A 54,169-nucleotide genomic window follows, 5' to 3' on the forward strand; every position below is an offset into this window, starting at 1 on the left:
GCCACCTAACAACTCAATAAACTCGCTCACTTCGTTCGCTGGGACGCATACACGCGGGGCGGCTGCGCCATTATGCCCCACAAGTCTGCGCCCGTTATTGGAAAGTTATACGCTGATGGAATTTGCATCGTGAGTTTTAATAAAGATTTAAAATCCAAGCCTAAGAAAAATCGTTTTTTCCCTTTACGATTTGGTGATGCTGTTCGAGCAGTGAAAGACCTTAATTTGAAGCAGTATGATGATAGCCGTCTAGCGGTTAGGATGGAGAATATTGAAGGCGAATTTAAGAACGGATTTCCATTATTTGACTTGGTTCCAGAAGAGGAACTAGCGATATTTTCCCTCAGTGAAAATTTATCAACTAAGCCCATACATAAAGCCATCATGCTTGCTCTGTCAAAAGCCAGTAAATTAAAAGTTAAGCCTAAAGACCACATTCACAACTCTTACTTTAGTGCTTATTTCAACTCAGATAATCAGGTGGTAATTGTCCGTGTAGATCGAACCTGCAAATTAAAAAGGTATAGGGCTGATGACAAGCTTAAAAACGCTAGGTATGTTGGTAGCTCTTGTAAAGAGGTTGTATTAGAGTCATTTTGCGTATAACAAACCGCTGTAGCTGGTCGCAAGCTCCCTGGGACAATAACACGTGGGCTCAGTCGCTTCGCTCCAAATTTTAGCCCACGTGTTATTGCCCCTAAGCGGGGCGTTAGCACTATTGTCAAATCTAGCCATTTGTGCGACATTAAAACTCTTGACATTCAGCCATGCTTTGGCGCAAATAATTAAATTAATATTTCAAACCTGACGTCGCCTCCAGAGTTTGGGTATTACACTTAGGCAGCATATGCTGTATTGAGTTCGTAATGTCCAAAAAACATCAAGTTCCAGTAAAGCCTCATACGATTGATTTTTTATCAATTTTGCTAATATCAGCACTTATTCTATTTGCTGTTTTGTTTCTAATCCTGTCAGAAAATCAATCCGATGCGATAGACGACATTTGGTCGCATTTTAAAAATATTTCGCTTATTGTTGTTGGCTATGTATTTGGTAGTAGCAAAAAATAGTGCTAACAAACACATTAAGTCGCTTCGCTGGGACAGTAACACGTGGCCTCTGTCGCTTCGCTCCTATTTTAGCCCACGTATTACTGCCCCTTATGTGGGGGTTATGCGCCAAAGCGTACAGGATTTACATCCATACTTTTATGAAGGATTCTTATGATCAGAATTTCCTGACTGCCCGTTTGTTTGTAGAAAATCACATGGCTACCTTGAGGAGATTTTCTGTATCCATCTCTTATTTCGTCGCAGCTTTTACCAATATCAGGGTTTTCAGACAACATCCAAAATGAATCGTCGAATTGTTTAAGATATACATTACGCTGTTCTCGGCCCCATTTCCGTTGCGTAAACAATGCGATATCTTTTAAATCTGATTTTGCTAGTACGGTTAATTTAAACGGTTTCACTCTTTTAATTCACCGTCTAGTTCTGATATCAGATGCTCAAGGTCGTATTCAGCTTCACCGCTTTCTTCACCTGCTACAAGTAATTGACGTAGAGTGTTTAATTTGGTTTCCTGTGTTTCTAGCAAGCGAAGAGCTGAACGAATCACCTCACTTGCTGAACCATACCGACCAGTTTGAATTTGACTAGCAATAAAGCCATCAAAATGGTCTCCAAGGGTAATGCTGGTGTTTTTAGCCATCTGATTTCTCCAAGTACCAATATATACCTAATTATGGTACTTACGCGTTGTAAGTCAATAGCGCATAACAATCACATTAAGCCGCTCGCAGGCTGGGTGTTGTGCTCTCGAATGGAAAAGGAAAATTGATATGGATGCAAATAATTCTAAAAGCTTCAAACTCGTAATATTTATTTTGTCGGTCCTACTTTCTGGTTTTGTTCTTAAGCTTGCAGGGTTAGACGCTTCGCAGGCCAATATCGTTAAGCTTTCCAACTTCTCTCTTCCAATTTTCATAGTCTTCGGCATTTGCGTTAGCTGGACTTACAACTCAATCCATTTTTTGACAGAGCGCTTTTATCAAAAACGAACATAACCACTCAAGGCGCTCGCGCTGCTCGTTGGGGCAAAAACACGTAGGCCCCTTCGCTTCGCTCAGTATTATAGCCCATTATGCGGGGCGTTATATGCTTTTCAGAAAGTTCATCAATAAGGAATGTTATGAATCTAAATGCAACATTTTGGGGGCAAGCACTCTTCATCCTCGCGTTAGTTGTAATTTTTTTTACCATCAAATTTGCTAAAGGAAAGGCTGACAATATCGGGTTGGTTGTCATTTACGCCGTCTTGCTCAACTTCTTGATTCCGCCTGTTGGGTGGTTTTATTGTTACCGATGGGCAAGTAAATAATTGCCTAGAACAAATATCATCCTCTTTGTAGCTAGTTTTTTTTTACTAAAGTGAGGTGTGAAAGGTTTTAATTTGTACACATATAACAAGCCAATGAGCACGTTCGCTGCGACGTTAGCTTTAGAACTTTGTAGATCAGTTAAGGTCGAAGTTTGAGACAGCAAAATACGTTAAAAGGAATTACCATGAACAAAAAAGCTTTTTTTATTGGCTTAGCCACTTTGCTATCTTCACTGTTAGCCTTTCAATCATTTAGTAACCCAGCTCCCTTAAATTCAGTCCAAAAATGCGCATCTCTACTCCCAAGCGGCTACAACTTTTCCATGACCATAAATGCTAAGATAGATACGACAACTGACAAACCAGTAGTGTCAGGCATTCTAGATTTAACAGACGGTACCGAAATACTCCCCCCAGAATTAAGTTCAAAAGTAGAGCCTTTCAAACAATGCGTAGTAAAGCTGATGAAATAGACAACATGGCTCTGGTAACCACAAGCTATGTGCTTTCAAAATAGATGTTGGCCTTACAAATCAGCCAAGTTCTTCTCTCGACTGTATCTTCCCTAGGGAAGGCACATTAATAAGTCGTTATTTACCTCTGGAAACTATCTAACGGGATATTTATGAAAAGCAAAGATGTAAAGGTAAAAGTCAGAATAGCCAAGTTATTGCTTTCATTTTGCTTTGTAGCCTGGGGAGTCACTTGGGTTTATGCATTTATTGCAGATGAATGGGGGTTAATCGCAGGATTTTTTAAAGGCTTAGTACTTGGTGGCTGTTTCGCTGTCATTCCTGCTGCATATGCGATTTATTCATTAACACAAACTAAGTTACCAACATTCAAAATAGTACTCTGTATATCACTAACTTGGTTGTTAATTGTATGCAGTTTATATTTGGTTTAACAGGCCGTAATCTACCAAGTTTCTTTCACAGGATTGTGAGTAGCCAAATCAATCTAAGAGGGATTTATGCAGACTGCGCTAATTATTGTAATTCCAGTAGTTGTTGTTTTGCTGATTATTGGAATTCTAAAGCTCAAACCGTTGTTCAGTTATATGGCAATTTTTGGCTTAGGAGTACTGTCTTCATTCGTAGTGGAGTTCTTTTTTTGCTCTAGCCTGCAAACACAGTGTGAAGCAGATGCGTTAAATATGGTGGGCTTTTTCTTCCATTCTTTTTATGTAATAGCAATTTGTTCAGTTTTTTACGCAATTATGCCTCACGCTTCAAAACAAAAATCGCAGTAAATTAAATGTCTTAACAAAAAGACGATTAAGACTGTAGTATGTAATTCAGAAAATTTGATTCTATAGGCTGTAGTTCAAGTAAATAAAAAATAATTCGTTGAAACCAATGGATATAGAAACGAGTAGAGGTTAGATGTCTACATTCGGTGAACTTGGTGCAGCCCTTGTAATTAAAAACCAAAAGATAAGGAGTTCTTTTAATATGAGTTTTTGGCAAATCATTATTTTTATCGCGCTTTTCAGCCTTACACTTCTACCAGCGTTAATTGCCTTAACATCCAAAAAAGCTAAAGGCATACACAAGTTAGCATGGGGGGCCATTTCCCTTTTCTTTTCGTGGTTGGGTTTTTTAATCTATTACTTCTTTGCAATTAGAGGTATGAGCAAGCAAAGTACATAACGATTCGTTGTTTCGCTCCACTTTAATATGCCCTTTATTAGACGTTATACGGTGATAGGAATTTAGATAACATGAAGATTAAATTGATAGTAACCTTGTCAATATGTGTAATCTCAACAGGGTGCGCTTCAACTTCTGATAGAGCTGCAAGAGACTTTCTTGATGGGGCTAGTGCCAGTGCTGAAAAAAGACAGCGAGAAGAATCTACTAACCGATACAGCAAAAAGCGTGACCATAAAAACGATGCTATAGAAGATACGGTGTCTGGAGCACTTACCGCGCTTTTTAGAAGTTTGTTTAGCTCTGAAAGCGACAATAACTAGTGAAAGATAGTTTCCTAGCATGGCGTGCGAGTAGCGCTTTAATGCCCTTTTCAAAAGGTATTATTTGCTTACCAGCAGTATTTCAAAAGAGGTCAGCCCGTTGGAATTAAAAACCATTGGTTTGTTTGTTATTACTGCACTTGCTGAAATCGTTGGATGCTATCTGCCCTATTTATGGTTGAAAGAAGATAAGTCCATATGGTTGTTAGTACCAGCGGCTATATCGCTCGCGCTTTTTGCTTGGCTGTTATCACTTCACCCAACCACTGCCGGGCGCGTATACGCCGCTTACGGTGGTGTTTATATTTTTATGGCTATTATGTGGCTTTGGCTTGTTGATGGAGTGAAGCCAACGTTATGGGACTTGGTGGGCACCTTTGTCGCTTTGATTGGTATGGCGATAATTATGTTCGCACCAAGAAGTCACGGATAAGAGTCTTGCTTGCAATAAATAACGAAGAAAACGCGATGAAGATTACCTTTATTCCAAGTACGAACCTACCAAGGGCTGCTGAGTTTACCTTTAATAACATGCGCGATTATTACGCTCAGTTTGCGCCTGATTGGGACGCCGAAAAAGTGCTTGGGGTTACCGCAGAGCTCATTAATTACGACATTCAAGTAGACAGCGAAACGGTGGGGGTTATGCGCCTTCAATACGACGGTAACACCTGTATATTGCGCGACCTTCAGGTCATACCCAGCGCACAGAACAAAGGCATAGGTAGTGCTGCCATTGAAGAAGCAGAAAGACTAGCCTTAGGGGCCAATACTAACTCGCTTGACTTACGAGTATTCAAAGTTAGCCCTGCAGTTTCGCTTTATAAAAAAGTGGGATTTGTCATAAAAAGTGAAGACGACCGCTTTTTTAACATGACTAAACCCTTAAGTACTTAACAAACAGGCTTGTACCGCCGTCTATTCAGAATATACCTAAAGGCCAAAGCACATGAAGATTATTATTGATGATCTCACCGGAGGAGAAGTGCTAGCGCTTTTAGAAGAGCATTTGTCTGATATGTATGCTACATCGCCACCTGAGAGCGTACATGCATTAGATGTTGAAGCACTAAAAGCTTCGAACATTACTTTTTTTAGTGGCTGGAAGCAGCAACAGCTTGCGGGCTGCGTCGCTATTAAAACCCTTGATACACATAGCGCCGAGCTAAAATCTATGCGCACCGCCAAACCGTTCAGAGGTTGCGGTGTAGCGTCTCAGTTATTACTTTTTGCCCTAGAACATGCGAAAATGAAGGGGTTTAGTTCGGTAAGTTTAGAAACGGGAACGCAAGACTACTTTTTAGCGGCCAGAACCTTATACAAAAAGTTTGGTTTTGTTGATTGCGGTCCATTTGGCAGTTACTCAATCGATCCCAACAGCCACTTTATGACCCGAGCGCTTTAATTTAGTATTTTAAGAGAATTCCACATGTCGTTACCTCCTTGCCCGCATTGCCAATCAGAATATGTATACGAAGATCAGCCTCTACTTATTTGCCCTGAATGTGGACACGAGTGGAACCCGAACGAGGTAGAAGAGGAAGTCTCAGCTAAAGACTTCAACGGTACACCATTAGTAGCCGGCGACAAAATTACGCTAGCAAAAGATTTGAAGGTAAAAGGCAGTTCGTTGGTACTTAAAATTGGCACCAAAGCCGTTATCCGACACGTGAAAGATGCCAAAGACCACCAGCTAGACTGTAAGGTAGATGGCGCGGGTGAAATGATGCTGACTGCGCAGTTTGTTAAAAAGGCATAGACGGCCTTTACTGAAAAGCTGTTACTCCTCTCGGCGCGCTTACTTTGTGTTGTTTAGCAGGCGCGCTAGCTATCCCCTGCTATTTCCTGTTAAAAATTTGCGACTTCGTTGGTAATGGTTTCAGTAAGCAAGCTAATCGCTTTTGATGACACTTTCTGAGGGTTAACCAAACAAACCCCCACATGCCCAAGCTCGGGTAAACTTTCTGAATTAGATAAAACGTGTAGCCCAGGCGGCACCGAACTTTTTGCAAGAACGGTTATACCCAGCCCTTCGTTAATGGCCGTTTGTATGCCGTTTAAGTCAGCAATGGTATACACCACCTGCCACGGTTTTTTGATGGCCGATAACAGATTGGTTGCTCGCTTGCGGTAAATACACGGCGACGGTGCAGCAATAATAGGCAGTTTAGCAGGCACACTGTTTACAAAGCGCTGACTCCCCACCCATACCAGTTGATCTGAAATGATGTAGCCGTCTTGCTGAGGATCAGGTGTTTCTTGTAGCGAAAGAATTAAATCGAACTGGCTTTTAAGCGGCTCACTAAGTAAGTCTTTACTTAGCGCACAATGCACCTCTAGCGATATTTCCGGATAGGTTTGCGTGAACCGTCGAATAATTTTAGGCATAAGCGTTGTACTAAATTCGCTGGGAATGCCTAACCGAATATTTCCCGTAACCTGCGGTTTGCCGAATTCGGCCATCGCCTGATCGTTCAGTGCCACTATCTTTTCACCATACGACAATAAGCGACTACCAGCGCCAGTTAGTGCCAAGCGATTTTTGTCGCGGGAAAATAGCTTTTCCCCAATCATTTCTTCTAGTTTTTTTATCTGTAAGCTAATGGCAGGCTGTGTGCGCTGAAGCTGCTCCGCACATTGAGTGTAGCTACCCGTCTGTGCAATAAGCACGAACGAACGCAGAAAATCTATCGATAAGTTTTTCATTACTTTGCTGTACACCTCTCTATTAGCTTTGCCTGCTGTTTTGCCTTACTGATGCCAAACTTGCTCACAAGACCATTTAATAAAGTTATAATGCCATATTTTTTATTAATTTTATTTATTCTTTTTACACTCCTAGTATCAGATACAAAATAATGACATTTAGGAGCCAGCATGAACCCACTTAACCAGCACCTTCACGAACAAGACCCAGATATCGCAGCATTTATTGCGCAAGAAAACGAACGCCAAGAACATCACATTGAACTGATTGCATCGGAGAACTACACCAGCAAAGCTGTTATGCAGGCGCAAGGCAGTCAGCTAACTAATAAGTATGCAGAAGGCTATCCGGGCAAGCGCTATTACGGTGGCTGCGAGGCGGTGGACAAAGTAGAACAGCTTGCTATCGACAGAGCTAAAGCATTGTTTGAAGCGGACTATGTGAATGTGCAGCCTCACTCTGGCTCTCAAGCGAATACTGCAGTTTATATGGCGCTATTAAACCCGGGCGATACCATTCTTGGGTTGAGCCTTGATCACGGTGGGCACCTCACACACGGTGCAAAGCCTAACTTCTCGGGAAAACTATACAACGCGATTCAGTATGGCTTGAACACAGAAACTGGTGAAATTGACTATGACCAAGTAGAAGACCTGGCTCAAGAGCACAAACCAAAAATGATTGTAGCGGGCTTTTCTGCTTACTCTCGCGTGGTCGACTGGCAGAAGTTTAGAGACATCGCTGATAGCGTAGGCGCGTATTTACTCGTAGATATGGCACATGTTGCAGGCCTTGTTGCGGCCGGTGTTTATCCCTCGCCAATTAACGCGGCTCACGTGGTTACTACGACTACCCATAAAACACTACGTGGTCCTCGTGGCGGGCTTATTATGTGTAAGTCAAACCCCGAGCTTGAAAAGAAATTCAATTCATTAATTTTCCCTGGCATTCAGGGTGGCCCACTTATGCACGTTATTGCCGCAAAAGCGGTAGCGCTTAAAGAAGCCATGACAGCAGAGTTCCGCGCTTATCAAAAGCAGGTAGTCATTAATGCACAAGCTATGGCTGATGTGTTTATGAAGCGTGGCTTTGACGTAGTTTCTAATGGAACCGACAACCACATGTTCCTGCTAAGTCTTGTAAGCAAAGGAATGACGGGGAAAGAAGCCGACGCGATATTAAATAGCGTGAATATAACGGTAAATAAGAACACAGTACCTAACGATCCGCAGTCGCCATTCGTTACAAGTGGTATTCGAATTGGCACACCTGCGGTCACTTCACGCAATTTTAGTGAAGAAGACTGTGCTCAATTAGCCCATTGGATTTGTGATGTGTTAACAGCGCCAGAAGACAATGCAGTAGTACAGCAAGTGATAGATAAAGTGGCAACGCTAACAGCGGCTCGCCCCGTTTATACTAAGTAAAACCTAGTACTATACCGAGCGAACTCGTGCGTTGCAGGTAGCCACCATTACCCGCCACACGAGTTTGGCTCGTTCATTAAACTGCACTATTCCCACTCCCCAAGCGTCTTCCATGGCGCCTTGCCACACGCTACACGTTTCAATGGTATCGCCGTACAAAGGGGCTAACGATAAGCTAATGCGTAGCGACTCCAACCATTCCCTAAATAACGGGTCCTGATTACCTGCTTCACGCATTTGAGAAAGCTGTAGCGAAGCTTGTTGCTTAATACCTTGAAGCCTTTTGTAGATTTCTCGAGGGTCTTCTTGCTGCCCCAAAAGATGAAGTTCGCGCTCAATATCGTAAGCATTGTGCCAGTGGATAGTTTGCTGCGGTTCTTTTGAACAGCCCCACATTGCCGCACTCATAAGCGAAAGCAGCATGATACGCTTACCCCATAATAAAAGGGTTGAAGGAAATAGTTTTTTGCCACGCACCAAACTGCGAACTCCTCAAACGATGTCATCTACAGTATAGATGAGTATTGCGCTAGGGCTCGCATAAGTGCGCGTAATTAAACTAATTTACTAAGGTGAAACTTGCGAAGCACCTAAAGTGCTTTGCGCTCTCGTTACGGTAGGAAGTGGCTAGCTAAACCACTTCCACCATATAAACACCATTAGAAACCCAAATAGATAGATTAGGCCTAAATAGCTAAGCAGCTTCACTACCACGTTTGGCGCCGCGTCTTGATGAAGCTTGGTTTGTGCCACAAGCTTATGGTTAAGCCAAGCAAACATTGGAGTAGTAACAAAGGCCAGCGTCATCGCAAAGCCTAACATTGCCAATAGCGCAGATTTAAAGAACAACACAATGATAAAACTCGCCACTGCCATGAACAGTAACACCGGCGTTACCAGCGTATTTCGTGCGTTTTTGTCTTTGTTAAAAAGAAGCGCTATTGCTTCAGCAACCACCCTCGCATAACCATCGTAAACGGTTAGCGCCGAACCAAATATGCACAAAAATGCAACCAGTGCGATAAGCCAATGCGCCCACTGTCCAATGGTTGATGAGTACATACTAATTAGCTGATGGGAAAAGCCGATACCGCTGGTACTTAGCTCTGTACCGCTGCCATACAAAATTAATGCACCTAAGCCCAAAAACAACAATGCGAGTAGCACCGTCACTGCATAACCTAAATTAAAATCGAAAAGGGCCGACTTTGGCGTTACGGCTTGCCCTTTGCACTGGCGCTTTAACCAAAGTGAAGTAATGGACGATATTTCAATAGGTGCGGGCATCCACCCCATTGTGACGACTAAAAAGCCTAATGTAGCGAGCGTCCAAGGCGAAGGCGGCGCCACGGCAGGTGCTGGTGAAGCAGAGTAATTGCTTAGTGCCACCACGAAAACGGCTACAGTCGCCACCACAAGCACGCCCATTATGCCTTTGGCGATATTGTCCAATCCTTCAAAATGGCCAGCGAGTAGAATGATTAAGATAAGTGCCAAAACCACTGAAGCTGACAACGTTATGGCGATATCGAAAGGAATAAAATACGACAATAAGCTTGCAGCAAACAACAACAGCGCTGCAGCATTGACCACCGACGCAATGGTATTCAAACCCAAGGCAATGGCCAAATATCGTCGTCCCATTCCCAAGTACCCTTGCTGAAGGGTTTGCTTTGTACTGATGGTGTAGCTAACACCTGCTCTAAAGAATGGGTATTTGAGTAAGTTAACTACCAATATAAGCAGCGCTAACTGCCAACCAAACTTCGCCCCCGCTTGAGTTGATGCTACTAAGTGACTACCGCCTACCGCCGCTGTTGCCATAAGCACACCCGGGCCGAGTAATTTTAATAGTGCAATACAACGGGCAAAAAACGATGTTTCAGCTGAATACGACAAGGCAACCTCTAAATGGGCATTTCAAAATAGCCGTTAACCATATCAGTAATATAATAAACAGAAAAGAGAGTACGCGCTCATCTGCAAGGCTTGTAGTGTAAGCAGCTGCACCCAGTTTACGCGGGCTATTTAGCCGGAGATTTTAAAAGGTATACAAAGCGCCAGTGAATAAAAAGGCGCTGTTGTCGCTGTAATCTCCACGCGCAAAACCCTCTCCTTTTTTGAGGTAGGCTCCACCTAGCACTAATCGCAATTCGGGTCGCACTTGATAACGCCAGCGAGCTTCCACTTGATGACCAATGAAACTGTCCACGTCTTGAGGTGCTTTTTGGTACCACATGGCTTTGTAACCAAGCATAATGTTGTGCGCTTTTGCTAGCTCAGACACGCTTCGAAGCCCCACTGCTTTTAGGTTTCTACGTGGCATAGCCTGATATACATCAGTAGGTCCGAAATCAAAACGTCGCACGCCGTATAAGGTATCAAAGTCAGAGATTGTGTCATCGCTTGTGTCGTTGTCGCCACTGATATAGTCAACTTCAGCTCTAAGAAAGGTGTTGTCTGTAATCTGTTTCCCGACATAACCAAACAGCATATATGCACGAACGTCTTTCTCGTCTGTATCGTTAGCAGATGCGGTTTGATAAGAAGTTCCCGTTTGCCCCACCACCTCTATATTTGTTATCAGGCCATTATTGAAAGGCTGGGTATAGTCCACACTCAATGTGTACAGATCACGGTTTTTGGTGGCAAGCACTTCACTATCGTCTTCTTTTAACCAGTAGCTTTGCAGCTTGACGTTGTTGTCTTTTGACGCAGCGTACACACCAAAGAATTTTCGTTCGCTAAAGCTTTTGTCGAACGCGCGTTCGTTCCCATCCAGACTTTCACTGTCAGTAGGAAAGCGAGATACCGGCAGCACGTACACCCCGTGTACTTGCCAATCTGCAACTCTTGCTTCCACCACAATTCCATCATAGCTATTGGTGGCATTACGATAGGCTGTTTTGGCCAATAGCCTGCGACTGCCGTAGTCGAGCTCCATACGCCCTACCTTTACCGCAGACACTTCGTATAAGCCAGATGCTCGTTCAGGTTTGTAGGTGATAAAAAACTGTGTAGGCTCCAGTGTATTAACCTGATTGGCCGTTAGCGTTGGATCATTTTCGTCAAGAAACACTCGCGAGTCACGTATTTCGATCGTTGCCGCGAGGTTTTGATAACTTACCGTAGAATTCACGATAAAGCGTGTTGAAAGACGCTGATTACTTTTTTCTCGTGCAGCTGATGATGTTGGAAATATAGGGTTATTCAACGACTCGTAGCGCACTCTAAACGAGCCAGAGACATCAAAGGCTATTTCATCACTCGACGCATTGGCTAACGGGCAAATAACAACGAGTATTAGCAGAAGGCATGTGCTCAACAGCGAGCGAAAACGACCACGCCCGTAAAGTCGCACAAATAAAGGGCTGCGCATTAGGAAATAACCATTACATCAGTATTATGTGCACTGAAGTATATAGATTATTTTTATTATCGCACTGCCCTTTTAGTTTAATTTATTATGCCTTTGGCGTTTAGCCAGCGGGGCTTTTATATAGCCCCTTAGGCCTGAAACGCCAGCTAGCGTCTGTCAAAATTCACTTTTTTCTGCGGATGCTGATAGTAGCCTTCTTTTAGAAGGCGTTTAAAGCGGGTCAGTTTTCCGTCCAGCGTTAACTCTTCTAACCCTTTATTAAATAGCGACAGAATAAGCTGACTGTCACTTTCGCCTTTAGGCACTAACAAATGCGTGGTTACAGTTGAGATAAACGGCTTAATGGGCATCACATCTCTGCGGTCGCCACTATCGAAATCACGCTGAAGCAAGTACCATCCGGTTAACTCATCAATGGGAAAAACGTCAATTTTACCGTCAATCAGCGCCTGTAAATTGTCTTTGTCTGTGGCACTTTCCACAACATTACTGCTGCTTTTAATGTAAGCGGCAAGTTCATCGTTGTATAAATACCCTTCTGTTACGCCCATCTTTAGGTCTTTTAAGTCGCTTAATTCAGCCCAAGTATCAGGGCCCTTTTCAGCATTAACATAAAACACCAAGCTTTCCGCACTAATAGGGTTACTGTGGAAAAACTCACTTTCCCGGGCGCGCACAAAATTGCCGTATGAGATGGCGTCGTATTCGCCTTTTAGCGTTGCTTCAAGCGCTTCTTCCCAGGGTAAAGATACAAACTCAACCACAACGCCCGTTTCTAAAAACGCATCAGCGATTATGTGATTGATATAACCGTCGTGCTGCATATCAGTTGACGTATAAGGGGCATACTCTGTGGTCGCTATTCGCAGTTTCATCCACGCATGGGCAAAACTTTGCATTGGAACTAGCGCTAGTATAAATGTCGCTATTAATAGTAATCGCATGTCAAAGTCCTGTTAGTGATTAGAAGTAAATACCAAGGTTTATGTTCAGGCGATGGGTAGTTTCTTGTCTACCACCTAAGTCGAGTCCCACGCCCGGACCGCCTGAGAACCACATGTTTTTGCCTTGGATACTATCTACATATACAAACAATTTATCCCAGCCAAAGCTACAGCCGTTTATCCACTGCGACGAGTTTTTCCCTTCACTTCCTTCACCTTTTGCCACGCTGTACTCTGAGTAACAAGTAAGTGATTCTATGTGAGTAAACTTATAAGGCACAGAGTACACAAGGTTTGCTGAATAGGTTTTACCGTCGGCCGCGGCTAAGAACGGGAAGGTGAAAGAGGATAGCGCTATGCGATCGTCTGCCTGCCCTTCTGGTGCAGCCAAATCGTATTCATAATCGATATACTGCAGTTCGACTTTTAGGTCGCCTTGGGTATGGCGCATATGCACGGCATAGGCATTCATATCACCATCGTCCAGGGTATCCAGGTTTAAAATGTTGCCGTATTGGTAAGACACGCCAATATCGGTAGTGCCTCCGCGAATAAAGTTTGCTGTGTAGTTAGCACGTAAATTGTATTGGCCGTCTTCTTTATTTCGATATTCACCGTCGTCCGCCACGTCGAACGAATAGCGCCCAAACTCAGCGGCATCGTTGTACTCGTCGTTCATAAAATAGGCGGCTTGAAAATCCCAGTTACCCCAATCATGGTTTATTTTCACCCCAGCATCGTAATCATCTTCGAAGCCAAGATAATAATTTACCGAGAACCAAAAGTTGTTACTGGCAAAGGGCTGCAAACCAAACGGTGTTTGGGTTATACCTGCTGTAATCTCGGTTTGCTCATCGAAATGATAAGTCAGGTCGGCGAACCTTACTGTGTCGAAGTCGGTGTTTTCGTACCATCGATATTCGGCTTTATAGCTAAATTGATCTGACTCACCTGACACGCCAAGTTTGAATGATTCAAATTCGAAACCATCTCTAAACTCGGGAATTTGCCAGTCTTGATGCCCGTAGTTAACCCTAACATGACCGCTTAAATTAAAGGGAAGTTCGTCGGCATTAGCGAAGCTTGAGGTGCACGAGGCTATTGAAACTAAAGAAAATGCGGATAGTAGCTTGTTCATTACTGTTCCTGTATTGAATTTTTGGCGGGAACCCTTTGCTAAAAAATGCCTCTAAGAAACATGAGGGGCGTTCAAGCGCTTAGGTGTATCGCGCACCAAAATAAATCCTTCAGTACTAACAATACTGAGCAAACCTTAAAAAAAGATCATTTGTTAAGGTCAGACTTCTGTGACGTGACTCAAGCAAATTAATCGCCCCCCGCAAGGCGGCGGCATTTAAACATTGGTCGTTTACTGTGGAAAGTGAAGTGCTATGTATGCGCGGTAGATGCGGAAAGTTTTGCTGTGAACGTCAGGTCTACTCTACTAATTGGTCGCCACTTGAACAGCGAATAGGGGAATATGTGAACATAGCGTGCCAGCTTTACGACTACATCGAAATTGCCTGCATGTATGGGCTTGAGGTGAGCGTAGTATTAAAAGACGGGAATACGGTAAAGGGTACAGCGCTGACCACAGTTATCGATAAACGCAACGACGTGGCCACAGAGTGTATTCAAATGTCCATCGACAAAACCAAGCAAAATATTGCGCTTAATGAAATCGCTCAACTTCATGCAATAACTGACAACCCGCATTTCAGCTCAGTCAGCTTTTAGGTAGTATGCGCAGCTAACTTAGCTTAACGTTCAAAGTGATTCTGATTTATGACGCAAAACCTCTCGGCCATTACTTTTTTTGTAGACGACTACGACAGTGCCGTTGAATACTTCACCACGGTTTTAAACTTTACCTTAACCGAAGACAAAGTAACCGGCGAAAACTCGCGTTTTGTTCTGGTAACCCCACCACACAGTGCTACGAGCTTGTTGTTGGCGCAAGCAAAAAATGACACAGAAATGGCACTCATTGGAAGCCAAGCCGCCGATAAAGTATTTTTAATTTTGAATACTGACGATTTCTGGCGCGACTTCAATGCCATGCAAAGCAAAGGGGTGGCATTTTTAGAAACCCCTCGGGAAGAAGTGTATGGTACGGTAGCCATCTTTAGAGATAAGTTTGGCAATAAGTGGGATTTGATCCAAACCACCTAATTGCACTTTATATAAGTGCGCCTTGTCGTTGCGATATTTTTTGCGGCAAGGTTTTAAATGAATAGTGTAAGGAAGTAGAGGAGAAGTAGCACGTGCAGGCCATGAAGCGTTCCATTATTGCTGATGTTGTTGCAATAGCGGCAATAGCACTGTTGATCACTACGACGTTTTATTGGATAGAAGCAAGGCGCGAAGTCATAATTCTCTGCGATAATTTTACGCCTGGCGTATCGAAAAAAAGTGTCGAACGCCAGCTAGATACTGCAAACTTATTGTTGTGGGATACAGAGTTTGTTGCAAATGGCAGCAAAATTGAAGCATATAGCCCTCTACATTTAGGCATTATGAAATGCAGTGTAGAGTTTAATAAGCAAGATACCGTTGTATTCTCTATTGTTGAGTAATCAAAATCCCTAGCAGCTTCCTCTACTTTTTGCGTTTTATGTGAACCAGCTTGGTGCAACGTTTACATCGACGCAACACCCTATTCACCGGTGCGCTAAAAGTCGTAAAGGCAAACTTACCTTCCGCCATTTATCGCACCGAGTTAACTTTTCATCTCTCTGTAACCTACTGTGTTGTAAACGTATAATTACGCTGTGTCTTCTTAACGCAAACTTTTTCTTATGCAAAAAACAAAACACAGTGTCATCGAGGATGTTTTCGCCCTGATAAGCGCCGGCTTGTTTGTTGCTTTTGGCGTATATTTATTTCAGTCTCAAGACTTAATGGTAGGTGGCGCGGCAGGCTTAGCGCTGTTAGGTACTTATGCCGTAGATATGGACTTCGGCTTGCTATTCTTTCTGATTAACTTACCGTTTTACACCCTAGCTTGGACGCAAATTAGCAAGCGTTTCACTATTAACACCTTTATATCCGTCACCACGGTTTCTGTACTAACTGAGCAAATTCCAGCGTTTGTGGATATTAGCCACGTAAATCCATTTTTCGCGGCGGTATTTGGCGGTATTTTAATTGGTGTAGGTATGCTGATGATGTTTCGTCATAGCTCAAGCCTTGGTGGCGTTGGTATTATGGCGTTCTATTTACAACAGCGTTTCAATATTAGAGCCGGTACATTCCAGCTAACCGTCGATAGCTGTATATTACTTAGTGCTCTGTTTTTCATCGCTTGGCCTTTAGTGCTGATTTCAATTTTAGCGGCATTTTGTTTGAACATGGTTATTTCGCTTAACCATAGACCAGAGCGTTACTTCCCAGTGCAAGGCGAATCTGAATCAAAAAAGGCAAACGTTGAGTCAAACAACGCCGATACCAATCACATGGAAAATCGTGCTGAAAACAGCCTAGAACAGTGCTTAGACAGCGAGCTTCGCGCACAAAACGGCTAAATTTACTCAGCCAGTCTTTGCCATTCGGTCATAAATTTTCGCTGTTGCCCCCCTCAAAAAGAGACAGCAGCGATGATTAGGGCAACAAATAAAAAGCCCGGTTAGGCACAACCTAACCGGGCTTTCTTGTATCTTTTATTTGTATTCCTAGACGCCTACAACAAACCTATTGCTTCTTCTGAACAGGTCTTGACGGTCGACTTACTACTCCACGGTTCACTCTTGGACGAGAAAACGAAGTACGCATACAAACCTCACTTATGAGTTGTTGCTCAGCACAGTTGGAGGCGAAACATTCACCGCAATCCCGCAACCAAGCCGATACAGTATAGGCTCAAAATGGGGGTAAAAGTCTCATTCTTTTAATGAATAGTGCTTTATTAAAACTTATATAAAGATTGGCCAAATTGGCACTGCTTTGAAAGTTAAAGGTATTTTACAATGCGCGGCACCCGTTGAGAAACGCGGGTCATTAATTCGTAGTCGATAGTGTCAGCATTAGCCGCAACTTCCTGAATTGGCACATTCTGCCCCCAGAGTTCAACTTCATCGCCCACCGCGACGTTGTCGATATGAGTTACATCGATTGTGATCATGTCCATAGAAACGCGGCCAGCTAAATAGGCGCGTTTACCTCTAATCATTACCGGCGTACCGTTTTTGCAGTGTCTTGGATAGCCATCGGCATAACCAATGCCAACGGTTGCAATTTTGCTGGGCTTACTTGCTACCCAAGTTTGACCATAACCAATTCCCTCGCCTGCCGGTATGGTTCGTACTGCTAATACACTGGAGCGAAGTGTCATGGCAGGGTAGATTTCAATGTCGAGATTTTGTGAGGTAGAAACGGCACCGCCATAAACCCCCACACCTAAACGGTTCCAAGCATTTCGACTTGCAGGCCAGTTTACCGTGGCGGGAGAATTAGCCACGCTGGTTGGCAAGTCCAATTTACTCGCTACTTGATTGAACGCATCGATTTGCGTGTTGGTAAAGTTATTATCTACATCGTCAGCGCACGCAAAGTGCGTAGCAATAACAGTTTGCTCGCTAAGTAAATGATTGTACTTAGCAGCAATCCCTTCGATATCGGAAAGGGCAAAACCCAACCGGTGCATGCCGCTATCTACTTTAAGCCAAATATGCGGGCGCTGCTGTTCGGGGCAGCTTTCTAACCACGTAAGCTGTTCTTCGCAGTGCATAACTAATATACAGTTATGCTGAAATGCCATTTGGCACTCTTTTGCCTGATGTGCCCCTTCTAACACCACAATAGGCGCAGAAATTCCCGCGTCGCGAAGCGCAATGGCTTCTTCAATTATTGCTACGGCAAAACGCGAAGAAACATGCTGAAGAATGCGCGCTACATTTACTGCTCCATGACCATAAGCATCGGCCTTTACTACCGCCATAGACTGACTTGAGGGCGCTAAAGCAGCAAGGGCTTTAAAATTATGTAAAAGGGCATCAGCATGAATGATAGCTTGCGTTTGTCGGCTCACAGAAAAACACGTTCCTTAAATGTTTAATGAGAAAGAATATCGAAAGCCAAAGTGTACCACGAGAAGCGTATTAGCTGCGCAGGATTAATAATGAAAAACGTACCATCTAACGCAAGGTTTCTTATGGCATAAAATACCGTTATGCTTTGCGCTAGCTCATTATCACAATTTCGTTGCCCCAAGGTTTTCAATGTCTTCGCACAATTCTTCTACTTCAGAATCATCCGCCAACGCCAGTATTAAAAATACAGTCAGTACTGACAATCAAGCGGCAGGTAATAAGCCCACCGTTAACGAATTAGCCCAGTCACTGAATAAAATTGTGTCAGAAGGCAGAAACCCAGACACCCTCGATATAGACACGCTAAGCACGGAAGGCATTCTTGCCCGCATTAACAACGAAGACGCGAAAGTGGCAAACGCAGTTACCTCGCAAATTCCGCAAATTGGAAAAGCGGTGGATGCTGCAACCATTAGCATTAAAAATGGTGGCAGGCTTATTTATATAGGCGCGGGAACCAGCGGCAGGCTGGGCATACTTGATGCAGTAGAGTGCCGCCCCACGTTTAGCGTGCCTGATGAACTGGTTGTTGGCGTGATAGCTGGCGGTGAAAAAGCCATTCAGCACGCCGTAGAAGGTGCAGAAGATGACGTCGACGCGGGGCGTGCTGATCTTGTAGCGCTGTCCTTAAACCACAACGATACCGTTATTGGTATTTCGGCAAGCGGTCGTACACCCTATGTAAGTGGCGCACTGGAATATGCCCGTTCGCTTGGCTGCTTTACTGGCGCTATTGCATGTAGCCCTAACGCCGCTATTTTTACCCATGCTGATGTAGCTATATGCCCAGTTGTTGGTCCTGAGGCACTTACTGGCAGTACGCGCATGAAGTCGGGTACGGCGCAAAAGCTAATTCTTAATATGATTAGCACCAGCACAATGATTAAGCTGGGGAAAACCTATCAAAACTTAATGGTAGATGTGAATGCCACTAACGAAAAACTAAAAGCCCGTGCGCTTCGCATAGTTATGCAGGCTACGGACTGCAGTGAAAATGCTGCTTTAGCAGCGCTTAGTGCGTGTAACAACAAAGCTAAAGTTGCTATTTTAATGGTATTAACGGGGCAATCTGCCGAGCAGGCCGCCGCTCAATTAGATGCTAGCGGTGGGTATTTACGTTCCGCCGTGAATAAAAGCGAATAACCACGGTAGCCTAATGCTATGAAAGTTTTAACTTCGGTCACATTGAACAAGGTTTTTAGACGCCTAACGTCGAGCGCATTCATTGCAATACTATCTTCAGCACTAATTAGCTTATCGCTTAACGGCTGTGCACAGCAAAGCTTATCTACACATGTATATACAAGTGATACAGGTGGCAACGCGAAGCATCCTACACTAATAGAAAAGCAGCCTGTATCAAGCACTAAGCCGTTTACTGTAGGCGCTGAACGCTATTCGAAATACCTGCCCTTGCTAGCAGGTAAACGGGTTAGTTTGGTGGTAAACCAAAGCGCGTTGGTTTCGAGCCACAGCGCATTGCCTTCTAGCACGGTTGAGCCTGAAGAGCGCGAATCGAGCAACAACTTGACTGCACAAAAAAATAAGATAAAGACAAGCCAGCGCAATCAGCACCTGCTTGATGCCCTTCTTCAACGCAGTGTTAATGTTGTAAGTATTATGTCGCCGGAGCACGGATTTAGAGGAGACAAAGGCGCCGGCGAAAAAGTAGATAGCAATATTGATGCTAAAACCGGTATACCTATTCACTCCCTTTACGGCGCAACCAAAAAGCCTACCCCCGACATGTTGGATGGCATCGACGTGATTGTTTTCGATATTCAGGATGTAGGTGTACGCTTTTATACCTATTTAAGCACCTTGCACTATGTGTTGGAGGCGGCATTTGCGCGTAATATCGATGTTATCGTGTTAGATAGGCCAAATCCTAACGGCCGTTATGTTGACGGCCCAGTACTTCAATCTGAATTTTCGTCGTTCATTGGCATGCATCCTATTCCCGTCTTACACGGTATGACCTTGGGCGAACTTGCTCAAATGATTGTGGGGGAACAGTGGTTAGATATTGACGTGAGCAGTTATGACAACGCTAAGCTTACCGTTGTCCCAGTGCAGGATTATCAACGCACTGCACATTATTCATTGCCCGTAGCCCCTAGCCCTAATCTGCCAAACGATTTATCGATACTCCTTTATCCAACGCTGTGCTTTTTTGAGGGCACCGACGTGAGTATAGGTCGCGGCACTGACTTTCCCTTCCAACTTATTGGCCACCCGTTTGTTGAATTTGGTAAAACCGAGATACCGGTAAATGCAAATAGCGCAGCGCCCCACCCTAAACATGAAAATACTCTGCTAAGTGCACATGTCTTTTCTTATGCTGATCCAACGATCTTTGAAGGCTCTGACTCTAAGCAAACAACTCACAAGCGCTCACCAATTAGTGGCTTAGATATCGCTACATTGACAGATGCCTATTCTCGTTTTTCTGAATATAACAAGATGATCAGCGCCAGTAATGCCTCTGAAGAAACCTTCTTTACTCGCCCAGATTTCTTCGACAAATTAGCGGGCACTGATGCACTACGAATTCAAATTCAGACTGGCAAAACGCCTACAGAAATTCGCCAAAGTTGGCAGAAAGATTTAAATAAATTTAGAAAAAGACGAAAGGCCTATTTGCTTTACGACGACACGGATTGATCGACAGATAAGCACCTTTAGCTTTGAGAATTTGAGGTATCATATCAAGGTAAATGTGGAGGAAGTGTTAGCGATACTAAACTTACCACATAATGCGTAAGTAAATACTCACACCCGCATAGCCCCAGATTTAATGGAAGCTAAAAAAGTTAGTAAAAACTAACCTTCTTCATTTTTTGTTTTTACCAAAGCTGCGAGCTGAGCTTCAGCGGTGGCTTTTTGATGTTTAAGCTCATCTCTGTTTTCACCGTCACTCTCAGCGATTTTTGCATCAATATCGGCGATCGTCTGCATCAGCGTTTCTTTACTTTTTTCTTTTTGCTCGGCCTCTTCAGCTTTGTCAAAAATAACGTCTTCAGGAGATGCTTCTTCTTGTTTAGTGTGTCCAGGCGATTTAGCTATCATTTTCAAGCCGTCAGGTTGGGGGCGTTGATTCATAAAGCTAGGAGAAACAATTTCAATATCGGCATTATGCAAAGCGTCGAGTACGGCTTTGTGAAGTCTTGAACGCGCGCTCAGCAAACTCTTTACTTCGGTTAGTAGACCTGAAATGCGATAACTTACTGAAAAGTCGCCTAACCCAACTACTTGTACAAATGGCTCTAACAGCTGAGCATTTTCAGCTGCAACAAGTAAGTGCTTTTCAATAATGCTGTGATGAATATCGTAACCTAAGCTGATATCCACACTAACAATTGCGCCAGACGCTCTGGTCACAGAAACGGGCGAATTCACCATCAGCGTATTGGCAAAGGCAATAAGCTCTCTGCTCTCAGTCTGAATTTCCACATCGAGCAAGCCCATTTCGGTAACGCGACCGCTGTAGCCTTCTACCTTGATAAAGTCACCCACTTTAAACGGACGATTTACACGAAGTACGATCCCCGCCATCAAATTCCCTACCATGGTGGTAGAAGAAAAGGCAATCACACCTGATATAAGTACGCCGATAAGTGCAATAACCTGATTTCTAGTACTCTCACTTACAGGGAGCGTCATTGCAATTACAACAGCGCCAATGATAGTAAGTACCAACATTCCAACTTGGCGAGGTAACTTCTGCTCACTAGTAAGATGGCTCTGCTTGGCTAGCAGAAGGTAGTGCAGTGCGATGAGCGCACTTATTACCAATACAATAGCGACAAGAAGCGGAACAAAAGGGAACAACGCACTTAATACCGTATCGACTAATGAAGTTTGCGTAGCACCTGATGTATTTGTTGTATTCACGATAACTCCTTTTAAAATGGCTTTTGAAATGGCTTTTGAAATGGCTTTTGAAATGGCTCTTTGTTCGCACTTAAATGGGCAATATCTTTGGTCTTGGTCTCTGCTTTCGCGTGGCCACCTATTTCAACGAAACAGGTGAACGTCCCTCAGCGAGCGCGCTACCAAGTATTACATCAACCAAAGCATTAAGACTATAGCTCGTAACGTGCTGATTTTCTTTATCACTTTGCTGTGTAATGTTCACCGCATAACTAAATGTAGCAATAGCAACATCGGCTAGCTCTTTCACGTCATGCGCTTTATATGGCATGCGCAGTGGAGCAAAGACCACGGTTTTATTCTGTGCTTTCGCAGCAACCATTATTTTTTTGCTAAATGCCATCACCTCAGTCTCGCTTGCGCGTCGTTTCACATGCTCAGGTAAATCGACTCCTCCTAATTCATAGTTAGCATGTAGCGGACTAATATTACCAACCACCAGCACGTCAGCTTGTTTTAGTAGATTCATTGCTAATTGGGTTTTAGGTAACGCAGTTAACGGCAAACACGCAAACTCCAGAGTCTTATTGTTGAAGTTGGAACGTGCGCGTGTAAGCGCGGCTTCAAATGCTAAACATCTTGCTGCGTCTGGCATAAGCGCCAACCAGCGATTTGAAGTTATTGGCAACTCATCCTTCCCGAAGAGTACAGATACTGACGATTTAGAAAGCGCTTTCTCAATTTGAATTCCTCTGTTTTTCAAACTGTTAGGGTTATTCATTGAAGCATTTTCTTTCGCTTCATTGAGCCACCATGACATGGGCTTGGAAATAAAACTTTGCAAAGCAAAGCGCTGTTTTGCCTTAATAATACGATTATGAGACGCTTTCAAGAAAGCGCTTTCCTGAATTCGATTTGCAGCATTATCCAAAAGTAACGCGAACTTTTTTATGTCGTCTTGGGTTCTTATGGTGAACGGCATAAGCGCAATGTCAGCACCTGCGCTAAATGCACTGACTAATGCTTCTTCATGGGAGAAAAACTGAGTAATACCTGCCATGTCTAACGCGTCAGTAACGATAAGGCCTTGATATCCTAATTGGTTGCGAAGCAAATTGCTTAGTATCTTCTTTGACAAAGTAGCAGGAACTATTTGTGACTTACCATGCTTATCAATAATTGTCGTATCGTCTAAAGACGGGTACTGAATGTGTGCACTCATAACCATTGCAGGAGGCGTTGCACTATTAATGATATTCGCAAAAGGAAGGATGTCACCCGCCATAGCTTGCGCTTTGCTATGCGTTACTTGCGGCAAGCCACTGTGGCTATCTACATGGGTATCACCATGGCCTGGAAAATGTTTGATAGCACTCATTACACCTGTACTTTGCATAGCACTGACAAATGTCTGCCCGAGTGCGGCAACCTGCTCTGGATTTTCCGAAAAGCTGCGTACGTTAATAACGGGGTTCTTCGGCTCGCTATTTACATCAACCGACGGCGCAAAATTGGTGTTTATTCCCAGCGGTAAAAGCGTTTGGCCAATATGAGATGCCACACTTTGCGCAAATGCGCTGCCTCGCTGATGAAAAGTGGCGCCAATGGCCATGTTACCCGCAAACGTCGAGAGCATGTCTGAAGGCAACCTTGCTACTCTGCCCCCTTCTTGATCGACAGCAATAAATAACGGCTGACGACCTGCTTTCACCATATGCTGCTGCATGGTGTAATTGAGCGTAATTAACTGCTCGGTATTTTGAATGTTCTCTGAAAACAAAATAACACCGCCGATGTTGTGCGTACTAAGCACATTTAAAAGTGACGGTGGAATTACGGTCATGGGCGTACGGCAGCGCGAAGACGGCGTATTGTCTTCACAGAAATAGCGAAAATCCAAAATGATTTTTTGCCCGAGCATGTTTTTTACAGCGCGAATTGTTTCGGTATCAGCGCTGAGCTTAGGATTATTCGAAGCGTTAGCACTTTCAGATTGAGCGGTTGCGCTAGCAGTAAACAGTGAAGCACTTAATAAAATGAGTATGCCTGACAAGATAGCGCTAAGGCCCATCAATGAAGCACGTTTTTTACAAATAACTTGCTGGAATAACAATGTTTATCTAATCCTTGGTAACACGAAGCACAATACGGTACGCTAGCATAAATGAGAGAAGCATGTTCGCCAACTTTGAACTGCAATCACACATTCTCTTACGCAAATAGACATACCTATAGGGCAAGTAGAGCGTAGTAACTTATCAAAGCTCAACAAGTCCTAGGCACACATAAATTTAAGTTTGGAAAGAAGTATGGATTGGATGTCAGTCATCCCCCCTCTTGTGGCTATTGCCGTCGTCTTTTGGAAAAAAGAAGTCATACTCGCATTAGCGCTGGCTGTTTTGTGCGCGGAAGCGTTAATTTTGGTAAATGCTGATATCGCTAGCAGCTATATGGCGCCCATTAATGCCATAGAGCGCGTGGTTGATACCGCCGCGAGTCCGGGCAATACACGGGTGCTTATTTTCTCTGTACTAGTGGGCGCGTTGCTCGCATTTATACGTGACTCTGGCGGAGTAACGGCAACGGTCAACTTTCTAGTAAACAAAGGGGTAGCGAAGAGTCGCAAACAAGTTGGCGGCTTGACCATGTTCACTGGCATCGCTGTATTCATAGAATCAAACTTAAGTGTGCTCACTGCCGGCATATTCGCCCGAGGTCTGTTTGACCGTTTCGGCATGAGCCGCGCGCGCTTAGCCTACATCATCGACTCCACCAGCGCGCCCGTTTGTATTTTGATTTTATTGAACGGCTGGGGGGCATTTATACTCAGCCTGCTCGATGCATACGAGCTACCAGCTTCGTCAGCCTCAATTTTATGGGGCAGCGTATTTTTTAACTTTTACGCTATCTTCACCTTACTTATTGTGGCCTACACTATTTCCGCTGACAAAGTGCATGGCCCCATGGCTGAGGAAGAAAAAGCCCTCACGCATGTAGAGGTTAACCAAACTACGGAACCTGCCACCAAGGCTCGTTTCATGTTGGTACCGCTTTTAATAATGGTATTAAGCATGGTTGGCTTCATGTTCTGGACAGGTAATGGCGTATTGTCTGAAGGCAGCGGGAGCAAATCTGTACTTTACGCTACGGCTCTTGCCACTGCCATTGCCTATGGTCTGCTCTTAATCCACAAGCGTTTTACCCACAAGGAAGCGGTAGAAATTGGTTTTAAAGGGATGGGTGAACTACTTCCTCTAGTAACCATAGTGTTACTGTCGTTAACCTTAGGCAATAGCCTTAAGGTGCTTGAAACAGGCGTGTTTGTCGCGGGCATAGTGGGAGAGTATCTTCCTTTAGTGCTTATTGTTCCCATGCTATTTATTGCCGGAGCGATCATGTCGTTTACCACAGGCACGTCATGGGGCACATTCGCCATCCTAATTCCTATTGGTGTGCCGCTGATTCAAAGTTTAGGGTTACCCCCTTCACTGGTCATTGGCGCTATTTTGGGGGGCGGCATATTTGGTGATCACTGTTCACCTATTTCCGACACTACTGCCGTATCTTCGCTAGCAGCAGGTACTGACGTATTAACGCACGTTAAAACTCAGTTTCCCTACGCACTATTTGCGGGCGCACTTACGCTTATTGCCTATTTTGTAGCAAGCTTGATCATGCTTGGTTAATGCCGTTGATTAAAGCTTGCTGGAAGTCAGTTGCTAATCGCAAAGGTTTAGCAATGTCTGTAACAAGGAGTTTGTAATGAAAAAGCGGATAGCTAACGTCGGGTTTATCTCGGTAATAGTGGCATTTATTTCAGTAGTGGCAGCATGTTCCCATGCGCCAAATCCCCCTGTTGATAGTGCTAGCAACAATACAGTAGGGCTTAGCCAACAGGCCGTTGCCATGCCTGACAGCTACAGTGCCGATGCTGCAATGCAGGTACTCCAAGAAGGTGGTAACGCAATTGACGCTGCTATTACGGCACAGTTTGTCTTGGCTGTTACTCTACCAGAGGCGGGCAACGTAGGCGGTGGCGGCTTTATGACAATAAAGTTTGAAGATAACACCGACTTTTTAGATTACCGTGAAATGGCACCTGAAAATGCGCATCGCGATATGTATCTTGACGAGCAAGGTGACGTAAAACCGTACGAGTCTTTGTTTGGGGCTAAAGCGTCTGGCATTCCTGGTACCGTTGCTGGTATGTGGGCCGCGCATAAAAAATACGGCACATTGGATTGGGAGCGTCTACTCGCACCAGCCGTTGATTTGGCCGAGCAAGGTTTTGTGGTTCACGAGAAGCTGGCCAATAACATTGATCACTATATTGAGCGTACCAAAGAAGCAGCTATCAATAACAACTTTAGCGAGTATTTTGCACACGCTAAAGCAGGCACTACCTTCAAACAGCCAGAGCTAGCGAAAACGCTTAAAGCTATTCAGCAACAGGGAAAGGATGGCTTTTATAAAGGCGATGTAGCAAAGCATATTGTTGATTTTATGCAGCAAAACGGCGGCCTTATTACCTATGAAGACTTACTGGCTTACAAAGCAGTGTGGCGCAAACCTCTTCACCTAAACTGGCAAGGTTATGAGCTGGTGACCGCACCTCCTCCAAGCTCTGGTGGTGTTGCCGTTGCCCAGTGGATCGGCATGCTAGAAGCCTATGACGCAACGCACGATTTGCCAGCGCAAAACAGTACTGAATACATTCACGTTATGTCAGAAATTGGTAAGCGCGTGTTTGCCGATCGCGCTGAATACATGGGCGATCCTGATTTTGTTAGTGTTCCGGTAGAAGCGCTCACTGACGCTAACTATATTACTCAACGCGCAGCAGATATTCAGCCTACCAGTATTTCTGATACCCCAAGCGTTAAGCCTGGTTTAAAAGAAAGCGAAGATACAACACACTTCTCCATTATGGACAGATGGGGTAACGCGGTTGCTAATACAACGACCATCAACCTCACTTTTGGTAGCGGTGTTGTTGTAACTGGTGCTGGCTTTTTGTTGAATGATGAAATGGACGATTTTAGTGCTAAGCCTGGCGTGCCTAACTTCTTCGGCGCAGTGGGTGGTGAGGCGAATGCTATTGAACCTTACAAGCGCATGCTGTCGTCTATGACGCCAACGCTGGTCACTAAAGACGACCAAGTGGTTCTGGTAACAGGCTCTCCTGGCGGCACTACCATTATTTCGTCAGTAACTCAGTCGCTATTGAATGCCCTGCTTTACGATATGAGCGCTGAAGAAGCCGTGAACTCACCACGTTTTCATCACCAGCTATTGCCAAAAGACACCATTCGTATGCACGACGGGTTTACAGAGGCAACCGTAAATGAGCTTAAAGCAATGGGCTACACCATTGATAACCGTCGCTTTGGTGATGTACATTTAATTAGGCGCACTAAAGAGGGTGTAGAAGCCGCATCTGAAAAAAGCGGTCGGGGTAAAAGCCTAGTACAACCATATTAGTACAGCCTTATTAGGACAGCCGCCTTAGTACAACCGTATTAGCACAGGGCTGTTAGCTGAGCACCATTAGTGGAGCTATAGGGGCTCAGCGTTATTAGTTCAGCCTTGAACAAAGTACAAGCTGAAAACTACAGCAACAGCGTGGCGTCGATAGGCACGTACTTAGACGCCACTTTTTGAATACTTTCAGCCGTTAATGCAGGAACACCGTACACAGTTACGGTTTTCCCTTTTCCTTTAAGGGCGTTTACAAGAATATCGAAATCGCCGTCGCCCGACACCAGAATAATTTCATCAACATCGTCGGCGTGTTCAAGTGCATCTACTGTTATACCTACATCCCAGTCACCTTTCGCCGAGCCGTCAGCACGTTGAATGAAAGGCTTTAACTTTACTTCAAACCCAATAGCACGAAGAATGTTTTGAAATTCACGTTGCTTGCTGTCACCCCTGTCTATGGCGTATGCAAAAGCATGTGCTATATCCAAGTTGTAGGTAAGTTCACGCCAAAACTGGTTGTAATTAAAGTTACGTTTGTACGCCTGACGGCAGGTGTAATACACGTTTTGTACGTCTACCAGCACTAATGCTTTATTCAAAACCACCCTCTTCTTCGGTTTACTCGGCTATTGTTTTCTGATGTTATAGCCTTTTGATAATAAAACCAAAAAACCTGATGATGAAATTTATGCGCAAGGCGCACAACTACCTGGGCTTAATACTATTTGTACAAATAGGTCTATGGTTTTTAAGCGGCTTGGTTATGGCCTGGTTGCCCATAGATGAAGTAAGAGGCAATCACTTAAAACATGCCGTCACTACGTCGTGGCACAGTGTTACGGTTACCCCTTCCGACATTTTGCGCCACCACAGTAGCGCTGCCGTACTTTCACTTACTCATCGTATAAATGAAGTAGGCCATGCTGGCTCAAACACGCTTGATGCTATTCCTGTTTATCATGTCGTGGATGACAACACTGCCTATCGCTACAGCGCATTAACAGGTGAAGCTTTGCAAACCATGCAAGAGAGCGCTATTCGCAAAGCAGCAAAAGGGCAATACGCAGGTAGTGGCGATATTGGTGAGACCCAGTTGTTAAGCGTGTTGCCTCAAGAAGTGCAAAACCTGTCTGCGCCATTATGGCAGGTAAACTTCGATGACGACCTTAATTCGCGGTTTTATATCGACCCAAACACAGGCAGTGTTCTGCGCGTACGTACCGACACATGGCGGCTGTTTGATTTTATGTGGATGCTGCACATAATGGATTATAAGGACAGAAGTAACTTTAACACGCCGTGGTTAATTGCTTTTTCGGGCAGCGCCTTTTTGTTCACCCTTACAGGTGTTGCGCTTTTATATAAGCGCTTCAAACCAAAAAAGAAGAAGCGCTAGCCTAGTATCAGGCAGCTCTTTGATGTACGGCAAAGAGCAACTGCCCCCATTATTATGAAGCGAAAAGCTGAGAAATATCGGCGAACGCTTTGAACTCTAAGGCGTTGCCGAAAGGGTCTTTGAAAAACATAGTGGCTTGTTCGCCCGGCTTTCCTTTAAAACGAATATAAGGTGCGATAACAAACTCGGTATCGGCAGCCTCTAATTTACTTGCCAGTGCTTGCCAATCGTCCATGGTTAGCACAACGCCAAAGTGCGGCACCGGCACAGCATGATCGTCTACCCCGTTATAGGCAGGCAGCGACGGCATAGCCTCTACACAATGGGTCACTAATTGATGGCCAAAGAAGTTCCAATCTATCCACTGGGTATCACTGCGGCCCTTTTCACAACCCAACAACTCACCGTAGAACGCTTCTGCGTCGGTTAAATTAGTGACCGGAATGGCAAGATGAAAAGGTTGAACCATGAAAACTCCTGTTATAAAAACTTCTTAAGCAACGACAGCTTAAACTTAGAAAACGGTGCATAACGAAAGAACACGTCGAGGGCGAATGAACGTTTCATTACCGTTTTAATATGGCTGAATGTATCAAAACCTGCTTGGCCATGATAGCTACCCATGCCGCTATTTCCTACGCCACCAAACGGCAACTCAGGGTTAGTCATAAACAGCATAGTGTCGTTAGTACACACACTGCCTGAACTGGTTTTGCTGATAATATTATCAAGCACATCGTCCTTATCACTAAATGCATAAAGTGCGAGTGGCTTAGGCCTGCTGTTCACAAACTTAATGCCCGCCTCCATGTTGTCAACAGTGATAATAGGTAGAATAGGGCCGAAGATCTCTTCTTTCATTAGCGGGCTATCTAGCGATGGCTCCAGTACAAGGGTAGGCGCCATTGCTGGACGAGATTCATCTAGCTCGCCGCCATACACCACATTGACGTTTTCAAGGTAATTTTCAAGACGCTTTAAGTGACGATGATTAACGATATTGCCGTAATCTCGTGACGATAAAGGTGCTTTGCCGTATTGCTTTTTCAGCTCTTTTTTAACCGCATCGATAAGCTTTTGCTCAAAGCCCTTTTCAACAATGACATAGTCAGGCGCAATACAAGTTTGGCCCGCATTCATCCATTTACCCCACACTAAACGGCGCGCTGTGACAGCAATGTTTGTGTTTTTATCAACAAAACAGGGACTCTTACCGCCAAGCTCAAGGGTTACTGGCGTTAAATGTTTGGCCGCGGCGCTCATGACAATTTTGCCCACCACTTCACCACCGGTGTAAAAAATATGGTCCCATTTGCAGGCAAGTAGCGCCGTCGCTTCATCTTTACCGCCTTCTATTACGGCAACGCATGAATTATCCATATATTGGGGGATAAGCTTAGCCACCAGCGACGAGGTTTCTTCAGCCAATTCAGAGGGTTTCAATACCGCACAGTTGCCCGCTGCAATAGCGGCGATATAAGGGGCAAGCAATAACTGAAGCGGATAATTCCACGCTCCGATAATAAGCACAGTGCCAAGCGGCTCAGGCTTGCGAAAGCTCTTACCTGGCCATGCCACCATGGGCGTTGATACTTTGCGTGGCTTTGCCCATTTATCCAAATGCTTAAGCGTATGCTTGATATCAGAAAGCAGAAACCCTTGTTCCGCTACCATGGCTTCGGTCTTACATTTGCCCAGGTCATTTTTAAGGGCCTGCAAAATGTCGTGCTGGTTGTCTTTCAGTAAAGTTTCTAATGCCTTTAACTGGCTTTTACGCCACTCCAAGGACTGGGTTTTCCCTGTATCGAAACTGTCGTTAAGCTTGTGAACAACGTCAACGAAACACACGCCAGTTTCCACTGCGTGAAGAGAAGGTCTATTTGGCATAAGAAGGCTCCGATAGCATAACACCCACTGCAACAATTCTATGGCTCATCTTAAGATTGTTGTCGGGCAAAGCAGCGCAATAATTAACTGATACTATCTTATATTAATAGGGATGTTCGAAGACAACGCAACTAAATTGTTAATTAATGTTTAATGCGTTTGCGTTTTAGGCCCTAACCGTAGGACTTATAGGAATAAAATGCAGGTGCTAAAAAATGAAGCGTGATCAATGAAAATGAAAAAGAGGTAAAGTTTGTGTGCAACAAAAAAAGCCCAGTGAACACTGGGCTTTTAAACATATTTTATGTGAAACTATTACGCGTCGTATGGGCTGCGTAAAACGATAGTTTCGTTTCTGTCAGGGCCTGTTGAAACGATATCAACCGGCACACCTGTTAGCTCTTCAAGGCGCTTAATGTAGTTTTTCGCAGCTTGTGGAAGCGCTTCAAACTCAGTTACACCAAAGGTGTTGTCTGTCCAACCTGGCATTTCTTCATATACTGGCGTTACTTTCTCGTAACCGTCAGCCGCCATAGGTGGAACGTCTTTCACGTTGCCGTCTGCATCTTTGTAGCCTACACAAATTTGAAGGCTTTCAAGGCCGTCTAGCACGTCAAGCTTGGTTAAACAGAAACCTGTAATAGAGTTAATTTGTACTGCGCGTTTCATCGCAACTGCATCGAACCAACCTGTACGGCGCTTACGGCCTGTAGTTGCGCCAAACTCATGACCTTTAACACCTAAGTGTTGGCCTACTTCACATTCTAGTTCAGTAGGGAAAGGACCTGAGCCTACACGCGTAGTGTATGCTTTAACAATACCCAGTACGTAATCTAGCTTAAGTGGGCCAAAGCCAGCACCCGTTGCTACACCACCAACGGTAGTGTTTGAGGACGTAACATAAGGATAAGTACCGTGATCGATGTCTAGAAGTGTACCTTGTGCACCTTCAAACATAATAGGCAAGCCAGCATTGTGTGCTTTGTCTAGTTCGTCAGTTACATCAACAACCATTGCTTTAAGAATGTCAGCAACTTCCATTGCACCTTTTAAGGTTTCATCAAAGTCTACTGCTTCTTCGCCATAGTACTGCGTAAGCGTGAAGTTATGCACGTCTAGCACTTCTTTCAGCTTTGCTGCGAAGTCTTCTGCATTAAACAAGTCGCCAACGCGTAATCCACGACGGGCTACTTTATCTTCATACGCTGGACCGATACCACGACCGGTTGTACCAATTGCTTTTGCGCCACGGGCTTTTTCGCGCGCTACGTCTAGTGCAATGTGATAAGGAAGAATAAGCGGACAAGCTTCACTAATCTTTAATCGCTCGCGCACTGGAACGCCACGCTCTTCAAGCATAGTCATTTCTTTCATTAGTGCGTCAGGGCTTAGCACAACACCGTTACCAATAATACAGGTAACATTATCGCGTAGGATGCCTGATGGGATTAAGTGAAGTACGGTTTTTTCACCGTCGATTACTAGAGTGTGACCTGCATTGTGTCCGCCTTGGTAACGAACAACATATTTTGCGCGATCAGTGAGTAGGTCTACGACCTTGCCTTTACCCTCGTCACCCCATTGAGTGCCGAGTACCACAACGTTCTTTGCCATGAATCATATGTGTAAGAAAATTAGGTGGGGATTCTACAAAATTCTAGGGCAAGGATCATCTCTTTTTCGAACAAAAATACGACTATTTTATTTTTATTTTTGAAATCACAAAGATGACCCACTGCCGCTCGAGCCTTTTTGAAATAAGGCTTGGCTTCTTATTTTTCAGCACAAACATTCTTAGACGCTAATTTTTAAAGCTTTCTAAACATTACCTGGTAAAAAAGCTGAACAGACGGTCTATCGCAGTCTGCGCTACGCCCATTTATATAACGTTTTGCTATTATTCGCGGGCATTGGATGCTTAAAAGCTAAAGAGGTATTCAAAGGGCTGAAAATATACCTCTGAATGTTGAATACAGGTTTAAGAGCACACTTTTCAGTCAACGGTAAAGTCGCGCTCCTTTTCGTACTATCCATTATGGTAAAGCGTGTGGCAGTGTTTGATGAGGTCCGTTTTCACACCGCTTCGCGCCTCTTAATGCCTAGATCTGGGCGCTAACTCAACTGAAATAAAACAGCAGTAGTGCGCCTATTATCACAAGGGTTCCGCCAATTTGACGCAGTTGATTGCTGGGCTGTTGGCTTATCTGAAGTAAATAATTGCGCCATTTATTAGGAAAAAGAAGCGGCCCTATTCCTTCTATAATAAGTACCAACGCTAAAGCGGGTAGTAGCCACTCCATAAAACTATCCTTAAATAAGTGTGACGTTAATATTTACGTATGTTTAAAGCAACGACTTACGCTTTCTGATTCAGTGCGGTTAAATCAATGTACTCAGGGGTGTGGTACAGACCAAAACCAAACCGTAAGCGGTTTCCTCTAAAATCGGTAAGGATATGGTGCTCCTTAAGCGCTGAAGCAAGGGCTTTTGTTTCATCGGCACTATCTAATTCAAAGGTAAGGAAATGCCCTCGGTTTGCTTCATCACTTACTGCTAGATGTTTTTCGTTTAGCAAGGGATGGTTGCAGGTAGCAAGTTTCTCTAGAAATGTGCGCTGCATGCCCATTACGTATTCGTTAACTGTAGCGACATCAATGCCATTGTCGTCGAACATACGAAGCACGGCTCTTAATCTGTAGAGCGCGGCAAAATCCATGGTCGCACCAGCAAAGCGCATTCCATCTAGACTATATTGAACGCTGTCTTTACCGCCAACCTTGCGAGGCTTATCTAGCTCGCCAAACTCTGCAAACCAGCCTGTATATGCGGGTCTTAGCTCACAGCCCACGGGTACGTGCGCAAAACATGCGCCCTCTCCTGCCTGAGCATATTTGTAACTACCGGCAAGATAAAAGGCTCGGTGGGCAATGTTCGCTATATCGGTAGGCTTTGCCATAAACCCGTGATAGCCATCAACCACAATAAGGGTATTGTCGTTAGTTACGCTATTTACGATATCTGTGACATCGTTCACCACGTATCCGGAATTAAAAAACACCTGACTAAAGAAAACCAGCTCGGGATCGTGTTCGGCAATGGCGGCCTTAAAGCGCGACGCAAACGTATCGTAGGGTTTGGTAGGTACGGTAATAAGTTCTATCGCACCCTGCTCTTGCATCCTACTCGCTTGGCGCTGAAAACTGTGAAACTCGCTGTCTGTCGACACTACTTTATAAGGCGCAGCGCTATCGATGCAGCTCATTACGCGATAAAGCAGCTCATGGGTATTGGGCGCAAAAACGATTTGCTGTGGCGCACCAGTGTTCAGTATGTTGCTAATGCGCTGCTGTAGCTCTGGCACTAAAGTTTGGAAGAAATATCCCCATTTTTCGTCAACATACTTAGCGCTGTCATCCCAGTAGTTGAGCATTGCATCACGTGTGCAGTCGGGCCAAAAATAATGGCTGTGACACGCATAATGCTGTTTGCCTTTGTTCGCATTAAGAAACCCGGTATAAAAATGCTGATATGCCATGCTTTATTGCCTACCTTAGAAACCGACTAAACCCTATCAAAATTCTATCTTTTTCGCATGAATCTGCGCCTGCAACAAAACATTTATTTACAAATTAAGTGTAAATACTTTTGCCCATATCATCCTGCTTAATGATATTTCTTATATATCTATATCCACTGCAAATCTTGAGAACTCTGCTATATCATATAAGGGTGATTTATTTAGTTCTTCGAGTTAGCAAGCTCCATCTGTCCCACGCAGACACATATTAAAGGTACTTTATGCGTTTCCCTAAATACGGAAATTATTCATTGGATATCTCAGGAAACGTTCTTGAAGTGTTTGCTACGGGAGCGTGGAACCTTAAAACAACAGAGTTTTTTATTGAAGAAATGCATGTGCTTATTGATAGGTTCGATGATAAGCCTTGGGCTGCCTTAATGGACGGACGCCGTTGGGTATTATCTACGCCGGAATGTCAGACCCGATTGGCGGGTGCAATTAAGGTGAATATTTCGAAAGGGCTTACTCGCTCAGCCTATGTGCTAGATAGCGGAATGGTTAAGCGTGCTCAGCTAGAACGTACCCACCCTTCCAAGCAACGTGACATTGAAACAAGCAACTATGAACGGGAGTATTTTGAAAAATACTTTGAGGCGCTTAACTGGCTACACAAGGAAGGGTTCTCACCTATTCGCTAGTTTTTAACGAACACGACGATCGACTCGAAGATATCTTCATGTTCAAAAATATCGGGGGAGTTGTAAGAACCAGTTCGATTGACCATACAACAAACTTCTAAGCCTAAGGCGACGGTTTTAGCGTTACGGTGAACGCTAAAACCCAAATAGGCTTAATACAACAAGCTATATACTTTACGACGATACTCAGACTTAAGCGGGTCGCCATCGGCTAGTGCATTCATCATATCCATCATTATCTTTCTGGCGTCACCAAACCCGAGTTCTTTCTTTAACACACTATAAAGAAGTTCTAGTGCATCTTGTGCTTTGTTCGCTTGCTGCAACTGTATCGCTAAGTCAACTTTAAGCTGCAAGTTGTCTGGGTTCGCCTCTACTGCCGCTTGAAGCTGACGAATTTCAGGGGTGTCTGCGGCTTGTTCTGCCAATTCAACTTTGCCTACTAAACTCTTGTAACGGGAGTCTTGATCCACCAGCTTAATTTCTTCCAGTAACGCTTTTGCCATATCGATAGAACCAGTCTCAATGTAGCAATCGATAAGCATATATTTAGCGTTTACATTATCTGGGTTAAGCGCTAGGGCTTCTTTAGCTGCTGGCAGTGCCTCTGCATAATCACCTTGCTGAATCGCTTTGCCAGCAGTGGCAAGTAGATCGTCTTCAGGATTAGGTAAATACTTAGCGAGCATTTCGCGAATTTGCTGCTCGGGCTGTACACCAGCAAAGCCATCAACAGGCTGACCGTTTTGCACCACCATCACCGTTGGCAGACTTCTAATACCAAACTGCGCAGCGACTTCTTGCTGGGCCTCGCAGTCTACTTTGGCCAGAATCAAGTGCTGGCTATACTCACCCGCGAGCTTTTCCAAAATAGGCATAAGGTCTTTACAGGGCTCGCACCAATCTGCCCAAAAATCGATTAGCACCAGCTTATCTTGCGACGCTTCAATGATGATTTGTTGAAAGTTTTCTACCGTAATATCTACGATGGTTGCTTGGCTATTCGCAACGAGATTTTCCATAACGCAGGCCTTTAATTTCTTGTATTGAGAGGAATATGGGGCAGACGGCCTGAAATTACAAGGTTAAGGTAGGCTATCTTTGGACACCGTGCCTTGCACTAGGGCGTGCCTCTTAATTCGCCACTTTGTTGGATCTGCGCCAGTGAGCACGCATATTTGCAAAAAACTCATTCCTTTTTTGTCGTATTCACGACAATCTATTTTAAAATAGAATGTTAACTTAGTGTAAACTGATGCTACTAAGTCACTTTACTTCTATAGTAATACATGGTTTTGGCCGAGAGGGTTTTATGTCTACACAAACAAGCGCTGACACGCATTTTGCTTCATTCAAAGAGTTTTACCCGTTTTATTTAAATGAACATAGAGATAGTACATGCCGCACGCTTCATTTTATCGGCTCGTGGCTGGTTCTCGGCGTTATAGCACTAGCAGTATTTATGGCCAGTTGGTCGCTACTGTGGTTTATTCCGCTAGTAGGTTACGGTTTCGCTTGGGTAGGTCATTTCTTCTTTGAGAAAAATCGCCCTGCGACATTTAAACACCCGCTTTACAGCCTAATGGGCGACTGGGTCATGTTTAAAGATATTCTTGTGGGCAAAATTAGCCTTAAAGGCGAATAAAGCTCAAATGACTTAAAGGACGGCCAGCCCTCTATTAATAATGACAACTGCCATTGCTAGCGCCCTGCGTTGTTAAACGTTGCGCTTAATGTTGGATATGTAATTTTAACGGACAATCCAGCCTCTTCACCGCACGCGCTTTACATAAAAGAAACGAAAGCGATATGGTTAGAGACAACGTTCGCAGGTTGCTACATTTGCGTTAGGATTTACGCTAAGCACACGACAGCGAACATTCTACCTATCGCGCTCAGCGCAAAAAACAATAACAAAAGGAACAACTATGTTTGCGTCTCGTTTCGCCTTTCGACCAGTACGAAAAGGCTTATGTGTTACCTCGACTGCATTATCACTATTGGTTTTAGGTATAAGTCAGGCCAATGCATTGCAGGAATCCGCCTCTGATTCGACTAGCTTAAATGCGCTGACATACGATGACACCTTTAACTTAGAATTTGTGGCCAACCCACAGTTTCTTAATAAGGATACGGTAATTTATTCTCGTCAGAGCATGGATGTCATGACTGACGGAAGACAAAGCCGACTTTGGCAAGTAAATATTAAATCCGGTGAGCATCGCCCGTTTATTGGTGTAGATGAAAACTTGTCACAGGCTACCTTATCGCCCAACGGTAAAATGGTGGCATATACAAAATCGGTCAACGGCCGCGCACAAATCCATCTCTATTACTTAGATACCATGCAGTCTGTGCGCTTGACCAACACCAGCGAAGCACCTCGTCAGTTAACCTGGTCTCATGACAGCAAAACCTTAGCCTTCACCCAGTTTACCGAAGAAAAGCAAAAGCCATTGTTTACCGGCATGCCGAGCAAGCCTAAAGGAGCAAAGTGGGCTGACCAAGGCACCTATATTGATGCGGTGCAGTATAGAGGTGACGGAAGAGGCTACTTGCGTGAAGGCTTTGACCAGATATTTGTTCTGCCTGTTGAAGGCGGTACGCCGCGTCAGTTAACAACTGGAAAATTCCCTAGCGGCGGCACCCTTTCTTTCTCTAAAGAGAATGACTGGATTTATTTTGCCACACCACAACGAGAAGACTACGCGCTGCACCCTTTGTTTAGCGACATCTATAAAGTGAATGTGAATACAGCGGCAGTTGAACAAGTTACCGATATCGAAGGGCCTGAAGGTAGACCAACCTTGAGTCCCGACGGAAAATACCTTGCATTTACTCAGCTCAACGACAGAAAGCTTTCTTATCAGAATGGCGACCTTGTGGTACTTGAGCTTGAAAGTGGTGACATCAGCCGTTTAACTACGTCACTAGATAGAAGCTTAGGCAAATTTGAGTGGCGCAAAGACAGCCGAGGATTAATCTTTTCTTACCTTGATCACGGCGAAACGAAACTTGCTGCAGTGAACCTGAAAGGCGATGTGAAACCTATCGACGTTAGCATAGGTGGACAAGCGTTTGGACGCCCTTACACGTCGGGCGACTTCACAGTTAGTGATAAAGGCGACATTGTTTACACCACGGCAAGCCGCACTGTGCCTGGCGACCTGGCGCTTTATAGAAAAGGCAAAGATGATACGCAACTCACCGATTTAAACAGCGACGCACTTGGTCATAAAACGCTGGCAGAAGTACAAGATCTTTCCGTAGTATCAAGTGTGGACGAGCTACCTATCGACGCATGGATTGCATTGCCACCAGGATTTGATAGCAGCAAAAAATACCCGCTAATTTTAGAAATTCATGGCGGCCCACATGCAGCCTACGGCCCTCACTTTGCCATGGAAATTCAGCTAATGGCCGCGCAAGGTTATGTCGTGGTATGGGCTAACCCAAGGGGCAGCAGCTCTTACGGTGAAGACTTTGGTAATTTGATCCACCATAACTACCCATCAGAAGATTATAACGACCTAATGAATGTGGTAGACGCGGTTGTTAAGCAAGGCTATATAGATTCAGAGAATCTGTTTATTACTGGCGGCTCAGGCGGCGGAACCCTTACCGCATGGTCCATTGGTAAAACAGACCGCTTTAGTGCAGCTGTTGTGGCGAAGCCGGTTATTAACTGGATGAGCTTTTCATTGACTGCCGACGCATACCCGTACTTTAGCAACTACTGGATGGCAGATATGCCGTGGACTATTGCGGATAAACTCTGGCAGCGTAGCCCTTTGAGCTTAGTGGGCAACGTAGTAACACCCACTATGCTGCTAACTGGTGAAGCCGATCACCGTACGCCAATTAGTGAGACAGAGCAGTATTATCAAGCGTTGAAGTTACAAGGTGTCGATGCTGCAATGGTGCGAATTCCAGGGGCTTCGCACGGCATTGCAAGCCGCCCTTCTCGCTTAATACAGAAAGTAGGAAATATTGTGGCGTGGTTTGAACGCTACAAGAAGAATAACGACGGCGAGTAAGTCAATACGAGACCCGATGTCCTTATAAATAAAAAAGGCGCTTACTTCATTTTACAATAACAATGAAGTGGCGCCTTTTCTCATTCTACGTCTTATACCAGAATTTGAAAGGGAACAGCCATTCCTGCATTCCCACGCTTCGCTATGAAGCTTGCCAGCGCCTTCTGAGTGAGCACTTATCTATGCGGACTGGTACTATGCTATTTGGTTAGCTTTAATACTTTGCCGTTCGGTACATCGGTCAGTAAGTAAATGGCACCTTCTGGGCCAACTTCAACATCGCGAATACGGGCGTGATTGTCACGAACATATTCAAACTGCTCTGCGGGCTTTCCATCTTCTACTTTTATGCGACGAAGGTGAGTAAACTTCAACGACCCCACCAGTACATCCCCGTTCCATTCTTTGAACATTTCACCTTGGTAGAACGTTAGGCCGCTTGGCGCAATTGATGGGTCCCAATACACCCAAGGCTGCTTCATGCCATCCATATGGGTTTTGTCGCTGATAATGTCGCCACTATAGTCAACACCATAGGTAATCACAGGCCAACCGTAGTTTGCACCGCGTTCAAGGATATTGATTTCATCACCACCTTTCGGGCCATGCTCCATCGCCCATACCGCACCAGTTTCAGGATGAATAGTAACGCCTTGCACGTTGCGGTGACCATAGCTGAATATTTCAGGGGCTTTGCCGTCTGTGAATGGGTTATCTTCTACTGCGCTGCCGTCACGGTTTATGCGTGCAATTTTACCGAAGTGGTTATCGGTGTTCTGCGCTTCTTTCATGTACTTGTAGCGGTCACCCATGGTGATGTACAAGTGCTTTTTAGCATCGAACGCTAAACGACAGCCAAAGTGAAAGCCGTTATCCACAATTGAGTCGGCACTAAAGATAACGTCAACATTTTCAAGGCCTGAGTCGGTAAGCTTAGCCTTTGCAACACTGCTACTGCTGCCCGGCTTGCCCTCAACCTCACTCGCTTTGCTGTAACAGAAGTAGATAGTGTTGTTGCTGGCAAAATCCGGGTCGATAGCGATGTCCAACATACCACCTTGGTTTTGAGCAACCACCTTAGGCACATTACCTAGACGTCCTGACAACTTACCGTCTTTTGATAAACGCTGAATGCCACCTTCACGTTCCGTAACTAGCAGATCGCCATTTGGCAAAAATGCCATTCCCCAAGGATGAACAAGCCCTTCAGCGAGCGTGGTTACGGTAATATCGCTGTCGGTGATTTCATGCGCTTCGCCATGTTTATGATCTCCGTGAGCTAAAGCGGATTGGCTGATCGTAAGCGCCAATACACAAGTAAGTGACTGCGCTAGCGCGCTCACAGGTTTGAATGGTACAGCTAAAATAGTTGATGGTTTCATCGCTAGGAGCCTCATTTTAAAAAGCCGTGTGCGCGTTCACACAGGCTTCTTCTATTATTCTTAGTGGAAGGCAGTATACAAAAAAGGGCACAGCGCTGCTGTACCCTTTGTAATAATTTTACTTGCTTATGCGATAAAGGTGACTGGCCGATTAAGCCTATGTTAAATCACTGTCACCGCACTTATGTAGCGACTTACTTCGGTAATGTTGCACGAAGCATCCACGCAGTTTTTTCATGAACGCGCATACGATCGCCAATTAACGCTGCAGATGACTCATCGTCTGCGTCTTGCGCTAGCTTTAACGATTCACGGCAGGTTTTCACAACTTGCTCATGACCGTGAGTTAACAATCTCACCATTTCCGTCGCTTCAGGTACACCTTCCACTTCTTCAATTGAACTAAGCTCAGCGAACGACTTATATGTGCCCGGTGCAGCTACACCTAGAGTACGAATACGCTCTGCAATTTCGTCTACCGCTTCGGCAAGCTCTGTGTAATGCTCTTCGAACATTAGGTGCAATTCACGGAACTGCGGACCTTCTACATTCCAGTGAAAATTATGCGTTTGAAGGTACAAAGTGTAAGAGTCGGCCAATAGCTTTTTAAGACCTTCTGCTACTGCGTTACGATCGCTCTCAGAAATACCAATATCAATCTTGCTCATGTCACACTCCTTAACGTTAAAACCCTTTTTAGATTTACCTTCAGTCCATTCATCGGCGCTGAAAAATCTTGGTTTAAATAATATAAGTTAATAGTACTACAGAAATTTTGATTTAGATTAACGGTTTAGTTGATTGCATTCATCGCATTAATCGATGACTTTATACATTCTGCCTCAGCCACTCTATTAATGGTGGTGATGGTGGCTTTCGCCCGCTTCTTTTTTAACAGGTAGCAAAACCGGTAGTTCACTCCCATCGCTAAATGTGAGGGTTAGTGCTACTTCGCTGCCCTCTTCTAATCCTTTGGTCAGCCCCATCAACATGATATGACGGCCGCCTGATTCAAAAGAGGCCATTTCGCCCGCTTTTATTATAACGCCGTCAGTTAGCTCACGCATTTTCATCACGTCTTCCTCCATCACCGTTGTGTGGATTTGCGCTTCACTTGCTACATCGCTTGATACTGAAACAGACGTCAGTGTTTTATCGCTGTCACCATGATTATGCAAAGTAAAGTACACTGCGCCGGTTTTTGCCAAAGCAAAGGTCGCTCTGGCATAACCATTCATTACCATTACTTCTGATTGCTTACTGGCGTGCTTGTGCTGCTCTTTTGGCATGTGATGGTTATCATGGTCATTGCCATGCGCGTAAATAGTCGCAGACATGCTTAAAGAAAATAAGCCAGTTACGATAACTAACGGTTTAAGTGATTTGGAAAAAAATGACATACAGTCTGCTCCGAATGAATACTCGTAAGCAAGTGTACGTAAGATTGGCATAGGAAAAAAGAAAAATGGTGCCGACTGCCGGAATCGAACTGGCGACCTACTGATTACAAGTCAGTTGCTCTACCAACTGAGCTAAGTCGGCACACTTTAAAAACCGCTGCCTAGACAGCGGATGCGTATTCTAGCGATAAACGCGTGGGTGTCAACCTTTTAATCGCGTTGCTTCACCAACTAATTTTGGGAAGTACTCAAGCGGTAAATATTTGCTCAATGCCATGAGCTTTTCACCCAAGCTTTCATAACTATTCGTGGTGACATTGATGTGTCCCATCTTGCGCTTTTCACGAACAGATTTTCCGTACCAGTGAAGATGACTGCCATCGATGCTTAGCAAATCGCGCGAGAAGCTGCTGCAACCAATAATGTTGACCATAGCGCTTGGGCCAATGGCTGACGTGTCACCAAGAGGCAATCCACAGACTGCACGTAAGTGATTTTCAAACTGGCTGGTTACAGCGCCCGACTGGCTCCAGTGCCCGGAGTTATGTACACGAGGAGCAAGTTCGTTTACAAGTAGCTTGTCGCCTACTTGGAATAGTTCCACAGCCAGCACACCGACGTAGTTCATACCCTCAGCAAGTTTCACAAAAATATCGTGAGCCTGGGCCTGAAGTGCATCATCAACGTTAGTCGCTGGCGCAACCGACACATGAAGTTGACCTTGGTGATGCAAATTTTCAGCAAGTGGATAGGTGCGTACGTCGCCATTAGCATTGCGTACACCGATTAATGACAACTCTCTGTCGAAAGCCACCATTTTTTCAACCACTAAAGGCACAGTCTGCAAATCTAATCCCTGAAGGGCATTTTTTAGTTCAGGTAAATCAGCCTCATCACTTAGACGCCATTGACCATATCCGTCATAGCCATCGCGGCTAGCCTTAAGAATAAGTTTGCTACCCAACTGCTTTACGCAATCGTCTAACTGGGCAAGGTCGGTAACTATTTGGTGCTCACAATTTGCCACCTGCATGCTTTCAAGCAGCTTTTTCTCACGTACGCGATCGGCGCCAACAAGAATGCTGTCGATATTCGGCATCAACTTGTTTGTTTTCGCCGCGTCTTCAAGAAGCCTTTCAGGTACATGCTCAAATTCTACGGTAAGAGCATCTGCACCTTCTAGTGCTTGAGCAAGTGAGATTTCAAGAGGGGTTTTGCTAACTGGATGTACAACGGTATCGTTGTTTACGTCCACAGCTTGAACGTCAATACCTAACGGGCTTCCCGCCAGGTACATCATTTGAGCAAGTTGGCCTGCGCCGTAAACGACTACTCTCATTCATCTAGCTCCAACGTATTGCTTGAAGCAAGTACCGTATCAGTTTGCGATTTTCTAAAAGCGATAACGGCATTGCGTACGCTTTCGTCTTGCAGCGCAACAACTTGTGCCGCGAGAAGACCCGCATTTGCTGCACCAGCCTCACCTATTGCCAGTGTACCTACCGCAACACCTTTCGGCATTTGAACGATAGAAAGCAGTGAGTCTAATCCGTTGAGCGCCTTTGATTTAACCGGGCAGCCAAACACAGGTAAATGCGTGTGTGCAGCAATCATTCCCGGTAAGTGAGCTGCGCCGCCTGCGCCAGCAATGATTGCGCTAAAACCTTCATCTGCAGCGCTTTCTGCAAACTCTACTAGCAAGTTGGGTGTACGGTGCGCCGACACCACCTTCGCTTCAAATTCAACACCAAACGACTTCAGCATTTTTGCGGCCTGCTGCATAGTAGGCCAGTCTGAAGTTGAACCCATTACAATCGCGACTTTTGCCATCTAGAGATCCTCGGGGTAGGTAAAGTGGACAACCTTGGAAAGGCCGCGATTGTAGCGTAAAACCGTTCAAAATCCCACCGTAAATGGCGTCAATTATAGCGCCACTCGCTTAAGGGTTGTTGAGGCTACTCTCTTATAAGGGTGATCTATCTCTTCGCTGTCAGTCGTATTAACTATAATTAATTTATGTAGAAAAGTTGCCTGACTACACGGATTAACGAACGCTTTTATTTCCACACTTTGCGACGTTGACCATGAACGGGCGTTAGAGGTTATTGATGACAGATAAGCACGAACCCGACGTACTTGATGAGGTGATAGAAGAAGTACAAGACGTGGTCTCTGACTTCTTAAATCGCGAAGCCGCTCCCGGCATATTGTTAATGGGTGCAACGATTCTTGCGCTCATTATTGCTAATTCTCCCCTAGATACGCTTTACGATCATTTAATCAGTATGCCGGTACAAATATCAGCCGGTACGTGGGCTATCGATAAGCCATTATTGCTGTGGATTAACGACGGGTTAATGGCGGTGTTCTTTTTTCACGTGGGTCTGGAACTGAAGCGGGAAATCTGCGAAGGTGAATTGGCCAATCCCAAAGATATTATTTTACCCGCAGCGGGTGCTGTGGGTGGTATGGCACTACCCGCCTTGATTTACGTAGGCATTAACTGGGACAACCCCGTAGCCATTGCAGGGTGGGCAATTCCCGCCGCTACTGACATCGCGTTTGCGTTAGGTATTTTGGCGCTACTAGGTAGTCGAGTACCTACGAGCCTGAAAGTTTTCTTAGTCACCCTGGCTATTATTGACGATATCGGTGCTATCGTAATTATTGCCCTGTTTTACACCGAGCACATTACCGCGGGTGCGCTGTATATTGCTGCAGGTTGTTTATTGCTGTTGTGGCAAATGAATAAACGCAATGTGGTAGATATTCCGCCTTATGTTTTTGTGGGAATCATTCTGTGGGTAGCCATGTTGAAGTCAGGCGTTCACGCCACACTGGCAGGTGTCGTACTTGCTGGCTTTATTCCTATGCGGGATGAGAAAGACGAATCTTATTCTCCGGTAACGCGACTAGAGCACGGTTTGAATGGCTCGGTGAGTTTCGCAATCCTACCTTTATTCGCCTTCGCTAACGCCGGCATAAGTTTTGGTAACATCAGTCCGGAGGGTATTTTCCATCCTGTTACCTTTGGGATCTTTCTTGGCTTGGTTGTGGGTAAACAAATTGGCGTATTCGGTTTTTGCTACTTAATGGTGAAGTTAAAGCTGGCTAAGTTACCAGAGGATCTTAACTTCAAGCATATCTATGGCTGTGCGCTACTTTGCGGAGTTGGCTTTACAATGAGCTTATTCATTGGGGGACTGGCCTTTGCACAGACAGGTATCAATCAAATTTTTGACGAGCGTGTGGGCATTTTAACCGGCTCTCTTGTCTCGGCGTGCTTAGGGTATATTGTACTGCGATTCGTTAGCGAAGCGCCGAGCGATAACACTGATGTAGCCTCAAACGCTAGCAAGTTCACGGGCAATACAGTCAAATAGAACCTGCTTGCGAATAGGCTTACTTAAATGCGCATTCATGCCTGCTTCTAAGCAGGCATTTTTGTCTTCGATAAACGCATTGGCGGTTAAAGCGATGATCCTGACCGTGTCCTTATTCCTGCCTTCACTTCGAATAAGTTTCGATGCTGTATGACCATCCATGATCGGCATTTGGCAATCCATTAAAATTACGTCGAAATCGTGCCTCTTCTCGGCCTTAACAGCATCTTGCCCGTTTTTCGTTCTAATACATTTGATGTTGGACGATTTGAGCATGTCCATGACGATTTCAGCATTAATGTCGTTGTCTTCAGCCAATAAAACCCGTAATCCATCAGGTAATGACGGAATCACCTCATTTTCTGCATGCTCTTTTTCTTCACTTACTGTGGCAGGAATGTGGAAGGTGAAGCTTGTTCCTTTACCCAGTTCACTTTCAACATAAAGCTCACCACCAAGAAGCTCAACCAAACCTTTAGAAATGGCCAAACCTAATCCTGTGCCACCAAAATTTCGAGTGGTGGACGGATCGGCTTGCTCAAACTTATCAAAAATAAGGCGTAGTTTGTTGGGAGCAATGCCTATTCCCGTATCGGTAACCGAAATTTTAAGTCCTTGGTGGGCATAGCTGACGTTAACCGTCACGACACCATCGCTGGTGAACTTAATCGCGTTACTAAGTAAGTTATTGATGATTTGGCTCACCTTCCCTGCATCAATGTTCAGTGCGTTAGGTACGCCCTGATTAATATACAAAGCAATATCGTACCCTTTTACTTGCGCAGCGTGACGGTAGAGGTCACAAGAAGCTTCAAGTAACTCGCGAATGGCACAGCTTTGAATATCGGTAAGCATTTTACCCGATTCAATCTTCGACCAATCTAAGATACTGTCTAGGATGATAAGTAAATTGCTAGCAGAGCGTGAAATTGTTTTGGCTCTAGCCGAAACATTTTCCGGCAACTCATTCTCGAGCATCAATTCACATGAGCCAATAATGCCGTTCATTGGCGTTCTAATCTCGTGACTCATGTTGGCGAGAAACTGCGTTTTCGCCACATTCGCGGCTTCCGCTTCTTTAAGCGCTAACGCAAGGTGCTCGGTTTTCTCTTCTATGCGCTTTTCCAAAGACTGATTCAATTCCCCTAGCTCGACATTCAGGCTTTGCTCTACTTCTCTTGCAACCTTTAGCTCTTCAAATGCATCGAGCAATCGGGCTTCTAAACTCACGAACTCATCGCTTAGCGACGAGAGCTCTTGAATGTGCAGTGCCCTTTGTGGTGCTTTAACACCTTCTTTTTGTGTGGGGTCGAATTCGGAAATATAGCGAACAAGGCGACGAATAGGCGCGCCGACCATTTTTGCGACTACGTATCCGGTGAATGTTCCAAATGCAGATAATGCCAATAGCAGAAGTAAGTCTTTTAGCAAATAATTACTCATTGATGCCATTAACAGTCGTTTGTCGAAGTAATAGCTGACTTTCCAGCTAGCAAAAGGCATATCTTTCGCTAACCTCAACCATGTTTTCCCATGAGGCCCGTTCTCAACCTCAACAGCACAATCAGGTTCACAAATATAAAAAGGTGCTTTAGTGAGTGGCTTCATCTTCAGGCCTTTAGATGCATAGATAACTTCGCCTTTTTGATCCTCAATGAGCATCAAAAAACCACCCAAGCTTAAGTTATCAATAGCAGAAAAGCTCTTTAACGATAAAGAGCCCTCTACAATACCTTTTGGAGTGCCATCTGCATCTGTAATAGGGGCTGACAAGGCTACAATTGGATCGTTACCAAAACCTCGGCCTTGAAATACATTTGAAAGGAATGGTTTACCTGTCTGCATGACTTCAAAGAAATACGGCCTGTAAGCCACATTTGACAAGCCGCTTTGTCTTGCCTTATCCAACAGGCTAGGCGGGTAAGCGTGGGTAAGATCGCCATTGTCATCTGCAATGAGGAAGGTCAAAAATTCTGGATTGTGCGATGCCAACACCCGCAAATTTGTCACCGCTGCATTATCGAAATCGCTGTTTGATACCTCGCTAGACAACACTTGCGCTGCGCTAATAATGGCACTTTGGTGTTGCTGAATAAAATTCGAAAGTTGGAACTCCAGCACATTCACCCGCTGCGACATGTAACTGTGAATTTGTCTTTCTTGCTGTTGTTGAAACAGACTTACCGACAAATAAATTACTGCCATGGAAGCAACGAAGAAGCAACCGGAAAAGAAGTACCCAAAAAGAAAGTGCAGCGTAACCCGCTCGGACTTACTTGATGTTTGTCGCTTAAGCCCGTGGACTGCCAAATACGAAAAGTGTCCGGTTACAAGACCAAATACACCGCTTACCCAGGTGACCAGCACACCCGAAAACAGCATATTTGCGTTATCGCCATCATAAAGAGAATGCTCTAAAACGAGAATGGGCAGAAAGACAATAGACCAAAAGCCTGCGCCTACTTTTATCACCTGTTTAAGCGACTTGTTATAGCCAAAAAAGCTAAGCACGATAGGCAGTAGAGTAAGGCTTTCTTTTCCAACTATGCTCCCGTCGTTAAGCCATAAGGGAAGGCTGACAACAAGTGCAATAGGAATGGAAATAAAAGGAGAAAACCGAAGTGAAGCGTAGACTGCCGCACCTATGCCAAATGTAGCTATCCCTGTGCTATCAAAAGGTGGGTTGAGAGCATTAAGACCCGCACCTAACACACATACAAGTAGTGCTTGAAGGGCCAGAGACCATGAAAAAGAAAATGAAATACTGCCAATTTTCAACGCATGTCTCCGGCGAATAGATTTAGTGTTGAGCCATGTAATCTAGGGTAAAGTTCGTTAGAAGCTTCACGCCTAATTTCATGCCTTCATCATCAACATAAAATTCCGGTGTGTGATGAGCAGGGCTATCTACTTCAGAGACGTCTAATGGCTTACCGCCTACCCAAACATATAAACCTGGAATTTTTTCTTGGAAAAATGAAAAGTCTTCCGCCCCCGTGACCGGTTTAGAAAGCAGCGTATTTTCAACGCCTGCGGTACGCTGCATAGTAGGCAGCATGGCTTTTGTAAGCTCTGGGTCGTTGTACGTAATGGGGTAATAGTAATCTAGCGGTAGCGTAAGTTCTGCTTCTGCGCCCATACTTTCAGCAATAGCCTTTACTTTGCGCGGAAGCGACTCGTAAATGTGATCGCGAGCGGCTTCATTGAGTGTACGAATTGTGCCAACCATTTCTACTTCATTTGGAATGATGTTTGAACGGTTACCGCCGTGAATAGAGCCAATAGACACCACCGCTGCATCGTCAATCAATTTCAACTCACGACTTACTATAGTCTGAATTGACATGATCATTTGCGCAGCGGTAACCACTGGATCAACACTCTTCCAAGGATAAGCGCCGTGGGCTTGCTTACCGTGAATAACAATTTTAAATGGGTCTACCGCGGCCATGGTGCCACCCGCGTTATAACGCACTTTACCCACATCGGTGTTAGCATTGATATGCAGGCCAAAAATAGCGTCTACATCAGGGTTTTTAAGTACACCTTCAGCAACCATAACTTCCGCACCGCCTTTTTCTCCAGCGGGTGCGCCCTCTTCTGCTGGCTGAAAGATAAACTTCACTTTACCTTTCAGGTCGCCTTTAATTTCGGTAAGAATTTTTGCCGCGCCCATGAGCATTGCCATGTGAGTATCGTGACCACAGGCGTGCATAACCGGCACTTCTTTTCCGTTGTATTCGCCCATCTGCTTTGAGCGGTAGGACAAATCGTTTTGCTCTTTTACAGGAAGTCCGTCCATGTCTGCACGTAATGCAACCACAGGACCTGGCTTGCCCGAGTCTAAAATAGCTACCACACCCGTTTTTGCCACACCGGTCTGCACTTCTAAACCTAGGCTTTCAAGGTAGTCAGCAACATATTCAGCGGTTTTAAACTCGCGATTCGATAATTCAGGAAATTCATGAAAGTGATGACGCCATTTAATTACATCAGGCTCGACTTTATTCGCTAATTCATCAACATTGATCTGAGCGGCATTAGCAGCTGACACAGAGGCCAACCCTGCAAATGCGAGTGACAGCAATTTCTGGTACATAACTATTATTTCCTTTGGTGTTTTTTAGACAGAGTAAATCATCTCAAGGGAGAACACACCATTGAACTAACGATTGCTGTTAAAAATCAATAAGCAAACGAAAATACCCCATTCACAAGACTGAGGGCATTAGACGGAAGTATAAGAAAAGTGCTTTATCGATGCAGGGAATAAAAAAGGCGCCGAGTGGCGCCTTTTCCTTAAATATCAACTTATTACTAAGTTTCTATTAACTCTTTTGTCTACGCATTGCGTCAAAGAACTCATCGTTTGTCTTGGTCATCGACAACTTACTGATAAGGAAGTCCATTGCGTCAATTTCTGACATTTCGTGAACGATTTTGCGAAGGATCCACATTTTCTGTAGTTCATCTTGCGCTGTAAGCAGTTCTTCACGACGGGTACCAGAGCGGTTGAAGTCGATAGCCGGGAACACACGTTTTTCCGCGATTTTGCGATTAAGGTGTAATTCCATGTTACCTGTACCTTTAAACTCTTCGTAGATAACTTCGTCCATTTTAGAGCCGGTATCGATAAGCGCTGTTGCGATAATCGTTAAGCTTCCGCCTTCCTCAACATTACGGGCGGCACCAAAGAAGCGCTTAGGCTTGTGAAGAGCATTCGCATCAACACCACCGGTAAGTACTTTACCTGATGATGGGATAACCGTGTTGTAAGCGCGAGCAAGACGAGTAATCGAGTCAAGCAGGATAACCACGTCTTTTTTGTGTTCAACAAGACGCTTGGCTTTTTCGATAACCATTTCAGCAACTTGTACGTGACGACTTGCTGGCTCATCGAAGGTTGAAGCAACGACTTCACCTTGAACAAGACGATGCATCTCGGTTACTTCTTCCGGACGCTCATCAATAAGTAATACCATTAACTCACAATCTGGGTGGTTAGCAGCAATTGACTGAGCAATATTCTGAAGAAGAAGCGTTTTACCGGCCTTAGGTGGCGCTACGATAAGACCACGCTGGCCTTTACCGATTGGCGACGCCAAATCTAGTACACGAGCCGTAATGTCTTCTGTTGAGCCATTACCACGTTCCATGCGCAAGCGATCTGCTGCGTGAAGTGGTGTAAGGTTTTCAAAAAGGATTTTATTACGTGAATTTTCAGGCTTGTCGAAGTTAACTTCGCGGATTTTTAGCAGGGCGAAGTATCGTTCACTGTCTTTCGGTGGACGAATTTTCCCGGCAATCGTATCACCGGTACGCAAGTTAAAGCGTCGAATTTGGCTTGGCGATACATAAATATCGTCTGGTCCTGCAAGATACGAAGAGTCAGCTGAGCGTAAGAAGCCGAAACCGTCCTGTAAAATTTCTAGTACCCCATCACCAAAGATGTCTTCACCGCTTTTAGCGTGTGTCTTTAGGATTGAGAAAATGATGTCTTGTTTTCTGGCGCGCGCCATGTTTTCCAGGCCCATCTCCTCGGCCAGGTTAACCAACTCGCTTATTGGTTTGTTCTTTAATTCAGTTAAATTCATACTGGTGGGTCTTTGTGCTTGAACTTCGCTTACAGGACTTAAAGTCACTCTGTTCTAGTTTAGATTTGATATCACCCTGATGTGGGCGTAAGCAGAACGCTGCTCGGATGAGCGCTGAAGAAAAGTTAGCACTATATTTAATCAACGTCCAGCGTTTTACCGCCGAAATGTTAAATAATTTGTGGCTTGCTCTTCTAGAATGAAACGTTAGTCCCTGTGGCGTAAATAAAAACCGGTGCTTCGTTAGCACCGGTTTTCAATTTGAAATCAATTAAAGGTTTTCGTTAAGGAACTCTGTTAATTGAGCTTTAGATAGCGCGCCTACTTTAGTTGCAGCAACGTTACCGTTTTTGAAAAGTAGTAATGTAGGAATACCACGAATACCATATTTAGGTGGAGTTTCGTTATTTTCATCGACATTCAACTTGCCAACTGTTAACTTGCCATCAAACTCGGTCGCAACTTCTTCCAAGATTGGTGCGATCATTTTACACGGGCCACACCATTCGGCCCAGAAGTCAACCAGTACAGGACCTTCAGCATTGATAACGTCTGCTTCGAATTTATCGTCAGATAACTGGATAATTTTGTCGCTCATTCTTTTCTCCATTATTGGTCTGTCGCTGATTTGTCTCAGCCTGACCATAAGTGTTATATAGAAACTGTTTTTTAATGCAAGCACTGATAAGCTATAAGCTATGCCTACTCACTTAACTGATACTCACTTTTCTGACCTGCCGATTAACGGCAAGGTTGTTGACGCCTTGGCGGCAGCTAATTTTTCACATTGTACACCAATTCAAGCACTTGCACTGCCTCCTTTATTGGAAGGTCACGACATTGCAGGTCAGGCTCAAACCGGAACCGGTAAAACCATTGCCTTTTTGGTAGCTACATTTCACTATTTGCTAAGCAAAGCAGAAAATGCAGATAACAGCAAATCAAATGGCCCTCGCGCAATTATCATGGCGCCGACCAGAGAGCTCGCCGTTCAAATTTATAACGACGCCAAACTGCTTAGTGAGCATACTGGATTGTCGCTTGGTTTGATTTATGGGGGCGAAGGTTACCAAAGTCAACGTGAAACTTTGGAAGAAGGGGTAGATATTATAATTGGTACGACAGGACGCATACTGGATTACTACAAACAGAATGTGTTCACACTGAAGAATATTCAGGTTGCCGTACTTGATGAAGCCGACCGCATGTTCGATTTAGGCTTTATAAAAGATATCCGCTTTTTATTCCGCCGCATGCCACCGGCAAGCGAACGTTTGAGCATGCTATTTTCAGCTACACTTAGCTACCGTGTGCAAGAGCTTGCTTACGAGCACATGAACAACCCTACCCACGTACAGGTAGCGCCAGAACAAACAACTGCAACTCGCGTTTCTCAAGAGCTATTTTATCCGTCTGATGACGACAAGATGCTGCTTCTTCTTACGCTGCTTGAAGAAGAATGGCCAGAAAAGGCAATTGTTTTTGCCAACACTAAAAATAGCTGTGAGAAAGTTACCGACTGGCTTACCGCAGATGGCCATCGCGTGGGCTTGCTTAGCGGCGATGTACCACAGAAGAAACGCCTTGGGATCTTAGAAGATTTCACCAAAGGCAATCTTGATATTTTAGTCGCAACCGACGTTGCAGCGCGCGGTCTTCATATCGACGCGGTAACGCACGTATTTAACTACGACTTACCTGACGACGCCGAAGACTATGTACACCGTATTGGTCGTACTGGCCGTGCAGGACAAAGTGGTGTTGCAATTAGTTTCGCGTGCGAAAAATACGCACTAAACTTACCTGCTATTGAGCAATACATTCAAAAGGCAATACCGGTTACCGATTACGACCGCAGCGCCCTACTTGATGATGTAACACCTCCAAAACCACGTAGAAGACGTACGCCTAACAACCGCAATTCTTCACGTCGTGGAAACGGAAGAGGCCGTGGAAAGCCTCAAAACCGAAACAACAGAGCGCAACAGTGAGGCGTAAAGGTACTCAATAAGAATCGAGGTTTTATGCAGGCAGAACTCCAGCACGACGCACAAACCTACGGCGAGTATTACGCCGCCGTAGATTTAGGCTCTAACAGCTTTCACATGGTGATTGTTCACGTTGTTAACGGCAGTGTGCAAATAATAGGGAAAATTAAACAGAAAGTGCGCCTAGCAGCAGGTTTAGATGATGAGCTAGCACTTGATGACGTAAGCATGGAACGCGGCTGGCAATGCCTGCAAGTATTCTCGGAACGCCTGCAGGATATCCCCCCTTCTAATATTAAAATTGTAGCGACCGCTACATTGCGACTGGCAACCAATGCGCATGTATTCATTCGCAAGGCAGAAGAGATTCTCAATCACAAACTTGAAGTGATTAGCGGTGAAGAAGAAGCGCGACAAATTTATCTTGGCGTAGCCTACACATCCGCCAACCAAGGCAATAGCTTAGTCATAGATATTGGCGGCGCCAGCACAGAAATCATTATCGGTAACGACATGCAGCCTATCCATCTTAAGAGTTTGGATATGGGCTGTGTAACGTTTATGGAGCGCTATTTCACCGGCGGCACTATCACCGAAAACAATTTCGACAATGCCAAACAAGCCGCACACGCGCTTATTGCCGATGTGTCTAGCGCGTTTTTGTGTTTTGATTGGGAGAATTGTTTAGGTGCATCTGGCACGCCGCAAGCCATTACTGAGATTCTTGTAGCACAGGGTATTAGTGATGCTATCCGCTTAGACTATTTGTATCATTTAGAAAAGCAATGTATTGAATGCGGCAGCATTAAAACCCTTGATATCGACGGATTGGAAGATAACAGAAAAGCTATTTTCCCGTCTGGTTTAGCGATCCTCATCAGCTTATTTGAAGCGCTAAATATTAAGCACATGAATATTTCTGGTGGTGCGCTTCGAGAAGGACTTATCTACGGAATGCTAGATAACGTTACCGAGAATGATAGACGCCAGCAGACCCTTAATCAGGCAAAACATCGTTATCATGTAGATGCCAGTCACGCGAACTCGGTTAGTCACGTAGCGCTTACTTTATGCCATCAACTTTGTGCACAACAGAACATTTGTCATTTAGATACCGAAACCATTTTAGGTGCAGCCGCACAGCTCCATGAAATAGGTCTTCACATTGAATATAAGCGCCATCATGAGCATGGTGAATACATATTAAGTCATATTGATTTGCCCGGCTTCACGCGCCTTCAGCGCGCCGCCATCCGCGATTTAGTTGCTCAGCATAGGTTAAACATAAAGCCAGACGTATTTGAAAAGTACCACGAAGACTACCGTCCAATGCTAAAAGGCTTATTGCGAATTTTACGTATAGCAGTGGTGTTATGTCTGCGTCGTCAGAATAAACATATACCAGAGGTAACGTTGCAGTGCGAAGAAAGTAAGTGGACACTTACTTTTCCTGAAGGCTGGCTAAAATCGCATCCTTTGATCAACGCAGAGCTAGCAAATGAATGCTGGCTTCAGCATAAAGCTGGCTGCGAACTCGTTTGTAAGTAATCACTTACATACAGATAGGATGCGTTAAATGTATTACGATAAATAGAAAAGACACATAAAAAAAGCCGTGCATTGCACGGC

General features: G+C 44.6%; 54 protein-coding genes and 1 tRNA gene. 27 read left to right on the forward strand and 28 right to left on the reverse strand.

Going from position 1 to position 54,169, the window contains the following annotated elements; translation table 11 throughout:
- The first annotated feature begins 129 nt into the window (after positions 1-129).
- The gene (locus ACFI6L_RS17260; protein ID WP_338852937.1) at positions 130-606 is read left to right on the forward strand and encodes a hypothetical protein; all 477 of its coding nucleotides are present in this window, start codon (positions 130-132) and stop codon (positions 604-606) included.
- A 565-nt stretch (positions 607-1,171) separates the two neighbouring features.
- On the opposite strand, the gene ACFI6L_RS17265 is transcribed toward ACFI6L_RS17260, so the two are convergent.
- Together ACFI6L_RS17265 and ACFI6L_RS17270 are read right to left on the reverse strand one after the other, a co-directional pair.
- Complete coding sequence (locus tag ACFI6L_RS17265) at positions 1,172-1,474, reverse strand: type II toxin-antitoxin system RelE/ParE family toxin (RefSeq protein ID WP_239247890.1); 303 nt, start codon at positions 1,472-1,474, stop codon at positions 1,172-1,174.
- Positions 1,471-1,713 (reverse strand): type II toxin-antitoxin system ParD family antitoxin, encoded by a 243-nt coding sequence (locus ACFI6L_RS17270; RefSeq protein ID WP_014978218.1) that lies wholly within the window; start codon positions 1,711-1,713, stop codon positions 1,471-1,473. The genes ACFI6L_RS17265 and ACFI6L_RS17270 overlap by 4 nt, the downstream gene beginning before the upstream one ends.
- Before the next feature lie 130 nt (positions 1,714-1,843).
- Here ACFI6L_RS17270 and ACFI6L_RS17275 point away from each other — a divergent pair, with 130 nt between their 5' ends.
- The 10 genes from ACFI6L_RS17275 (at position 1,844) to ACFI6L_RS17320 (ending at position 6,116) form a co-directional block, all read left to right on the forward strand.
- On the forward strand, positions 1,844-2,068 hold the full coding sequence (locus ACFI6L_RS17275) for a hypothetical protein (protein WP_462574489.1): 225 nt from the start codon (positions 1,844-1,846) through the stop codon (positions 2,066-2,068).
- A gap of 499 nt (positions 2,069-2,567) precedes the next feature.
- Entirely contained in the window at positions 2,568-2,855 is a 288-nt protein-coding gene (locus ACFI6L_RS17280) for a hypothetical protein (protein ID WP_338852936.1), read from the forward strand.
- Between the two features lie 152 nt (positions 2,856-3,007).
- Positions 3,008-3,289: a hypothetical protein gene (locus tag ACFI6L_RS17285; protein ID WP_462574490.1), complete on the forward strand. Its 282-nt coding sequence runs from the start codon at positions 3,008-3,010 to the stop codon at positions 3,287-3,289.
- A gap of 66 nt (positions 3,290-3,355) precedes the next feature.
- The gene (locus ACFI6L_RS17290; protein ID WP_342325145.1) at positions 3,356-3,634 is read left to right on the forward strand and encodes a hypothetical protein; all 279 of its coding nucleotides are present in this window, start codon (positions 3,356-3,358) and stop codon (positions 3,632-3,634) included.
- A gap of 133 nt (positions 3,635-3,767) precedes the next feature.
- Entirely contained in the window at positions 3,768-4,034 is a 267-nt protein-coding gene (locus ACFI6L_RS17295; RefSeq protein ID WP_342325143.1) for a hypothetical protein, read from the forward strand.
- A gap of 71 nt (positions 4,035-4,105) precedes the next feature.
- Positions 4,106-4,357, forward strand: coding sequence for a hypothetical protein (locus ACFI6L_RS17300; RefSeq protein WP_342325141.1), 252 nt, complete (start codon positions 4,106-4,108; stop codon positions 4,355-4,357).
- Positions 4,358-4,457: 100 nt separating this feature from the next.
- Positions 4,458-4,790 carry a YnfA family protein gene (locus ACFI6L_RS17305; RefSeq protein WP_462574491.1) on the forward strand — a complete coding sequence of 111 codons (333 nt, stop codon included), beginning with the start codon at positions 4,458-4,460 and terminating at the stop codon, positions 4,788-4,790.
- 35 nt (positions 4,791-4,825) lie between these two features.
- A complete protein-coding gene (locus ACFI6L_RS17310; protein ID WP_039231154.1) occupies positions 4,826-5,254 on the forward strand; it encodes a GNAT family N-acetyltransferase in 429 nt (142 codons plus the stop codon).
- Between the two features lie 52 nt (positions 5,255-5,306).
- Entirely contained in the window at positions 5,307-5,762 is a 456-nt protein-coding gene (locus tag ACFI6L_RS17315) for a GNAT family N-acetyltransferase (protein ID WP_014948133.1), read from the forward strand.
- A gap of 24 nt (positions 5,763-5,786) precedes the next feature.
- The gene (locus tag ACFI6L_RS17320) at positions 5,787-6,116 is read left to right on the forward strand and encodes a zinc ribbon domain-containing protein YjdM (RefSeq protein ID WP_014948132.1); all 330 of its coding nucleotides are present in this window, start codon (positions 5,787-5,789) and stop codon (positions 6,114-6,116) included.
- Between the two features lie 89 nt (positions 6,117-6,205).
- Here the strand turns inward: ACFI6L_RS17320 and ACFI6L_RS17325 are convergent, their stop codons facing one another.
- Entirely contained in the window at positions 6,206-7,063 is an 858-nt protein-coding gene (locus ACFI6L_RS17325; RefSeq protein WP_014978205.1) for a LysR family transcriptional regulator, read from the reverse strand.
- Between the two features lie 171 nt (positions 7,064-7,234).
- Between ACFI6L_RS17325 and glyA the strand changes: the two genes are divergently transcribed.
- Positions 7,235-8,491 (forward strand): serine hydroxymethyltransferase, encoded by a 1,257-nt coding sequence (glyA, locus tag ACFI6L_RS17330; RefSeq protein ID WP_462574492.1) that lies wholly within the window; start codon positions 7,235-7,237, stop codon positions 8,489-8,491.
- Positions 8,492-8,500: 9 nt separating this feature from the next.
- Here glyA and ACFI6L_RS17335 read toward each other — a convergent pair whose 3' ends face one another.
- The 5 genes from ACFI6L_RS17335 to ACFI6L_RS17355 form a co-directional block, all read right to left on the reverse strand.
- Positions 8,501-8,971: a hypothetical protein gene (locus ACFI6L_RS17335; RefSeq protein ID WP_014975548.1), complete on the reverse strand. Its 471-nt coding sequence runs from the start codon at positions 8,969-8,971 to the stop codon at positions 8,501-8,503.
- 147 nt (positions 8,972-9,118) lie between these two features.
- Positions 9,119-10,390 carry an NRAMP family divalent metal transporter gene (locus ACFI6L_RS17340; protein WP_039225017.1) on the reverse strand — a complete coding sequence of 424 codons (1,272 nt, stop codon included), beginning with the start codon at positions 10,388-10,390 and terminating at the stop codon, positions 9,119-9,121.
- Between the two features lie 142 nt (positions 10,391-10,532).
- Entirely contained in the window at positions 10,533-11,870 is a 1,338-nt protein-coding gene (locus ACFI6L_RS17345; protein WP_423082935.1) for an alginate export family protein, read from the reverse strand.
- A gap of 146 nt (positions 11,871-12,016) precedes the next feature.
- On the reverse strand, positions 12,017-12,814 hold the full coding sequence (locus tag ACFI6L_RS17350; RefSeq protein ID WP_014975545.1) for a substrate-binding periplasmic protein: 798 nt from the start codon (positions 12,812-12,814) through the stop codon (positions 12,017-12,019).
- 19 nt (positions 12,815-12,833) lie between these two features.
- Positions 12,834-13,952, reverse strand: a complete 1,119-nt coding sequence (locus ACFI6L_RS17355; RefSeq protein ID WP_014975544.1) for a TonB-dependent receptor — start codon at positions 13,950-13,952, stop codon at positions 12,834-12,836.
- Positions 13,953-14,209: 257 nt separating this feature from the next.
- Between ACFI6L_RS17355 and ACFI6L_RS17360 the strand changes: the two genes are divergently transcribed.
- The 4 genes from ACFI6L_RS17360 (at position 14,210) to ACFI6L_RS17375 (ending at position 16,338) form a co-directional block, all read left to right on the forward strand.
- The gene (locus ACFI6L_RS17360; RefSeq protein WP_423082934.1) at positions 14,210-14,551 is read left to right on the forward strand and encodes a Rho-binding antiterminator; all 342 of its coding nucleotides are present in this window, start codon (positions 14,210-14,212) and stop codon (positions 14,549-14,551) included.
- Positions 14,552-14,599: 48 nt separating this feature from the next.
- Positions 14,600-14,986 (forward strand): VOC family protein, encoded by a 387-nt coding sequence (locus tag ACFI6L_RS17365; RefSeq protein WP_014948123.1) that lies wholly within the window; start codon positions 14,600-14,602, stop codon positions 14,984-14,986.
- A 92-nt stretch (positions 14,987-15,078) separates the two neighbouring features.
- Positions 15,079-15,390: a hypothetical protein gene (locus ACFI6L_RS17370; protein WP_014948122.1), complete on the forward strand. Its 312-nt coding sequence runs from the start codon at positions 15,079-15,081 to the stop codon at positions 15,388-15,390.
- Between the two features lie 222 nt (positions 15,391-15,612).
- Positions 15,613-16,338 (forward strand): YitT family protein, encoded by a 726-nt coding sequence (locus tag ACFI6L_RS17375; RefSeq protein WP_049588369.1) that lies wholly within the window; start codon positions 15,613-15,615, stop codon positions 16,336-16,338.
- 425 nt (positions 16,339-16,763) lie between these two features.
- Here the strand turns inward: ACFI6L_RS17375 and alr are convergent, their stop codons facing one another.
- Positions 16,764-17,840, reverse strand: a complete 1,077-nt coding sequence (alr, locus tag ACFI6L_RS17380) for an alanine racemase (protein WP_039225023.1) — start codon at positions 17,838-17,840, stop codon at positions 16,764-16,766.
- Between the two features lie 190 nt (positions 17,841-18,030).
- Between alr and murQ the strand changes: the two genes are divergently transcribed.
- On the forward strand, positions 18,031-19,044 hold the full coding sequence (gene murQ, locus ACFI6L_RS17385; RefSeq protein ID WP_080759992.1) for an N-acetylmuramic acid 6-phosphate etherase: 1,014 nt from the start codon (positions 18,031-18,033) through the stop codon (positions 19,042-19,044).
- Between the two features lie 18 nt (positions 19,045-19,062).
- Positions 19,063-20,565 carry an exo-beta-N-acetylmuramidase NamZ family protein gene (locus ACFI6L_RS17390; RefSeq protein WP_462574494.1) on the forward strand — a complete coding sequence of 501 codons (1,503 nt, stop codon included), beginning with the start codon at positions 19,063-19,065 and terminating at the stop codon, positions 20,563-20,565.
- A gap of 159 nt (positions 20,566-20,724) precedes the next feature.
- On the opposite strand, the gene ACFI6L_RS17395 is transcribed toward ACFI6L_RS17390, so the two are convergent.
- Positions 20,725-21,795, reverse strand: coding sequence for a mechanosensitive ion channel family protein (locus ACFI6L_RS17395; RefSeq protein WP_014975538.1), 1,071 nt, complete (start codon positions 21,793-21,795; stop codon positions 20,725-20,727).
- Positions 21,796-21,913: 118 nt separating this feature from the next.
- Positions 21,914-23,887: a glycoside hydrolase family 3 N-terminal domain-containing protein gene (locus tag ACFI6L_RS17400; protein ID WP_462574495.1), complete on the reverse strand. Its 1,974-nt coding sequence runs from the start codon at positions 23,885-23,887 to the stop codon at positions 21,914-21,916.
- A 196-nt stretch (positions 23,888-24,083) separates the two neighbouring features.
- Between ACFI6L_RS17400 and ACFI6L_RS17405 the strand changes: the two genes are divergently transcribed.
- A complete protein-coding gene (locus ACFI6L_RS17405; RefSeq protein WP_462574497.1) occupies positions 24,084-25,460 on the forward strand; it encodes a Na+/H+ antiporter NhaC family protein in 1,377 nt (458 codons plus the stop codon).
- A 76-nt stretch (positions 25,461-25,536) separates the two neighbouring features.
- Complete coding sequence (gene ggt, locus ACFI6L_RS17410; RefSeq protein WP_462574498.1) at positions 25,537-27,255, forward strand: gamma-glutamyltransferase; 1,719 nt, start codon at positions 25,537-25,539, stop codon at positions 27,253-27,255.
- A gap of 128 nt (positions 27,256-27,383) precedes the next feature.
- Here ggt and ACFI6L_RS17415 read toward each other — a convergent pair whose 3' ends face one another.
- Positions 27,384-27,854, reverse strand: coding sequence for a LabA-like NYN domain-containing protein (locus ACFI6L_RS17415; protein WP_136783500.1), 471 nt, complete (start codon positions 27,852-27,854; stop codon positions 27,384-27,386).
- An 89-nt stretch (positions 27,855-27,943) separates the two neighbouring features.
- Here ACFI6L_RS17415 and ACFI6L_RS17420 point away from each other — a divergent pair, with 89 nt between their 5' ends.
- Positions 27,944-28,651 carry a PepSY domain-containing protein gene (locus tag ACFI6L_RS17420; RefSeq protein WP_462574499.1) on the forward strand — a complete coding sequence of 236 codons (708 nt, stop codon included), beginning with the start codon at positions 27,944-27,946 and terminating at the stop codon, positions 28,649-28,651.
- A 52-nt stretch (positions 28,652-28,703) separates the two neighbouring features.
- Here the strand turns inward: ACFI6L_RS17420 and ACFI6L_RS17425 are convergent, their stop codons facing one another.
- From ACFI6L_RS17425 to ACFI6L_RS17445, 5 genes are all read right to left on the reverse strand, one after another.
- A complete protein-coding gene (locus tag ACFI6L_RS17425) occupies positions 28,704-29,120 on the reverse strand; it encodes a VOC family protein (protein WP_239300266.1) in 417 nt (138 codons plus the stop codon).
- An 11-nt stretch (positions 29,121-29,131) separates the two neighbouring features.
- On the reverse strand, positions 29,132-30,538 hold the full coding sequence (locus ACFI6L_RS17430; RefSeq protein ID WP_061439300.1) for an aldehyde dehydrogenase family protein: 1,407 nt from the start codon (positions 30,536-30,538) through the stop codon (positions 29,132-29,134).
- Positions 30,539-30,853: 315 nt separating this feature from the next.
- The gene (locus ACFI6L_RS17435; protein ID WP_014948109.1) at positions 30,854-32,152 is read right to left on the reverse strand and encodes an adenylosuccinate synthase; all 1,299 of its coding nucleotides are present in this window, start codon (positions 32,150-32,152) and stop codon (positions 30,854-30,856) included.
- A gap of 503 nt (positions 32,153-32,655) precedes the next feature.
- On the reverse strand, positions 32,656-32,838 hold the full coding sequence (locus ACFI6L_RS17440) for a DUF2065 domain-containing protein (RefSeq protein ID WP_014948108.1): 183 nt from the start codon (positions 32,836-32,838) through the stop codon (positions 32,656-32,658).
- A 56-nt stretch (positions 32,839-32,894) separates the two neighbouring features.
- Entirely contained in the window at positions 32,895-34,073 is a 1,179-nt protein-coding gene (locus ACFI6L_RS17445) for an aminotransferase class V-fold PLP-dependent enzyme (protein ID WP_462574500.1), read from the reverse strand.
- A gap of 263 nt (positions 34,074-34,336) precedes the next feature.
- Between ACFI6L_RS17445 and ACFI6L_RS17450 the strand changes: the two genes are divergently transcribed.
- Entirely contained in the window at positions 34,337-34,756 is a 420-nt protein-coding gene (locus tag ACFI6L_RS17450; protein WP_061439296.1) for a hypothetical protein, read from the forward strand.
- 152 nt (positions 34,757-34,908) lie between these two features.
- Here ACFI6L_RS17450 and trxA (ACFI6L_RS17455) read toward each other — a convergent pair whose 3' ends face one another.
- Entirely contained in the window at positions 34,909-35,778 is an 870-nt protein-coding gene (gene trxA / locus ACFI6L_RS17455; protein WP_462574501.1) for a thioredoxin family protein, read from the reverse strand.
- A 290-nt stretch (positions 35,779-36,068) separates the two neighbouring features.
- Between trxA (ACFI6L_RS17455) and ACFI6L_RS17460 the strand changes: the two genes are divergently transcribed.
- Together ACFI6L_RS17460 and ACFI6L_RS17465 are read left to right on the forward strand one after the other, a co-directional pair.
- Positions 36,069-36,401, forward strand: a complete 333-nt coding sequence (locus ACFI6L_RS17460) for an Mpo1-like protein (RefSeq protein WP_014948104.1) — start codon at positions 36,069-36,071, stop codon at positions 36,399-36,401.
- A 283-nt stretch (positions 36,402-36,684) separates the two neighbouring features.
- Positions 36,685-38,793: a S9 family peptidase gene (locus ACFI6L_RS17465; protein ID WP_462574502.1), complete on the forward strand. Its 2,109-nt coding sequence runs from the start codon at positions 36,685-36,687 to the stop codon at positions 38,791-38,793.
- 200 nt (positions 38,794-38,993) lie between these two features.
- Here ACFI6L_RS17465 and ACFI6L_RS17470 read toward each other — a convergent pair whose 3' ends face one another.
- The 6 genes from ACFI6L_RS17470 to purE all read right to left on the reverse strand — a co-directional run bounded on the left by ACFI6L_RS17470 (position 38,994) and on the right by purE (position 43,405).
- The gene (locus ACFI6L_RS17470; protein ID WP_462574503.1) at positions 38,994-40,175 is read right to left on the reverse strand and encodes a PQQ-dependent sugar dehydrogenase; all 1,182 of its coding nucleotides are present in this window, start codon (positions 40,173-40,175) and stop codon (positions 38,994-38,996) included.
- A gap of 194 nt (positions 40,176-40,369) precedes the next feature.
- Positions 40,370-40,843 (reverse strand): Dps family protein, encoded by a 474-nt coding sequence (locus tag ACFI6L_RS17475; protein ID WP_014948101.1) that lies wholly within the window; start codon positions 40,841-40,843, stop codon positions 40,370-40,372.
- Positions 40,844-41,029: 186 nt separating this feature from the next.
- Positions 41,030-41,575 (reverse strand): copper chaperone PCu(A)C, encoded by a 546-nt coding sequence (locus tag ACFI6L_RS17480; RefSeq protein ID WP_014948100.1) that lies wholly within the window; start codon positions 41,573-41,575, stop codon positions 41,030-41,032.
- 66 nt (positions 41,576-41,641) lie between these two features.
- Positions 41,642-41,717 (reverse strand) — tRNA-Thr (locus ACFI6L_RS17485).
- A 60-nt stretch (positions 41,718-41,777) separates the two neighbouring features.
- A complete protein-coding gene (locus ACFI6L_RS17490) occupies positions 41,778-42,914 on the reverse strand; it encodes a 5-(carboxyamino)imidazole ribonucleotide synthase (RefSeq protein WP_014978177.1) in 1,137 nt (378 codons plus the stop codon).
- Positions 42,911-43,405 carry a 5-(carboxyamino)imidazole ribonucleotide mutase gene (purE, locus tag ACFI6L_RS17495; RefSeq protein ID WP_014948098.1) on the reverse strand — a complete coding sequence of 165 codons (495 nt, stop codon included), beginning with the start codon at positions 43,403-43,405 and terminating at the stop codon, positions 42,911-42,913. Before purE ends, ACFI6L_RS17490 begins: the two co-directional genes overlap by 4 nt.
- A 278-nt stretch (positions 43,406-43,683) precedes the next feature.
- Between purE and nhaA the strand changes: the two genes are divergently transcribed.
- Positions 43,684-44,958, forward strand: coding sequence for a Na+/H+ antiporter NhaA (gene nhaA / locus ACFI6L_RS17500; protein ID WP_014948097.1), 1,275 nt, complete (start codon positions 43,684-43,686; stop codon positions 44,956-44,958).
- Here the strand turns inward: nhaA and ACFI6L_RS17505 are convergent.
- The 4 genes from ACFI6L_RS17505 to trxA (ACFI6L_RS17520) form a co-directional block, all read right to left on the reverse strand.
- Complete coding sequence (locus ACFI6L_RS17505) at positions 44,920-47,736, reverse strand: ATP-binding protein (RefSeq protein WP_462574505.1); 2,817 nt, start codon at positions 47,734-47,736, stop codon at positions 44,920-44,922. The two genes, nhaA and ACFI6L_RS17505, sit on opposite strands and share 39 nt — an antisense overlap.
- A 22-nt stretch (positions 47,737-47,758) precedes the next feature.
- Complete coding sequence (locus ACFI6L_RS17510) at positions 47,759-49,057, reverse strand: amidohydrolase (RefSeq protein WP_239259208.1); 1,299 nt, start codon at positions 49,055-49,057, stop codon at positions 47,759-47,761.
- A 229-nt stretch (positions 49,058-49,286) separates the two neighbouring features.
- Positions 49,287-50,552, reverse strand: coding sequence for a transcription termination factor Rho (gene rho / locus ACFI6L_RS17515; RefSeq protein WP_014948094.1), 1,266 nt, complete (start codon positions 50,550-50,552; stop codon positions 49,287-49,289).
- Between the two features lie 271 nt (positions 50,553-50,823).
- A complete protein-coding gene (gene trxA, locus ACFI6L_RS17520) occupies positions 50,824-51,150 on the reverse strand; it encodes a thioredoxin TrxA (protein ID WP_012517074.1) in 327 nt (108 codons plus the stop codon).
- A 100-nt stretch (positions 51,151-51,250) separates the two neighbouring features.
- Here trxA (ACFI6L_RS17520) and rhlB point away from each other — a divergent pair, with 100 nt between their 5' ends.
- Complete coding sequence (gene rhlB, locus ACFI6L_RS17525) at positions 51,251-52,543, forward strand: ATP-dependent RNA helicase RhlB (protein ID WP_014975523.1); 1,293 nt, start codon at positions 51,251-51,253, stop codon at positions 52,541-52,543.
- Positions 52,544-52,576: 33 nt separating this feature from the next.
- Positions 52,577-54,088: a Ppx/GppA phosphatase family protein gene (locus ACFI6L_RS17530; protein WP_039225044.1), complete on the forward strand. Its 1,512-nt coding sequence runs from the start codon at positions 52,577-52,579 to the stop codon at positions 54,086-54,088.
- The last annotated feature ends 81 nt before the right edge of the window (positions 54,089-54,169 follow it).

Source organism: Alteromonas sp. G4i35, from assembly GCF_054960375.1.

Coding starts and splice junctions, on each gene's coding strand:
- ACFI6L_RS17390 (WP_462574494.1), top strand. CDS start 19,063: ATGAAAGTTTTAACTTCGGTCACATTGAACAAGGTTTTTAGACGCCTA.
- ACFI6L_RS17440 (WP_014948108.1), bottom strand. CDS start 32,838: ATGGAGTGGCTACTACCCGCTTTAGCGTTGGTACTTATTATAGAAGGA.
- ACFI6L_RS17350 (WP_014975545.1), bottom strand. CDS start 12,814: ATGCGATTACTATTAATAGCGACATTTATACTAGCGCTAGTTCCAATG.
- ACFI6L_RS17480 (WP_014948100.1), bottom strand. CDS start 41,575: ATGTCATTTTTTTCCAAATCACTTAAACCGTTAGTTATCGTAACTGGC.
- ACFI6L_RS17345 (WP_423082935.1), bottom strand. CDS start 11,870: ATGCGCAGCCCTTTATTTGTGCGACTTTACGGGCGTGGTCGTTTTCGC.
- nhaA (WP_014948097.1), top strand. CDS start 43,684: ATGACAGATAAGCACGAACCCGACGTACTTGATGAGGTGATAGAAGAA.
- ACFI6L_RS17530 (WP_039225044.1), top strand. CDS start 52,577: ATGCAGGCAGAACTCCAGCACGACGCACAAACCTACGGCGAGTATTAC.
- ACFI6L_RS17445 (WP_462574500.1), bottom strand. CDS start 34,073: ATGGCATATCAGCATTTTTATACCGGGTTTCTTAATGCGAACAAAGGC.
- murQ (WP_080759992.1), top strand. CDS start 18,031: ATGTCTTCGCACAATTCTTCTACTTCAGAATCATCCGCCAACGCCAGT.
- rhlB (WP_014975523.1), top strand. CDS start 51,251: ATGCCTACTCACTTAACTGATACTCACTTTTCTGACCTGCCGATTAAC.
- ACFI6L_RS17290 (WP_342325145.1), top strand. CDS start 3,356: ATGCAGACTGCGCTAATTATTGTAATTCCAGTAGTTGTTGTTTTGCTG.
- ggt (WP_462574498.1), top strand. CDS start 25,537: ATGAAAAAGCGGATAGCTAACGTCGGGTTTATCTCGGTAATAGTGGCA.
- ACFI6L_RS17310 (WP_039231154.1), top strand. CDS start 4,826: ATGAAGATTACCTTTATTCCAAGTACGAACCTACCAAGGGCTGCTGAG.
- glyA (WP_462574492.1), top strand. CDS start 7,235: ATGAACCCACTTAACCAGCACCTTCACGAACAAGACCCAGATATCGCA.
- ACFI6L_RS17300 (WP_342325141.1), top strand. CDS start 4,106: ATGAAGATTAAATTGATAGTAACCTTGTCAATATGTGTAATCTCAACA.
- trxA (WP_462574501.1), bottom strand. CDS start 35,778: ATGGAAAATCTCGTTGCGAATAGCCAAGCAACCATCGTAGATATTACG.
- ACFI6L_RS17320 (WP_014948132.1), top strand. CDS start 5,787: ATGTCGTTACCTCCTTGCCCGCATTGCCAATCAGAATATGTATACGAA.
- trxA (WP_012517074.1), bottom strand. CDS start 51,150: ATGAGCGACAAAATTATCCAGTTATCTGACGATAAATTCGAAGCAGAC.
- ACFI6L_RS17425 (WP_239300266.1), bottom strand. CDS start 29,120: ATGGTTCAACCTTTTCATCTTGCCATTCCGGTCACTAATTTAACCGAC.
- ACFI6L_RS17465 (WP_462574502.1), top strand. CDS start 36,685: ATGTTTGCGTCTCGTTTCGCCTTTCGACCAGTACGAAAAGGCTTATGT.
- ACFI6L_RS17470 (WP_462574503.1), bottom strand. CDS start 40,175: ATGAAACCATCAACTATTTTAGCTGTACCATTCAAACCTGTGAGCGCG.
- ACFI6L_RS17450 (WP_061439296.1), top strand. CDS start 34,337: ATGCGTTTCCCTAAATACGGAAATTATTCATTGGATATCTCAGGAAAC.
- rho (WP_014948094.1), bottom strand. CDS start 50,552: ATGAATTTAACTGAATTAAAGAACAAACCAATAAGCGAGTTGGTTAAC.
- ACFI6L_RS17460 (WP_014948104.1), top strand. CDS start 36,069: ATGTCTACACAAACAAGCGCTGACACGCATTTTGCTTCATTCAAAGAG.
- ACFI6L_RS17315 (WP_014948133.1), top strand. CDS start 5,307: ATGAAGATTATTATTGATGATCTCACCGGAGGAGAAGTGCTAGCGCTT.
- ACFI6L_RS17430 (WP_061439300.1), bottom strand. CDS start 30,538: ATGCCAAATAGACCTTCTCTTCACGCAGTGGAAACTGGCGTGTGTTTC.
- ACFI6L_RS17475 (WP_014948101.1), bottom strand. CDS start 40,843: ATGAGCAAGATTGATATTGGTATTTCTGAGAGCGATCGTAACGCAGTA.
- purE (WP_014948098.1), bottom strand. CDS start 43,405: ATGGCAAAAGTCGCGATTGTAATGGGTTCAACTTCAGACTGGCCTACT.
- ACFI6L_RS17360 (WP_423082934.1), top strand. CDS start 14,210: ATGCGCGGTAGATGCGGAAAGTTTTGCTGTGAACGTCAGGTCTACTCT.
- ACFI6L_RS17355 (WP_014975544.1), bottom strand. CDS start 13,952: ATGAACAAGCTACTATCCGCATTTTCTTTAGTTTCAATAGCCTCGTGC.
- ACFI6L_RS17285 (WP_462574490.1), top strand. CDS start 3,008: ATGAAAAGCAAAGATGTAAAGGTAAAAGTCAGAATAGCCAAGTTATTG.
- ACFI6L_RS17510 (WP_239259208.1), bottom strand. CDS start 49,057: ATGTACCAGAAATTGCTGTCACTCGCATTTGCAGGGTTGGCCTCTGTG.
- ACFI6L_RS17375 (WP_049588369.1), top strand. CDS start 15,613: ATGCAAAAAACAAAACACAGTGTCATCGAGGATGTTTTCGCCCTGATA.
- ACFI6L_RS17275 (WP_462574489.1), top strand. CDS start 1,844: ATGGATGCAAATAATTCTAAAAGCTTCAAACTCGTAATATTTATTTTG.
- ACFI6L_RS17435 (WP_014948109.1), bottom strand. CDS start 32,152: ATGGCAAAGAACGTTGTGGTACTCGGCACTCAATGGGGTGACGAGGGT.
- ACFI6L_RS17490 (WP_014978177.1), bottom strand. CDS start 42,914: ATGAGAGTAGTCGTTTACGGCGCAGGCCAACTTGCTCAAATGATGTAC.
- ACFI6L_RS17295 (WP_342325143.1), top strand. CDS start 3,768: ATGTCTACATTCGGTGAACTTGGTGCAGCCCTTGTAATTAAAAACCAA.
- ACFI6L_RS17270 (WP_014978218.1), bottom strand. CDS start 1,713: ATGGCTAAAAACACCAGCATTACCCTTGGAGACCATTTTGATGGCTTT.
- ACFI6L_RS17420 (WP_462574499.1), top strand. CDS start 27,944: ATGCGCAAGGCGCACAACTACCTGGGCTTAATACTATTTGTACAAATA.
- ACFI6L_RS17365 (WP_014948123.1), top strand. CDS start 14,600: ATGACGCAAAACCTCTCGGCCATTACTTTTTTTGTAGACGACTACGAC.
- ACFI6L_RS17325 (WP_014978205.1), bottom strand. CDS start 7,063: ATGAAAAACTTATCGATAGATTTTCTGCGTTCGTTCGTGCTTATTGCA.
- ACFI6L_RS17280 (WP_338852936.1), top strand. CDS start 2,568: ATGAACAAAAAAGCTTTTTTTATTGGCTTAGCCACTTTGCTATCTTCA.
- ACFI6L_RS17405 (WP_462574497.1), top strand. CDS start 24,084: ATGGATTGGATGTCAGTCATCCCCCCTCTTGTGGCTATTGCCGTCGTC.